Source organism: Flavobacterium anhuiense (assembly GCF_001705175.1).
GTDB classification, from domain to species: Bacteria; Bacteroidota; Bacteroidia; order Flavobacteriales; family Flavobacteriaceae; genus Flavobacterium; species Flavobacterium anhuiense.
In genome coordinates, this window is sequence record NZ_CP016907.1 from 4,844,401 (window position 1) to 4,902,071 (window position 57,671).

Genomic DNA, 57,671 nt, shown 5'->3' on the forward strand with positions numbered 1-57,671 from the left:
CGCAAGACAATTCAGGAGTTCAAATAACCGACTTATTGCCTTCAGGATATACCTTCAGTAGCTTTACAGTTTCTACAGGAACTTATACTCCTGCGAATGGAGTATGGAATATTGGTAATTTAGCAAACGGTGAATCTGAAACACTTCAAATTACAGCTACAGTAAATGCCACTGGCGATTATGTAAATATAGCCGAAGTAACAGCGGCTAATCTTCCTGATCCTAATTCAACTCCTAATAATGGTGTTCCAACAGAAAATGATTATGCAACAGCTACCATAACGCCAACTGCGCAAGCAGCAGATTTATCTTTAACCAAAACAGTCAATAATGCTAATCCGTTAGTAGGCTCCTTAGTTACTTTTGAAATAGTTGTAACTAACAATGGTCCGCAAGATACATCGGGCGTAACGGTTACCGATTTACTTCCAAGCGGCTATACCTACTCTAATTTTACCATTTCTACAGGAACCTATAATCCTACAACAGGATTATGGACAGTCGGCAATCTAATTAATGGGAAATCAGAAACTTTACAGATTCTCGCTGTAGTAAATGCTACAGGAAATTACATTAACGTTGCCGAAGTAACTTCAAGTGCACTTCCTGACCCTGATTCGACTCCAAATAACGGTGTTGCAACAGAAGACGATTACGCAACAGCGACAGTTACTCCAAATGCTCAAGCTGCAGATTTATCGTTAACTAAAACGGTTAACAATGCCACTCCATTAGTAGGTTCGCCAGTTATTTTTGAAATAATTGCAACCAACAATGGTCCACAGAATACTTCTGGTGTAGAAATAACCGATTTACTACCTTCTGGGTATACTTTTGTTACTTATAGCGCTACAAAAGGAGTTTATAATGCCGCAACAGGAAAATGGACAATTGGCACATTCCTAAACGGAGATTCGCAAGTTCTAAGAATAACTGCTACTGTAAATCCTACAGGAGATTATACCAATATTGCAGAAGTAACTGCCAGCAATTTACCAGATCCAAATTCAACTCCAAGCAACGGCATTCCTACTGAAAATGATTATGGAACAGCTACCACTTCGCCGTTAGGACAATCAGCAGATTTATCCCTAACCAAAACGGTAAACAATGCCACTCCGTTAATTGGAACTCCCGTAACTTTTGAAATAGTAATAGCCAATCAAGGCCCACAAAATGCAACAGGGGTTGAAGTAACTGATTTGCTTCCATCAGGTTATACCTATTCTAATTTTACCGCTACAAAAGGAACTTATAACAATGCAACAGGAAAATGGACTATTGGCTCATTGCCGAATGGCGATTCGCAGACACTTCAATTGACCGCTATTGTAAATGCTTCGGGCAATTATTTAAATACAACTGAAGTTACAGCAAGCAGTCTTCCTGATCCAGATTCTACGCCAAATAATGGCAATACGACAGAAGACGATTATGCTGAAATAGCAACCGTTCCAACTGTTCCAATGGCCGATCTATCACTTATAAAAGCAATAGTCGGTGGTAATTTAAGTCCAATATTTGGAGCGACCATTACCTTCGAAATAACGGTAAAAAACAGCGGACCGCAAAATGCAACTGGTGTCAAAGTAAAAGATTTGCTCCCAAGCGGTTACGAATATATGGTATACAGCTCAACCGCTGGACAATATCATAATTCAACCGGAATCTGGGATATTGGAACGATACCAAATGGTAGTTCCGAATCTTTGCTGGTGTCTGCAAAAGTTAATGCAACAGGAATTTATCAAAATATAGCTGAAGTTTACGCTTCAAATGAATTGGATCCAGATTCTACACCTAATAACGGCGCTACTAATGAAGACGACATCAGTGCTCTTTTAATTGATCCTGTTCCTGCAGTCGCAGATTTATCAATAGAAAAAAGAGTTATTGACAATATCCTTACACCTGCTGTTGGCTCACAAATTTCATTTTCTATTACGGTAACCAATTCGGGACCTAGTGTTGCTACTGGCGTTACCATTAAAGATGTGCTTCCATCAGGTTATGATTATATATTTTATAACTCAACCTCTGGTGCATACAATCGCTTTACCGGCGAATGGAAACCGGGAGTTATACTGCCTGGTAATAGCCATACTTTAGTATTGAATGTTTTCGTAAAGAGACCTACAGGCACTGCCAACGAATACTTGAACTCAGCAGAAATCATGACCGCAGATCAATACGATCCGGACAGTACACCTGGAAACGGAATCACTACAGAAGATGATTATGATAGCATTTCTGTTACGCCTGTAATTGTTATGGCAGATTTATCTATCAGTAAAACAGCCCTAAATGCAAATACTATTTATGATGTTGGCGCGACAGTTATTTTTACTGTTACAGTATCAAATGATGGTCCTGCAGATGCTAGCGGCGTAATGGTAAAAGATCTGCTTCCGCCTGGATTTACCTATTTAACAAGTAGTCCAACTAGCGGTTTATACAACTATGTCACAGGCGTTTGGAATGTTGGCAATATTGTAAACGGAACCAACCAGTCTTTGGATATCTACGCTCGTGTAAACTCACCAACTGGGGCGGCTAATGAATATATAAATGAAACCGAAGTAATTGCCAGTAACCTACCCGATCCTGATTCAACACCTAATAATGGAGTTAAAACAGAAGATGATTACGACAGTTTACAAATAAATATTGCTGTTGCCGATTTAAGTCTGGAAAAAACTGTCAATAACAAAAATGCAAATGTAGACGAAGTAGTAACATATACGCTTCTGCTTAATAATGATGGACCAAGTACAGCGACTGGAGTCGCAGTTGAAGACATGATACCACTTGGATTGAAAAATATTTCGAATATTAATAGTGGGGGCGTTTTCAGCAAGGATATCATAAAATGGGTAAATCTTACAGTTCCAGTAGGCGGTATTGCGCTAACCTATCAGGCAACTGTTGCCAATCCGCTTGGACTTGAAAGTGTTGATTATGTTAATATTGCCCAAGTGACGGCCAGTAATCAATTTGACCCGGATTCTACTCCAAATAATGATAACGGAGATCAAAGTGAAGACGACGAAGATTCTGAATTTATCAATATTCCTGCTACAGATATAGCTATAAACAAGGAAGTAGATAAAACCGATGTGCCAATGGATTCTCAGGTAACTTTTACCATTACAGCAGAAAATAGCGGAGGCCTAACAGCTACAAATGTAGAAGTACAGGATGCATTGCCAAAAGGATACTCATTTGTAAGTTCAACTGTAACTTCAGGAGCTTATGATCCCAAAACGGGCATTTGGAGCATTCCATCAATCAATACTGGAGCTTCTCAAACGTTGACTTTAACAGTTAAAGTGGTCGATTTCAATGATTATCTGAACACAGCACATTTGACAAAACTTGATCAGATAGACACCAATTCGGCAAACAATCAGGATAACGCAACCGTTTCTCCAAACTGTCTGAAAATTTACAATGAGTTTTCACCAAATGATGACGGCCAGAACGACTTCTTCTATATTGATTGTATAGAAAGGTATCCTAATAATCAATTGGAGATATTTAACCGCTGGGGTAATTTGGTTTACTACCAAAAAGGCTATAAAAATACTTGGGACGGAAAAGCAGACGGCTCTGCCAAAACGCTTCCTGAGGGCACCTATTTCTATATTCTCGATTTAGGAGACGGGTCTAAAAAAACCTCTGGATGGGTTTACCTAAAATAAAACCATCCAGAAAATGAAAAGTTTAAGAATAGGATTAACCAAAATAGAATTGGCTATGATTAAAAATATGAAAAAGGTTTTCGCGATAATTACTCTATTCTCGGTATATGGAGCCTTTGCACAACAGGACCCGCAATACACGCAATATATGTATAATACAATGACCGTAAACTCAGCTTATGCCGGATCTCTTGGACATTTAACCATAACTGGTCTTTTAAGAACGCAGTGGGTTGGTATTGAAGGTGCTCCAGATACTCAAAGTTTTTCATTGGACACACCAGTCGGAAAAAATGTCGGTCTTGGAATCTCAATTATAAATGAAGAAATCGGACCAACAGAAGAACAATATTTAGATGCCAATTTCTCATATACCATTAAATCTGGCGAAACACATAAGCTCTCATTCGGATTAAAAGGCGGCGGGCGTGTTATTAATATTGACTGGTCTAAAGGAAGCCACAAAGACCCTGATTCCCAATTTCGAGAAAACATTACCAACAAATTTTTGCCTGTTGTAGGTGCTGGACTATACTGGCATGGAGAAAGAGATTATATCGGGCTTTCGATTCCGAATTTCATGACACGTGAACGCTATACCTACGATGATATCAGCGATGATCTAGTCAATCAGAGAATACACGTATATCTTATTGGAGGTATTGTTTTTGATCTTTCGGCACATACAAAATTCAAACCAGCCGTCTTGGTAAAATACGTTGCTGGCGCACCAATTATTGCCGATTTCTCAGCAAATTTCATGTTCAACAATGCAATAACGCTCGGAGCTTCTTATCGGACTTCAGACTCTGTCAGCGGTTTGGTCGGAATCCAGATTACGCCAATGATTATGGCTGGATATGCCTATGATTACACCACAACGGCTCTGCAGAATTACAATAGTGGCACACACGAAATCATGCTTCGTTTTGAACTGGTTTCGCGCAAAAAAGGATTAAAATCACCAAGATTCTTTTAATACGGATAGTCTATGAAAAGAACAATTACTATACTCGCATTATTGGTTATACAGCTGATTTATTCACAAACCAAAAACAAGGCTGCCGACGCACTTTTTGATAAAATGTATTACGTTGAAGCGGCAAAATCGTATGAGCTTTCCATTAATAACGGAGATGCTTCTAAAGAAATACTTCAGCGGCTTGGAGATGCTTATTATTTTAATACCAAAATGTCAAGCGCATCAAAATGGTACGGAAAACTAATTGCAGACTATCCTAACGAAGTTTCAGCCGAATATCTATTTCGTTATGCGCAGTCCTTACAAGGGATTCAAAATTACGAATTGGCAAAAAAATGGATGAAAGCCTTTGCTGAAAAGCAAAAATCAACAGATCCAAGAGCTAAGAACTTTTCGCTTAAAAATGTGACTCTAGAAGACATTGAAAATATAAAGCCTTCTTTTATACTTGAAAACCTAGACATTAATTCTGCTTATTCTGATTTTGGTCCGATGTTCTATAAAGGAGATTTGGTTTACTCTACCACAATTGACTCCTCGTATTATAAAACTGAAAAATATGGATGGAATGATCAACCTTTTCTTAATATGCAATTAGGAAAAATCAGCGAAACGCAGTCGAATGTTACTTTTAAAGAACGTTTCGGAAAAGATATCACTACAAAATATCACGAAGCCTGCATCGCTTTTTCTCCTGATGAAAAAACGATTTATTTCACCCGAAATAATTACAACGGAAAACTAAAGCGTGACAGCAAAGGCATCAATAATCTCAAAATCTTTTCTGCTACGGCATCAGAAAATAGCAATGGCACAGTTTCTTGGAAAGATATTCAGGAGCTGCCTTTTAATAGTGACGACTATTCTGTTGGACATCCGTCGGTAAGCAAAGATGGCAAAAAACTCTATTTTGTTTCAGATATGCCAGGAACGATTGGCTCAACAGATATTTTTGTAGTGGATATTTTGGGCAACAATCAATTCTCTCAGCCAAAGAATTTAGGAGAAAAAATAAATACAACAGGACGAGAAATGTTCCCATATATTACCGATCAGGCGCTATATTTTTCTTCTGATGGATTTTTGGGCTTAGGAGGTTTAGATGTATTCGAAAGTCGAATAAATGATGGCGTTTTTGATGCTCCAGCCAATCTCGGAGCGCCATTAAACAGCAATAGAGACGATTTCGGCTATATCGTTAACGAATCAACCAATAAAGGTTTTGTATGTTCTAACAGAAAAACAGGAAAAGGCGATGATGATATTTATTCTTTTGAAAGATCGTGCAATCAGGCAATAGGCGGTTATGTTTTCGATGCCATTTCAAACAACAGAATCGCTGGTGCAATGGTCACGCTAAAAAATGCCAACGGAATAAAAGTGGCTGAAACCGTTTCTCAACTCGACGGAAAATACGATTTTAACAACAATGTAAATTGCAATACGTCGTATACTATCGAAGTCTCAAAAGAGAATTACAACAACAATACTAAAGCAATTGTAACGGCAAACAGTTCAGGAAAAACCGAAGCTTTAGTCGGTTTAGATCCTGCCCTAATTGTTCGAGAAAATGGTCTTTTAAAAATAAAAATCGGAATCATATACTTTGACTTAGACAAATCAGACATTCGCTATGATGCTGCAATAGAATTAAATAAAGTAGTTCTATTAATGTATCAGTATAACGCGGTTGTAATCAAAATCGAATCTCATACCGACTCGCGCGCCAACGACCAATACAATCTGGAACTCTCTGACCGAAGAGCAAAAGCCACAAGAGATTACCTTATTTCTCAAGGAGTAGCTCCCGAAAGAATTGAAAGCGCAATTGGCTACGGAGAAACCCAGCTGCTCAATAATTGTTCAAATGGAGTTCCGTGTACAGAAGCACAGCATCAAGTCAATCGCCGAAGCGAATTCATCATAACAAAAATGTAAAAAAAAGCGTCCCAAGAAATACTCTCAGGACGCTTCTTTTTTCTAATATCTTTATTCTAGCAAGCATCAAGTCTTTTTCTCTTGCTTCTTGCTTCTCACTTCTTTTCTCTTTATTCTTTATTCTTTATTCTTGCTTCTTTATTCTTGCTTCTTTATTCTTGCTTCTTTATTCTTGCTTCTTTATTCTTGCTTCTTTATTCTTAATTACTGCAGTTTCACACACATCCACTCGCCTTTCATAATCAATTTATCTTCATCAAAAGCTTCGCCCGATTGTTTTATGATTTTTTCGCTCGTACGAATGTTTTTTACCACAAATTTAACGAGTTTATTAAACTCAACACCTCCAAAAAACTCAACATTATCCAAACTTACCAATCCAAAAACGCCATCTGCGATTCCTAAAAGCTTTATCCCTGCACCTCCACACTGCGCCATCGCCTCAATTAAAATCGTTCCAGGAACAAAATTAAAGTCCGTAAAACTGCCTTGAAGCCAGGCATCTTTTTCTGTAAACGTCTTTAAACCAATGATTGTGTCTGTTGTATAAGAAATAATTTCATCAACAAAAAGAAATGGAGCACGATGCGGAATTAAGTCTTCTATTTTTTTAGTCATGATTTGTATTTTGGAACAATGTACGAATCTGAAGCGAAATAAGCAACGTTTTAAATTATATCTCTCTTAATTACTTCGCCGCTTTTACTTCAAAAAAAACAAAAAAAAGAGACACCGAAGCATCTCTTTTCACGTTATCAACTCTAAAATCACAAAGCTTTTATTCTTGCAGTAAAACAAAACTTTTAGCATTTGCTTTGATTTTAGTTCCTTCAAAATCAATATCAATAATTGCCGCTTTTCTTGGCGAAACACCGCTATTACTGAAGTGGGAATGCAGCACATATTTCATTTTTCCGTTTTTATCATAGAAAACGTCGCCGTGGCCAACTCCATTAATTCCAACATCTTTTTTACTAATGATTGGGCTATCTGTCGCTTTTTCCCAAGGTCCAAGTGGACTTTTAGCAGTTGCATAGCCTACTGCATAATCGGGATTTCTAAAATCGTTGGCAGAATAGATCAGATAATACAAATCATTATGTTTTAAGACCGTTGGCCCTTCTGTAACTGGCCAAGAAACATTCTGCGTATTTTCCCAAGGAAGAACGCCAGAAATACATTCTTTAAGCGTTTCTTCTTTAATTGCGGACAAATCATCTTTCAGTTCTGCTACAAAAATTCGGTTACCGTTAGTCAAACGCACGTGATAAAGGTATTTTTTGCCATTCTGATCAACAAAAAAGAAAGGATCGATCTGATGACCCGAATTAAACATTGAAGCCTTAGAATCGTTCTTAAATGGTCCAAGCGGACTATCGCTGATTGCCATAGCAATATTTTCATCGGCAGTATAAATCATGTAAAACTTATTGTTGTGTTTGAAAACCTGTGGCGCCCAAAAACCTTTGGTTCCGTAAGCATCTCCTTTTTTTAAAGCTAAACCATTTTGTGCTCCAGATGGACCATTCCATTTTTTTAAATCGGAAGAAGTGTACACTTGAAAACCTTCTCCGTTAGGAAAATCTCCCGTGGTTGTTCCGTACAGATAATACACTCCATTTTCATAAAAAATAGTTGGATCTGCGAGTAAGATTGGTTTGGCTTTTGAAGCCGATTTTTTAGCCGTTTCTTTTTCTTGAGAACAGCAAATAAAGACACAAAACAGACTTAATAGGCTAAAATATTTTTTTATTTTCATTATTAAACTTTTTATTTAATTAATTACATTTAAAAAGTAAAAATCAAATAGTTAAACAATTACTATAGAAAAACTCTATGATACAAATTTTGTTAAAAATCCGCCATTTCACTTCAAAAAACTCATTTTTATTTTCAAGAAAAAGGTCTTTCCCATAATGTTTTCCAACTCCTAATTTTCAACTCAAAACTTATTATTTTCTAGCCGAAAATTGATATAAAGAAACGGTATGATACTTCTCTCCTGCTTTTAATGTTATTTGAGGGAATTTTGGCTGATTTGGGGCATCTGGAAAATGCTGTGTTTCTAAAGCAAAAGCAGTCCTAAAATCATCTTTAGCGCCTGATTTAAAGGTGTTTTTGCTCTGCATAAAGTTTCCGCTATAAAATTGTAGTCCAGGCTCTTTTGTATAAATATCTAAAGCAATACCTGAAACATCTCCTTTTATCGTTGCCGCATGAATAAAACCATTTCTTTTTTCATCATTCAACACATAATTGTGGTCATATCCTTTTCCAAATTTCAGCTGTTCATCTTTATTTTCGATTCTTTCACCAATTGTATGCTTTGACGTAAAATCAAACGGCGTATTTTTCACTGATTTTAATTCTCCAGTCGGAATCAAGCCTTCGTCAACTGGTGTAAATTTATCTCCGTAAATCTGCAATTCGTGATTTAAAATCGTACCGCTTCCTTCCCCATTCAAATTAAAAAAAGTGTGATTAGTTAGGTTTACAATTGTAGTTTTATCTGTAGTTGCTTCATATTCCATTCTAACTGCATTATCATCTGTAATAGAATAAGTTACTTTTACATTTAGATTCCCTGGAAAACCTTGTTCTCCATCTGGCGAAACATAGGTAAAGACCAAAGTCTTTTCATTTGTCTTTTCAGCATTCCAAACAACATCTTGAAACCCTTTTACACCACCGTGTAAAGCATTTTTCCCATTGTTTAACGGAATCTGATATTGCTTTCCTTCAAGCGTAAACTTGCCTAATGCAACTCTGTTGCCAACTCTTCCAATTGTAGCGCCAAAGTAAGGTTCTGTTGAGTTTTTATAGCCTTTTATGCTATTCATTCCGACCACGACATCGGTCGATTTTCCGTTTTTATCTTTAACCCACAAACCTATCAATCGCCCGCCATAATTGGTAAAAGCAGCTTTTATATCTTTATTCTCGATCCAATACAAACTGACTTTTTTACCATCAATGATAGTGTCAAAATTTTTAGTTTCTAAAACCGTTTTTATAGAATCTGAAGCTATTTCAGACTTATCTTTTGAAATTGTATTTTCTTTTTTGCTGTCTTTACAATTCAATTGAAAAAGCACAAGCAACAAAACTGCAGCAATTTGAATATTTTTCATTTTTTATGTCATTGCGAGGAACGAAGCAATCTCATCCTCCGATTATTTTTTTATTTTGACGGAATAGCCAATGGCACTCCTTCACTAACTGGCTCGCCTAAAACTGGAAATCCATTGGCATCCCAATCAATTTTCTGCATTCTTGGCGATCTTTTATTGCCACAACCCTCACCCGGATTGGAATTCGCGTGATATAAAATCCAATCTTCTTTGCCGTCAGGAGATTTAAAGAATGAATTATGCCCAGGCGCATAAACTTTATTCTTTTCTGATTGTTTGAAAATGGGTTCTAGGGATTTTTTCCAAGCGGAAGCGTCCAACAAATTATCTCCGCCATTGAAAGTCAGCAATCCTAAGGCATAGAAATCAGTCCAGCATCCGCTAGCGGAAAAAACAATAAAAATTTTGCCGTTTTTTTCTAAAAACTGTGGCCCTTCGTTTACATTGACCTGTGGAGGATTTACCTCATCGTGCAAAGCTCCGTGCGTTTCCCAATCGTTTGTTGGCGCAGAAATCATAACACGGTCTCCATCAATTTCAAGCGGATTTTTCATTTTGGCAATGTAAATGTTCTGCTGACCGTTTTTGTCTCCTGCCCAACCTGCCCAAATCATGTATAGCTGTTTTTTATATTCGAAAATATTTCCGTCGATGGCCCATTTATCGGTTTGTGCAGCGATTTTGCCTTTAAACTCGAATTTCCCTTTAAACGGATCTGAAGATTTATTTTCCAAAACATACATCCTGTGATTGTTGTTATCGCCATTATCTGCAGCGAAATAGCAGTACCATTTTCCATTTATGATATGAAACTCAGGCGCCCAGATTTCTGCAGAATAATTGGTGTTTTTTGGCGGTGTCCAAATGACTTTGCTTTCTGCATTTTTAATATCTGAAAGGTCTTTTGTTTTCCATAAAACCAATTTGTTTCCAAGTGTGTTCGTGTAGTAATAATAGCCTTTGTAATACGTGCTGTAAGGATCTGCTCCCGATGGAAGAATTGGATTAGTAAATGTTTTCTGCTGTGCAAAACTTATTGTGGTAAGAAGCAGAAGGATTAGATATTTTTTCATTTTTAGTTTTTTGTTAGTCTTTGAATTTTCTCTCGCAGATTTCGCAGATTTTGGAGATTTTTTTTATCAGCGTAATCTGCAAAATCTGCGGGAGAAATAAATTTAACTCTAATTCAAAGCATTGATAACCTCCGTATTAATCTTATTTACCGCTTTAAAATCCATTTTGTCCACTTTTCTGTCGTAGGTCATAAAACCGTTCACTTCGCCTTCAACATCGGTTGTTTGAGTGTAGACCGCAGCTGAGAATCCCGTTTTTACGTATTTTCGAAGCATTTCGGCGTACTTTATGTATTCGGCGGTAACTTCACTCGCATTTTTAAATTTAATGTAACCCCAGTTGTCATTTGCCCTCCAAAGATGTCCTTCTAACGGAAGTCCGATTCCGCCGTATTCTCCAAGCACTGTAACTCTTCTTGCATCGTACAAATACATATCTGGACCTGGATAATTATGCAAATCCAAAATATCTCCTGTTTGAAAGTGATTTCCACCGCTAGCAGAATTAATCAGACGCGTTGAATCATGATTTTTTGTCCATTCGGTAATTTCAACGGTTTTAAATTGTCCCCAAGCTTCGTTAAACGGAACCCAAACCACAATACTTGGATACGAATACAAATGATCCATAATCTCTCTCCACTCTTTTCTATAGATTTCTTCCGATTTTGCCGAACGCTGTAATTCTGTTCCTTCAAAATACTTTCTATTTTGCCAAACTGGCTGATCGTCTCCGCTTGGCATATCCTGCCAAACCAAAATTCCTAACTGATCACAATGTGTGTACCAACGCTCCGGCTCTACTTTAACATGTTTACGAATCATATTAAAACCTAATTCTTTAGTTTTAACAATATCATATTTTAAAGCCTCATCGGTTGGCGCAGTATACAATCCGTCTGGCCACCAGCCTTGGTCTAATGGTCCGAATTGGAAATAATCTTTGTTGTTCAGTTGCATTCTCATGATTCCGTTTTCATCGCGTTTAGATGAAATCTTACGCATCCCAAAATAGCTTTTCACCTCATCAACTACTTTGTTTTTGCTGATTAAGCGAATTTTAGTCTGATATAAAAACGGGCTTTCAGGCGACCATAATTTCGGATTATTCAAAACAATATCGTTGCTTTCGCCCACAACCGCTTTTTCTTTAGCGATTTCTTTTCCGTTGTCGAAAACAGAAATTTCTACTACATCTCCTTTTTCTGCTCCATTTACCTCAGCTTTTATGCTTATTGCATTTTGATCAATATTTGGAGTTGTTTTTAATGCTACAATGTTTTTAGCATTTACAGGCTCAATCCAAACCGTCTGCCAGATTCCGGTAACTGGCGTGTACCAAATTCCTTCTGGATTTTTAACTTGTTTTCCTCTTGGCTGAGGCCCATCGTTTGACGGATCCCAAACTTTTACAACCAGTTTCTGATTTTTTCCTTTTTGAATGAATGGCGTAATGTCAAACGAAAATGGCGCATAACCTCCCGTATGCGAACCGACTTTTACGTCGTTCACAAAAACTTCTGTTTTCCAATCGACAGCACCAAAATGCAAAAGGATATTTTTTCCATTCCAGTCCGATTCAATCGAAAATTGGGTTTCGTACCAAAGTTCATTTTTAGCACCAACTTCTTTCATCACTCCAGACAGACTGGATTCGGCCGCAAACGGAACCAAAATTTGCCCATCATATTTTGAAGGAGCGGCTTTTCCAAATTCCTGAATGCTATAATTCCACAAACCATTCAGATTTTTCCATTGGCCACGCTCCATAATCGGACGGGGATATTCGGGTAAAGTTTTCTTCGGATCGACCTGCTCTGCCCATTTTGTCTTTATTTTATCTCCTTGCGGTTTCCATTGCGCATTTACAGCAAACATGGATAATAAGGCTAAAAAAAGGATACTTTTTCTTTTCATGTTCTATATTTTAGACATTCAACGAATGCCATGATTTTCTTCTGAATCAAAATGAACTACCGGGCTCATCTCCACATAAGCCCGATAATTACTAAACTAACTTAACTAACCATTTTTTTGAGTTATGAATTAATAAATTAACTTCAGAGTAATATTTATTCACTTGATAAGTAATGAGCCAAACTCATAACTCATAACTCATAACTCATAACTTATAACTTCTTCGTAAGTCCAAATTTCTTCACCAAACTGTCGTATTCTTTTTTAGAGATTGTAATCATGCATCCGTGGCGCACTTTTTCTGGGAGACTGTATTTGTCCCAATCGGAGAAAAAAGTATAGCCAGAGGCTTGAAACCAAGGTCCGTTTAAGTTATCAGCAATTGATAATCCGTACGAAACACCTGGATATTGTTCGTAATACATGTACCATATTTTGTCATCGGGAGAAGGAATCAGCATTGGCGCTTCTCTGAAGTTTGGACTGATAGATTGCTGGGGCAAAGAATAAGGTCCTAAAAGGGATTTTGATTTGGCAATTCGGATGGTTTTTCCGGTTGTCCAATACAAAGTTGGATACGTTTCGTCTTTAATCACGGCGTAATAGGAATCGCCGACTTTACGAATAAAAACATCAATCGTTCCCATATCCCAATCGAATAAACGGTTTGGTGTTCCTTCAAATGTTTTTAAATCTTTAGACAAAACGTACAATGTTCGCTGACTTGCCCAATAGCGCTCTCCGTCTTCTTTTGTTCCTTCCAAATGTGGCGTATGCCAAGTCATGATGAATTTTTGAGAAGGTTCGTCATAATATAATTTTGGCGCACCAATTCGCTGTAAAGCGTTTGAATAATCTGGCGTGCTTTTTAAATCTGGCGTATAATCGGAATGTTTTTTCCAAGTAATCAAATCATCCGAAACCCAGATATTGATTGCTTTTGCATCGTCGCCAGTATTTCCAGCGATATAATATTTTCCATCAGGACCTTTGCAGATGTCGGGATGACCTTTATACTCTTCAAAAACTCGTTTTCCGTTATTCAGATTTTCCCAATGAAGTCCGTCCAAACTAACTGAGTAGTATAATCTGCCGTAATCGTTATGCGTCATATGCGCAAAAAGATAAGCTTCGTTTTTTGGTTTTTCATTTCCTTTTACTTGTCCCGGTGGATCTGGTTGTTGCGCTTTCGCGGAAAATCCGATCGCAATTGCCATTATTAAAAGAAGTTTTTTTATTGTGTTTTTTTTCATGTTGCTAAAAGGTTTAAAAGTTTTTTCGCCACGAATTCCACTAATTTTCGCTAATTTTTTTTTCCACAGATTTCACAGATTAAAATGATTTTTTTTCTAAAACCACAAATTCCACAAATTTTCACTGATTATTTTTTTACTGCCACAGATTAAAAGGATTAAAAAGGATTTTTTTCTTCTGCAACATAAAACATAGCCCAAGGTTTCAAACTTGGATGCGCAATGAATTTACGAACGTCGTGTCTCCAAGGTTGAAACCTTGGGCTATGTTTGAAAAAAATCATTTAATCTGTGAAATATATGGCCAAAAGCAATTATCTAATTATCAAATTGACACATTGTCTAATTCTTTTTATTTGCCTCAGATGTCATCTTTTTAATCAAATCTGTTTCAGCTTTGATGTAAGGTGTTCCGTCTGTGTGCAATACTTCATGAAACCAAAGTTTTGGTTCGGCAGTGTATGTTTTTGTCCAACTGTCCCAAGCGTATTTGGTTTGTGTTTTTCCGTCTACAAATCCCCAGTTGATCATTCCTACATTGTATTTTCTGGCTATTGGAAGAAACCCCTCGAAAGTGCTTCCGTTTGGTCTTGCCATATATTCTGTGCAGATTAATGGCTTTCCGTAACGCTGTAATTGTTTAATTACTTTTTCGAAATCTTGAGGCGTATTGTAATTGTGGAAAGAAACAATATCAGATTGTTCAATCTGCATTTTGTGCATTGGCTTCATTTTCGCTTCGTCGCTCCAGTCTCCAACCCAAACTCCAGAAGTCAATGGCTGAGAAGGATTGCTCTCTCTTGCCCACACAAAAACATCTTTTAAAAGCGGTAAAATCAAATCGACTTTGTTTTTGATTTCAACTTTCTCGTAAGATGGCCCAGTCATGTTGTCTGGTTCGTTCCAAACATCCCAACCTAAAATTCGTTTATCATCTTTAAAATGAGAAACTGTTTCTTTTACGTATTTCTCTAAACGCGGATATTGTGTTTTATCCTGAAGCGCCTTTTGTCCTGGAGCCTGAACCCAACCTGAATTATGCGTATGCGGTTTTGGCGCACGCTGTTTTCCTAAAGCAGGAAACGGATCCCAACAAGAATCGAATAAAACAAAAAGGGTTTTGATGTGGTGTTTATCAGCAATTTCAAGAAACTGATCCATACGTTTGTAAAGTCCTTCTGAATCTTGCTGATGCAATAAATCGTGCAGGTACACACGCATTACATTCATGCCTAAATTTTCTGCCCAACCCAATTCTTGATCAATTCTCTTTGGATCAAAAGTATCTTCCTGCCACATCTCTAACTGATTTATAGCTGTGCTAGGAGAATAATTTGCCCCAACCAACCAAGGCTGTTCTGCATACCATATATTGGCCTGATCTTTTGTCCAGATTTCTCTTTTTTCTATTGAGGCGGTTTCGCTTTTATTTTCTTCAGGATTACTTTTTTTATTGTTGCAGCTAAGCAATACGAGTCCTGCTAACATAAATGTCAGACACAATTTTACTTTCTTCATTTCAATTTTATTTTTTTTGAACAATCGTTCTTTATGAAAGGGAATCAGCTTAATTCTTCTGATTCCCTCAAAAAAAATCAGTTTTTAACACATTGGGTGAAATTATTTTTAACACATAGAAGCATAGATTTTTATTGTTCTGCTTAAGGCTATAGAAAAAGCAAGCTTTCACACATAGAACTATGTGTATTATTCTAAGTGAAACGTCTTTAATAGATTCCTAAGGACTATGTTTCTATGTGTTAAGATTAAATTCTGTTCAATTTCACCCAATGTATATCGTTAATATCCAGAGTTCTGCTCTAGATTTGGATTATTGTCTACATCGCTTTGCGGAATTGGCATTCTGTGATTTTTACCAACCGTGAAGTTTTTAAAATCTGGATCACGAAGGGCAATTTTATCAACAGAAGCTTGAGTATTTAAGTCTCCCCAACGTTTTAAATCTTCCCAACGAACACTTTCGCCACATAATTCTAAAACTCTTTCCATTTTCAAACGCTCTAGGAATTTGTCATGATCGTTTCCAATTTCAGGATGTGCTGTCGCCAATGCATTCATGTTGGCGCGAGTTCTTACCAAATCAACATATTGGTACGCTTGAGCAGTGTTTCCCAATTCGTTTAAAACTTCCGCGTAGCGCAATAAAATATCCGCATAACGAACCAATCTGTAGTTTACTTGGTTGTAGTAATCCTCATTATTTCTATAATAATCACGGCTTCCTTTTCTGAACCAAGCTTCATTGTTGTTCCACTCCCAGTTTCTTCCGTATGTTTTGTCTCCGAAATCAGCTAATAATTGAGGATAAAATAAAGTCCATCTCAACCTTTCATCCAATTTTCCGTCTTTATTGTTTTCTTGTTTAAAAGCATCAACTAACCAAATGCGCGCTTGTCCGTCAGACCATCCAATTCCTCTTGGTGCGAAGAACTGAGAACGATTACTAGAAACTGCAGCGTTTTGATCCTCACCGGTTCCGCCTTTTCTTTGATCTCCAAATTGGATTTCAAAAACAGATTCAGCATTATTTTCATTTGTATCTGTAAAATTATCTCGGTAGTTAGACACCAAACTGTACTTCGCTCCTGCTCCAGAAATTAAAAATTCTAAAGCCGTTTTTGCTTCTGGCCATTTGTGCTGTTGCATATAAACTTTTGCTAGAAAAGCTTTAGCAGCACCTTTGTCTGGTCTTCCTAACTGGTCTGCTGACCAATCTCTTGGCAAATCCTCAAAGGCTTCATTTAAATCTTTTTCAACTTGAGCCCAGATTTCGTCTACTTTTACTTGTTTTGGCAAATCTGCTGGCGTAGACGGATCTAAAACCAACGGAACATCTTCCCAAATTACAGCTGCATAGTAGTAATGCAAGGCTCTAAAGAATTTTGCCTGAGCTATAATTTTCTTTTTATCATCTTCATTTTGAAAAGTAATATTCGGAACATTCGCCAAAACCTGATTACATCTAAAGATAGCTTTGTAAGTATCTCTCCACGTTACGGCATTTCCTTCCCAAAAATTATAATTGATATAATTGAATCTCGTCCAATCTGCTAATTCCGTCCACGGACTTACGCTATACCCTTCATCAGAAGTTAAATCCAGACGGAAATAAATCCATCTTGCCCACAATCCGTCTTTATAAAACATGGCATAAATAGAGTTTACACCGGCTTGTGCATCACTTTCAGTTTTCCAATATTGGTCAACTGTAATATCATTCGGGCTGTTTAGATCCAATTCGTTTTCACAAGCGGTAAAAACAAGACCTAAAAAAGCTGCTGTTAGTATGATTATTTTTTTCATTACGCTATTTTTTAAATTAAAAGCTAAATTCAACACCAAAAGAATATGTCTTAAGATTCGGGAAAGAACCATTATCAACACCTCTTTCGAAAATTCTGTTATCGCCCGTATTGCTAAACTCAGGATCTAAACCTTTGTATTTCGTGATAGTCAAAATATTTTGTGCAGATAAAGTTAATCTTGCTCTTGTAATTCCTGATTTTTCTAAAACACTGCTTGGCAAATTATATCCAAATCCAATATATTTTAGTCTGATGAAATTGCCGCTTTCTAAGAAACGGTCACTGTCTCCTCTTGAGTTCAAAGTCGAACCTTTTGTAACTCTAGGAAAATCAGTATTTGGATTTTCTGGCGTCCAAGGCTGAATGCCTTTTCTGTAGTTACTATTATCATCGAAACGGTCAACAACACTTCTGAATCCGTTGTAAACAGTAGCTCCGTTTGAAGCAATCCAGTTCATAGAAAAATCAAAGTTTTTATATTCAGCTCCAGCATTTAAACCCATTTCAAATTCTGGCCATGGACTTCCCACAATCGCCTTATCTTCATTTGTAATTTGTCCGTCTCCATTATTGTCTTTAAAACGAATATCTCCAGGAACCGCGTTTGGCATAATTACTTTTCCGTCAGCATTTTTGTAATTGTCAATTTCCTGCTGATTTTGGAATAATCCGTCTGTTTGCAGCACATACCACATCCCTACTGGACTTCCGCTTCTAGTCATGGTGTTTCCAATAATGTTTTCGTTTTGTCCGTTACCTAAAGAAACCAACTTGTTATTCACTTTTGTGAAGTTTACAGAAGCATTAAAAGAGAAATCATTGATTTTTTTGCTGTACGCCAATTCCAACTCAAAACCTTTATTTTCTACAGTTGCAGCATTAGAAATCGGATTTCCACCGTCGTTTCCAGTAGTCAGTAAAATTGGGAAACCAAATAACACGTCTTCTGTACGAGCAATGAAATAATCTGCTGTTAAGCGCAAATCGTTATTTAAAACTCCCAAATCTAATCCGATGTTGGTTTGTTTTAGTTTTTCCCAACGTAGTTGAGAGTTTGATAGTTTTACTTGAGTTGCAGAAGGATACAAAGTTTGGTCTTTGCCTAATACGACTTGTCCGAAATTATTAACGAAGCTTTTAGATTCATATTCTCTGATATTTCCAGAACCTAATTCACCATAACTTGCTCTTACTTTTAAATCTTTAATGAATTCTGATTTAAAGAAAGATTCGTTGCTAATTCTCCATCCTGCAGAAAGAGAAGGGAAATTGCCCCATTTATTGCCATCGCTAAATCTAGAAGAACCATCGCGTCTGATTACCGAATTAAATAAATAGCGATTATCATAGTTGTATTCTAACCTTCCTAAATACGACGTTAAAGCCGCTTCGTTAATGAAACCTCCCACAACTGGCGAATCTCCTTGATTTAATACTTCATAATATTGTCCAGTTCCAGAATTCATCGGAAGATTTCTTTTTGTTCCGTAAATCTGATCGTAGTTGTCTTTTTGATATGTCTGACCTACTAAAAGCGTAATGTCGTGCTTTCCAAATTCTTTTTTGAAAGTCAGTGTATTTTCAAACAACAAGGTTTCTGATCTTCCTTTATTTTGATCGGTTTGAGAAGGATCTTGAGGCTGGTTTAATGTCCAGCTTCCTTTTTTTCTCATGTATTTATACGAATCAAAACTTGTTTCATATCCAAAATTGAAACGGTATTTCAGCCAAGGCACAAATTTTAACTCTGACCAAATGTTTCCTCTAATTCTAAAATTTTGATTGGTTACATTAGAAAAATCAGCCAATGCCAAAGGGTTTGTGCCAAAAGTATCCGCAACTCCTTGTTTTCCGTAACCATATCCACCCGGATTTGATGGATCGTAAAGCGGAATTGTCGGTGTCATTCTATACACATCAATAATTGGATTTCCAGACATTTCATCTGTTTTAGCATTACTGATTGCTAAGTTTTCTCCAATGCTAAAAATTCCTTTTGTACCGCTTGAATTGACACGAAATGAAATTCTGTCAAAATCGGTTCCGATTACTGTTCCTTCATTTCCAAAGTAATTTCCAGACATAAAGAAACTCGAATTCTCATTTCCTCCAGAAAAACTAGCGTTATAATCCTGAATCATTCCTGTTTGAAAAGTTGCATCCTGCCAATCTGTATTTACAGCCATATTCAAGTTTTGTCTCGGAAGTCCAGCATTGTCATAAGCCATATTGTTGTATTTGGCAAATTCCTCAGTTCCCATCAAATCATAACGAGGCATGATTTGAAAACTGCTTTTTGCTGAAACTTCAACCTGTAATGGTCCTTTTTTTCCTTTTTTAGTGGTAATAATAATGACACCATTTGCAGCTCTAGAACCATAAATTGCTGCTGCAGAAGCATCTTTTAAAACCTGAATCGATTCAATATCATTTGGGTTAAAGTCTCTGTTGGCAGAAGTTACTAAACCGTCAATTACATATAATGGATTGGTGTTTTGAAGATTTTTAAGACCACGAATTTCAACATTGGCTTCTTGTCCCGGGCGTCCGCCACCGCGAACTTTAACTCCGGTAACCAAGCCTTGCAGTCCGTCTGCAACTGTAGTTACCTGTCTTTTCTGAATTTCGTCAGGTTTCACTAATGCAACAGCTCCCGTTAGATCTTTTTTCTGTTGCGATCCGTAACCTACAACCACTATCTCATCGAGTTTCATGGCATCTTCTGCCATGGTAACATTTATAGAAGTTTTGTTATTGATGGCAATTTCTACTGTTTTATAGCCTTGCGAACTAAAAACTAGAGTCTGATTTCCGATAGCCGAAATTTTAAAGCTTCCGTCAAAATCGGTAACAGCACCATTCTGTGTTCCTTTTATCAAAACATTCGCAAAAGGAACCGCTTGTCCGTCTGCGGTAGTCACTTTTCCCGTAACATTTATTTGCTGGGCAAAAGCGGACTGCAGTAATAAACTAAAGAAAACTAAGAGGTAATATCTCTTCGTTAAAAAGTGAGTGAACTTTGTTTTCATTGATTTTTGCATTTTAGATAGTTTTATTTCTTTTTGTGGTTTGGTTGAATGAATATGGCGCTTTTTAGCCGTCTGGTATACGGGCAAAAAAATAACTAATATTCTTTAGTTGTAATAAATTGTTCATTTTGTTTCAAAATTATTAATGGTTGGATTTTTCAAACTTTATTTTATTGATAGTGTATTTTTAACCTTAAAATTTTATCAATATCATTTATTTGAAAATTCAAAGTAGGCGCTTTTTATTCAAAATAAAATGCTTCATTTGTGTCAATATCTCTCTCAAATGATTCAAATTGTATTAAAAACAGCCCATTTTCATTCAGCTGCAACATTTTGTAGAATATTGAGACGATTTGCAGAAATCTAGATTTTAGCCTAAAAAATACAACTATGCGTAAATTCTTTCTTTTTTTATATTTCAGCTTTTTTTCGATAAATTTTTCGAATGCGCAAGACTATTATTTTAAACATTATCAAGTAGAAGAAGGACTTTCAAACAACACAGTTTTGACCTCAATACAAGATAATGACGGTTTTATGTGGTTTGGAACCAAAGATGGTTTGAATCGTTTTGACGGTTATCGTTTTAAAACCTATAGAAGCAGCGGGGATCCTGTTCATAGTTTAGGAAGCAATTATATTCAATCTTTACACGAACACAATGGCACAATTTGGGTTGGTACTGATAAAGGTTTGTATCATTATGATAAAAAATTGGATCGATTTACGATTTTGAACGAAGCCATAAATGATCGTATCAACGACATCAATCACGATCAAAAAGACAACATTTGGTTTGTTTCTGGCAACATTTTGTATAAATATGCACCAAAAAAGCAGCAAACAACCACTTTCAATCCAAACAAATACTTCATTACCACTTCGATTACGAAAGATTATAAGGGTGAAATCTGGGCTTCTTCTCTCAATAAAATCTATCATTACTCTGAAGAAAACCTTTCTTTTGAAAATATTCCGTTAAATCCGCCAGCAAATAAAGCCAATTTTAGAATCACCGTTATTTATGCCGTAGACCAGCAGAATATTGTAATTGGAACACAAGATCACGGCGTACTCCTATATAATAGAAAAGACAAAACGACAAGCGAACTAAAATTCGGCATCAAAGAGCCTGTTTTTGTGCGCCAGTTCAGAAAAAAAGGAAATGACGAACTTTGGATTGCAAGCGAATCAGGCGTTTATGTTTATAATCTAAAAACTAAAACGGCTGTAAATCTGAAGAAAAACTATAACGATCCGTATGCGATTTCAGATAATGCGGCGTACTCGATTACCATTGACAAGGAAAACGGAATCTGGATTGGAACGTATTTTGGCGGTGTCAATTACCACCAGAAACAATATACGCAGTTTAAAAAGTATTTTCCTCAGAACAATCAGAACTCCATTAGCGGAAGCGCCGTAAGAGAAATTCATAAAGACGATCACGGCGATTTATGGATCGGAACAGAAGATGCAGGCGTAAATCGTTTTAATCCGAAAACGCAGAAGTTTACTTCTTATAACGTTTCCTATTATAACATTCATGCTTTAATGCCTCGAAAAGACAAAATCTGGGTGGGAACTTTTGAACATGGTTTGGATGTTTTAGATAGAAATTCAGGCGTAATTCTTAAGCATTACAGCGCAAACGATGGCCGAAGCGGATTGCACAGCAATTTTATTTTTTCTTTTTATGAAATGAAAAACGGAGACCTGATTGTGGTAACAACATCGGGACTTTATCGCTATAATGAACAGGCTGATAATTTTGAAATCTTGAAATTCTTTCCAGAAACGTATCACTATACGAATATGAAAGAAGACAGCGAGGGAAATCTTTGGGCTGGAAGTTATCGCGATGGATTGTTGTTTTATAATCCAAAAACAAAGAAAAAAGAGGTTTTTACGTATGATTATAAAAATCCGAAAGGCATTAGCAATAATACGATAAATGCCATTTTTGAAGATACATCAAAAAACCTATGGATTGCAACCGAAAATGGACTGAATCTCGTAAACAGACAAAACCATACTTTTACCAAATTCACAACCAAAAACGGAATGCCGAGCAATGTTTTCTATTCTATTTTGGAAGATGATTCTAAAAATCTTTGGCTGACCACTTCTAAAGGTTTGGTAAAATTTGGTCCAGATCATAAAAGCATCAAGATTTTTACCACCGCAAACGGATTATTGAGCGATCAGTTCAATTACAATTCGGCTTTTAAAGATACGAACGGCGATATGTATTTTGGAAACCTCAACGGAATGATCAGCTTTAATCCGAAGCATTTCAGCAAAAACAAATACACGCCTTTTATTTATATTACCAATCTTCAGATTAATAATAAAGATATTGAGGTAAACAGTCCTGACTCACCTATTGAACAGTCTATTTCTTTTCTCGACGAATTGGAATTAAACAACAGCCAGTCTTCTTTTAATCTTGAATTTGCATCTTTAAATTATACCGCGCCAGAATTGACCGAATATTGGTTTCAGCTCGAAAACGTAAACAATGACTGGGTTTATTTAGGAAGAAACAACAAAGTCTTCTTTACCGAACTCTCGCCTGGCGATTATGTTTTTAAAGTAAAATCACTGAACAGTTTTGGCGTTTGGAGCAAAGAAGTAAAACTGAAAATCCGAATTCTTCCGCCGTGGTACGCGAGCATTTATGCCTATTTGCTGTATTTCGCATTGATTTGCGCTGGTTTTTATTACATTATTCGTTATTCTCAAAATCTGACTCAGATTAAGAATAACCGCAAAATCAAGCATCTAAACGACGAAAAAGAAAAAGAAATCTATCAGGCAAAAATTGACTTTTTTACGAATGTAGCACACGAAATCAGAACTCCTCTAACTTTAATAAAAGGTCCGCTGGAAAAGCTTTTAGGCATGAAGTACGAATCGGAAGAAGTGCCTCAACATCTTTCGATTATGAAGAAAAACACTTCGCGCTTATTAAAACTCGTAAATGAATTGCTGGATTTTAGAAAATCTGAAATTGGCGGTTTGAAATTGACTTTCGTCGAAGCGAATATTTCGTCGATGGTTCGAAATTTCCATTTGAGATTTAGCCAATTAATTGAAGAACGTGAACTTGAATTTGATTTGGAATTAGGAGAAAAAGACATTCACGCTTTTGTTGATAAAGAAGCTTTCAAAAAGATTTTGAGCAATTTGATTAATAATGCGATTAAGTATTCGAACAAAAAAGTCTCTATTTCATTGTTCAGAGATGAAAAGAAACTGCATTTGATTGTAAAAAATGACGGAAATGTGATTCCAATTCATTTAAAAAATAAAATTTTCGAGCCGTTTTTTAGGGTTGACGACAGCAGTACGGCTTCAGGAACAGGTATCGGACTTTCATTAGCACATTCTCTTGCGCAATTGCATAACGGAAGTTTGGAATTGATTGAAGATTCTCAATTCAATATTTTCGAATTGACCGTTCCGCTACATCAAGAAGAAGAATTTATGCTGTATGCCGATTCTGAAAAAGAACAAACGGAAAATGAAACGCCAAAAGAACCAATTGAAATCAAAAACGAAAAAGCACAAGTTTTGGTTGTTGAAGATAATGAAGATCTGTTGAATTTTATCACTACCGAATTGGCGGGGACTTACACTGTTTTAAAAGCCCAAAATGGCGAAGAAGGCATCAAAATCATTCATAATGAAAACATTCAATTAGTCATTTCAGATGTAACCATGCCAATTATGGACGGATTTACAATGTGCAAAAAGATTAAAACGAATCTGGAAACGAGTCATATTCCAGTGATTCTATTGACCGCAAAAAACTCGCTAAAATCTCAAATCGACGGACTTGAAGTGGGTGCAGACGCTTATGTCGCAAAACCTTTTTCTATGGATTATCTGAAAGTGCAGGCCAATAATTTGATTGAAAACCGCAGACAGATTATGAATTATTATGCGAGTTCTCCCCTTTCACACATTAAAAGCATTGCGCATAACAAAACAGACGAAAAATTCTTGAAAAAACTTGACGACGAAATTCTTAAAAACATCACCGATCAAGATTTAAGCGTAGAATCGCTTGCGGAAATCATGAACATGAGCCGTTCGACTTTATATCGAAAAATTAAAGATATTACCAATCTGAGTCCGAACGAATTAATCAATATCGTGCGATTAAAAAGAGCTGCGGAATTATTGCTGAATGAAAACTATAAAATGTATGAAATCGCAGAAATGGTAGGTTATAAATCACAAACGAGCTTTGGTCGAAATTTCCAGAAGCATTTTAATATGTCACCAACGGATTATATCCAGAAAAATCGTTGATTATTTAACCGCAAAGTCCGCAAAGGATTTTCGCAAAGAAACGCAAAGTTTAGTTATTGCATTTCATTTTAAGTTCACAAAGGCTGAACTTGAAAAACTTTGTGAACTTAAAATAAAATGTATTAGCTTAGAAATACTTCGCGAGCTTTGCGTTTAAAAAACTTATCTAATTCCTAAAAGTGAATACAATTCCTCCTTCTTATTCAAAGCAACAGAAATATTTTTCCCATCAATCAATTCTACAACATTTCCGTTAAGACTTCTCACCGCTTCGAGATTTAGAATAAAAGAACGTTGCACGCGAAAGAAAATGGGTAATTTCAGCACTTCTTCCATTGACTTTAAAGTTCCTAAAGTCGTGTACGATCCGCCGTTGATAACGAATTTCAGATAATCGTCTTGAGCTTCCACATACAAAATTTCACTCAAAAGAATCTTAATCAGCTTTCCTTCCGATTTAATAAAAATTCGATCGGAATTGATCTGATGAACTGAAGTTGTTTTCTTTAGCGAAAGATATTCTTTGGCGCGATTTACGGCTTTCAGAAAACGATCAAAACGAACGGGTTTCAAGAGATAATCGGCTGCTCCAGTTTCAAAACCTTCGATAGCAAAATTGCGGTGCGCCGTTATAAAAATAATAACTGGAGCGTTGGTAAGCGATTGCGCCAATTCTAAACCATTAAACTTAGGCATTTCGATGTCGCTGAAAACAATATCTATTTCATTTTCCTGCAGAAACAATAGTGCTTTTGAAGCTTCTGCAAACGAACCTTTAAGTTCCAGAAACGGAATTTCGGCAATAAAAGATTCGATAATATCTCTTGCAATTGGTTCGTCGTCAACAACAATGCATTTCAACTTTTCCATTATTTTCTTAAAACTATTTTTAAATCGACTCTAAACGAGTTTTCAAGTCTTTTAATTTCTAATTCGTATTGGTCTGGATATAGCAATTCTAAGCGTTTACGAGCATTCTCCACTCCTATTCCGCCAAAGTCAGAATCTTTTGCCATTTCTTCCAAATCGTTTTCTAAACTAAACCAAAAAGTATTGTTTTCAATCTTTATATTTAGTTTTATAAAGGCATTTTGGCTTTTTAAACCATATTTAAAAGCATTTTCTATAAAAGTAAATGTCAGAAGCGGCGCAACAAAAAGTCCAGAGGTTTGTCCTTCAATAACAACTTGAATATCCGTTTCATCAGCATATCGCATTTTCTCTAAAGCGATATAGTTTTTAATGAAATCCAATTCTTTTTCCAAACGGACAATTTCAGTGTTCGATTCGTAGAGCGTGTAACTCATAATATCTGAAAGGTTCAAGATGACTTCTGGAGCCAGATTGTCTTTTCTAACCGTTAATCCGTACAGATTATTTAAGGTATTGAATAAAAAATGCGGATTCAGCTGTGCTTTCAGAAAGTCTTTCTCAATTTGAATATTCTGAATTTCCAAAGCCGTTTTCTCTCTTTCTATTTGAAATTTCTTGTTGTATAATTTCGTGATTTCGACCAATATTTTAGCAAAGCAAAAAGGCGAAAGCAATGAGATAATAATTATGGTTTGCGAAAGCATTCTTTTTGGAGAAACTGCTTCCAGAAAAGTTTGGTTTGCACTCATTTTAATGACGCCTTTCAGTTCTCCAAAAGTAACTTCAATATCTAAAGCATAATAAAAAAGTGAAATAAAATACGTTGCCGCCATCCAAACAAATATTGAAATTGGAAAAACCAATATTATCAGTATTACAATTCTGGTTTTGCTTCCTGAAAATACCTTTGGCAACAAAAGGTAAAACAGCATATAAAACACAATCATATTGACCAATGCCATTCTTATGGTTAGTAAAACAGCATCAAAATAGACTAATTTATAGCCAATTACATAGCTCAAAAAAAGCAAAATAGAAAAACCTAACCACATGAAAGCGTGCAGTAAAACTCGATTTCTTTTGGTGAAAAAGTGATCAAAATTCAGCGAAGCGATTCTATCTAAAAAATATCCCGAAGTCGATGTGTTTTTTGGCATGTAATTCAGTTGTAAAGCAGTTTCAAATATAACTTTAATTTGGCAGGTTTTATAAAATTCTAATTACTGCATTGATCAAATTAATCGTGTTATGCCCTAGAATAGAATAAATAAGATTTCCAGAAAACTGTCTTAAAATTCCAACACTCAAAGAAGAGATGAATGTTAAATAGACCATTGTAATAATATCAAATTTCAAATGCAAATCCTGATCCAAAACTGCTCCGTGAGAAACTCCAAACAAAACCGTTACAATAACAAATGCCCAACCAAATTTAATTCCGCGATAATTCCATGTTGGCGCAAAAGCTTTGTCTAAAAGCCATAAAGAGATTCCTCTAAAAAGTGTTTCTTCTGTTAATCCTGGCATTGTAGCTTGAAAAAGAAAAGTTTCTAAATCGAAAGGATTGCCTTTTGGAAATAAAATCAGTTTGAAAATAATATCAAATACCGTAAACCCGAAGAAAACCAATAATCCGAATTTCAAGCTTGCTAGCGAATTGGTTTTAGAAGTGAATCCGATTTTGATTTTTTCTTCTTTTGAAACCGAAAAGATAATCATCAATCCTAAAACTAGACTCAAGATTTTTCCAGCCCAATTAAATTTTAAATCAAGATCAATCAATTGTTTTCCTGAAGCCTGTAAAAAAACATCGGCTAGAAAATATAAAATAAAAAATGCTAAATATTTTAAGTTTGGTTTTTCCGATTTAAAGCATGCAATAACAATAATCGGAGCGATTAACAAAATCCAAAGAAGAGGCGTAAATAGTGACATAATTTTGATTTTTAAGGTTTTAATTTGAATCAAAAGTATATCTAGAGTATATCATTTAAAATTGCAATCGGTAGAACACACAATCTGCTCGGTGAAAATGGAATTTTAAACGATAAGAGATAAATGTTCCATAGGAACATCTCATCGGTAGAAAAAATATGTTTTTTAAATCGTTTTTACGTTCCGTAGGAACGTTTGTTTGGTTTCATCGTTTTTTATATCTAACCTATCAAACGTTCCTACGGAACGTGAATTGGGCTGGACACCATTTTTTTTCTACCGACGAAACATTCCTACGGAATGATAGCACCTATTAAAAATGAAGGGTTCGATTCAATTCAATTCAATTCAATTCAATTCGACTCAATTCAATTTAAAATAAACCACTAATTAGAAAATGTGCCAATTAGATAATTACTCTCATTATCTAATTGGCACATTTTCTAATTGCCGCATTAATCAATTTCTACCATGTATATTTCAAGATCAAACGTGCATTAAACGGCGTTCCTGCAGTAAAATGAATTTCCTCAACAGGATCGGTTTCATTTGCTAATCTTGATTCTGTCAAGAATTGCGTTTCTTTCCATTTGGCATCAAAAATGTTATCGATGTTTACGCCAATCGAAACTTTCTTAATCTGATAATTAACAGAAAAATCAGTTATGCAATACCCTTTTGCTACAACCGAATTGTCTTCGTTTGCTGGTCTGTCGCCTAAGAAACGGGTTCTTATGCTTCCTGAGAAGCCTTTTAAATCCTTTACCGAAAGTCCGCTCATCAAAGTGTTTTTTGGAGCCAATGGCAAATAATCATTACCTTTTGTTTCGTCAATTGCTCTTGCGTTCGTATAGGTATAATCTGCATTCCAGAACAGCCAATTGGTCAATTGATACCTAATTCCAAAATCAAAACCTTTACGTTCTGTTTTTCCGCTTGGTTCAACAACAGCTTCGTCTCCTACGTACACAAATTCCTGAGCTAGATATAAATACCAAAGAGCCGAATTGATAATCATTCTTGGAAATGGTTTCCAGTTTAAACCTAAATCTGCACCGTATGTTTCTGGAAGGATTTTTTCTCCTTTTTGCGCCACTACCACTCGCGTATCATTACTGTGAAAACCTTTTCCTAGTTTCAAAAAATAATTCAATTTGTCATTCTGAGTATACAAAAAGTTCAATTTCGGACTCACAATTGCCTTGGTCTGCGTCTGATTGGTGTAAGTTACAGCCAACTGATCTTCGTAACCAAACTTGAAATAATCCAAACGCAATCCACCGTTTACTAACCATTTTCCAGCAGTAAAATCAAGACTTGAATAGGTAAATAAATTGGTTTGGTTGACATTTCCTAAACTCAAATATTCTAAAACTGTTTTTCTGTTTAACGTATGAGACAATTCTACATCTTTATTATTGTCATTTCGAAGTCCAGCGCCTAGTTTAAAACGCCATTTTTCATTTAGTTTCTGATCGTATTCAGACTGAAAACCTACAATAGTTCTGTTCTCTTTCTGCTTAATCTGATCTCCATTTACAGGATCATTCAAGAAAAATGTAAAATTAGAATACAATTCAAAATCATATTTGCTTAAATAAGCGCTGCTTTTTATATGCGTGTTTTCGTCAATTTTTGCATCGTACTGCAGATTAAAGTTGGTTCTGTCTGTATTTCCTCCTTCATTCGGATCGATTGCTCCGAAATGCGAAATTGTTCCGTCGTTTACCGCACGGTCAGGAATTTGTCCGCTCGCATCCCATTGGCTTTTAAAATGCGAAACCGAAATAGCCAGACGATCTCCGTTTTCCATTTTAGCGTTGTATTTTCCAAACAAATTAATTCGGTTAAAATTCTGAGGAGCATCAAAATAACCATCGGTCATCATATATTCTCCAGCAAAATAAGCCGATTGGCTTTCTTTATTCAATAAATTAAACATAGCAACGGTACGAAAAGTATCAAATTGCCCTCCTTCAAAAGAAATAGAGCTATTTTGCAAAGCATTTTTGGTATTAAAGCCAACATATCCAGCAGTTGTAAAATCGCCTTTATCTACAAAATAAGCACCTTTATCAAAATCAATATTATCGACTGTTTCTGGAATTACAAAGTGCAGATCAGAATAACCTTGTCCATGCGCGTGTGAAACCATATTTACTGGCATTCCGTCAACGGTGATATTAATATCGGTTCCGTGATCGCAGTCAAAACCTCTTAAGAAGATCTGTTCTGCTTTTCCTCCACCCGCATGCTGACCAATGAAAAGCCCTGGAACTTTACGCAGTAAATCCTGAGAATTTGAAATAGGCTGAATTTCAAAATCGATTTTAGAAATGGTATTTAGGTATTTTAGATTATTGTCAATCTTAACCTCTTCCAACAAAAATGGTTTTTCTTCTAATTGAATGGAAAGAAAATCTAAAGAGGCTAATTTTATTTTTTGAGTTGAAAATCCTTTTTTGGTAATAATCAGACTATCATTTATCTGTGTTCCTTCTAAGGTAAATTTTCCATTTGCATCGGTATGTGCATGTGTTTTTGAATTTAGATTTCGAATTAAAACTTCTGCTGATGCTTTTCCATCAGAATCATTTACGATACCATTTACTGATTGTGCATTAATAGAAAAAGAGAGAATAAAAAAGAGAAGTGCTGATAAAGATTTCATTGCTATTTTGGTAACTTATTGGAATAATTTGAGCGCAAAAATAGCATAAAAAAGCATTTTTCAGGTTTATTCCAGAGAATCTGAGATATTGTTGCTCTTAGGATCGTAGAGCATGGCAGTACACAAACAATTCTTTCTTTCTTTGCTCAATAATATTGGACAATTGATACAGCTTTTGCAGTTTTCCCAAAAAAGTTCATCATTTGGTAATTCAGAATAAGTTACGGGTTCAAAACCGAGTTCGTGATTCATTTTCATAACGGCAAGACCTGTCGTCAAGCTAAATATTTGTGCTTTTGGATATTTTTTACGGCTAAGTTCAAAGATTTTTCTTTTGATTTTTTTGGCTAAACCTGTATGTCTAAACTCAGGTGCGACAATTAATCCAGAATTAGAAACATATTTCCCGTTTTCCCATAAAGATATAAAAGCAAAACCTGCCCATTTTCCGTCTGGTGCAAATGCGATAATGGCTTCACCTTCTTTCATCTTTTTCTCAAGCAGTTCTGGCGGTCGGCCTGAAATGCCTGTTCCTCGAGCTTTCGCAGATGATAATGTCTCTTCACAGATCTCATTTATATAGAAAATATGTTTAGCCGTTGCTTCTTCAATAACGAAATCATAAGATTCGCAAACTTTTTCATTTAAAGAAAAAACAGCCGTATCTGTTCTGTTCCGAATGGTTTTCATATTATAGCACTAAACTATTTTAGCGATTAGCATAACCGTAATAAAAAGAACAACCGTAAATACCATTAAGTTGACGAATCGATCTTTGTTTCGTCTAGATTTATTTGAAAAATACGTTTTTGTGATTTCTTTATTTCTTTTGTTACTTGTTTTCATATTCTTTACATGTTTTACAATTAAGGGCTTGTTTAATAATCCTCAACATAAAAACAAAAGGCGTGCCACAGGAACTCATTATATAATAAACCACTCATTTTAAAACAAATAATAAAAAATCAGTTTGAGTTAATTGAGAAATGGCTATCAAAATGATACGATGATTTTCAAAATGAAAGGGATTTAAATAAAAAAGCCCTAAATCGAAATTTAGAGCTTCTTTAATTTATTATAATTGATTTGTAAATTAATCCCACTGATTGTTTTTGGAAATGGCAAATTTACCTGCTCCAGTAAAAAACAATGCAAGAGCGCCTAAAAAATACAGCATTAATAATTCTAAAGCATATCCTCCATGCTCACTAATTGAAAAAATTTCCTGACTGTGCATTGTTGCAACTGCCACCACACAAGTTATTGCCAAAAGAACTGCTGCAATTCTAGTTCTGAATCCTAATAAAATGGCAATTGGCGCCAAAACTTCTCCGATGTAAACCGCATATCCAAATGCACCCAAGTTTTCTACAAGGAACGAAACTCCATGAATCACTTTAGAAACACCGTGAAAAAGCATTAACCCACCAGTGCTGATGCGCAACAGTAATAATCCAAGGTCTGTGTTTTTTGAAATCATAAATAATTTTGTTTTAGGTTAAAAAATTTATACTCAATTTGGTTTGTAAGCCGACTAAAATACAAAAATTTCTTATTTAAAAACAACATTATTTAAAACTGTTCCAAATAACTATTCTAAGCTATCAGAATGCCGATTTTATGTTTTAGAACTTAATCGCAATTTTTCCAATTGTCTTTCCTGATTCTAAAAGTTCATGTGCTTTTTTAAGATTTTCGGCTGTAAGTCCGCTTAAAGTTGTGTTCAATGTAGTTTTCAGAATGCCGTCGTCTAACAAGTCTGCTACAATATTTAAGATATTATGCTGTTCAATCATATCTTCTGTCTGATACATTGATCGAGTGTACATTAATTCCCAAGAAAAAGAAACACTTTTGCTTTTCAGTTTATTCAAAACTACAGGCTCAGCGCTTCCGGTGATCGAAGCGATATGTCCCTGCGGTTTAATCAATTCAACCATCGTGTCCCAATAAGCATTGGTGTCTACGAAATCTAGAATAAAATCAACATGCTCAAAACCAGCTTCTCGAACAGAAGAAATCAGATTTTTATGATCTACCACAAAATCAGCTCCTTGCTGTTTGCACCATTCAATTGTTTCAGGACGAGAGGCTGTTGCGATAACAGTTAAACCTGCAATTTTCTTGGCCAATTGAATCGCAATCGAACCGACTCCGCCTGCTCCTCCAATAATTAAAATAGATTTTCCTTTGTCTTTATCGGCCGTAATTCTGATTCTGTCAAATAAAATTTCCCAAGCCGTTAAAGCCGTCAACGGAATCACAGCTGATTCTTCAATTGATAATGATTTTGGTTTTCTGCCTACAATTCTTTCATCAATAATCTGATATTCAGCATTGCTTCCTTGTTTGGTAATATCTCCAGCGTAATATACAGGATCTCCAACTTCAAACAATGTAACGCTCTCTCCTACAGCCTGAACAATTCCGACAGCATCCCAACCAATGATTTTTGGGGTATTCAAAACGGTTTCTTTTGCCGAACTCTGACGAATTTTAAAATCGACGGGGTTGACTGAAATCGCGTCAATTTTAACTAATAAATCGTGTGGTCCAGGGACTGGTTTTACGGTTTCAAATTCGATAAAACTTTCTGGGTTTTCTATGGGTAATGATGTTTTAAATCCTATTGCTTTCATTGTTTTAATGTTTAAATTAAAATTGTTATACAAATATAAGACGAGTTAAAATCTCCTGATTGGTATATATTGAGCGTATATTTGTACATTTTTTTCAAAGATTCTAAGTTTCTTTCTCCCGCAGATTTAGCGATTATGCAGATATTTCAAATATTAATCTGCTAAATCTGCAGAATCTGCGAGAGAAAATATTTAAATGAAGTAAATTTGTTTGTACTAAAATCTTCCACATGAATATCAGAAAAGCCGAAAAATCAGACTCAAAATATATTGCTCCTATATTATTATTAGCAATGGAAGATATTATCTACAAATTTATTGCTAAGAATGATTACGCTTCCGCGAAAGACTTTCTGGAATATTTCGTTGAAAGAGAAAACAACCAATATTCGTATCAAAACTGTTTTGTGGCTGAGGAAAATGGAGAAATCATAGGCGCAGTTAATATTTACAATGGTTCTGATATAGAAGCTTTACGAAATCCGATTGTGGAATATGTTAGAGCACATTATAATCCAGAATTTGATCCCGAGTTTGAAACACGTGCTGGAGAATTTTACATTGATTCATTAGGCGTAAATCCAAACCATCAGGGAAAAGGAATTGGTTCTAAACTGCTTGTTTTTCTAATTAATGAATATGTACATCAAAACAAACAGACATTAGGTTTATTGGTAGAAGAAGAAAATCCGCTGGCGAAGAATCTTTATTTAAAACTCGGATTTAAAATTGTGGGCGAAAAAACTTTGGTTGGCAAAAAACTGGAACATCTTCAAATTGGCAATGAATAGTACTGCTTTCGCTAAAGAAAATCATTAATTTTAAATCCAAAACAAACCGCAATGAACCTTAATAATGTATTTGAATCAAATTATAAAAAACTGGGATTTCTGGTTCTGAATCAGGAAACTGTAGAAGCAATAAACAGCGACGAATACAAAGCGTATATTAAGGTCTTATATCTTCCGGAAGATTATCAGGTTACTATTGATTTTAAACAATATCAAACCAAAAGCCCTTCTCTGTTTTTTATCAACAGCAATCAATATCTGCAGATTAATAAGGAAGGAAAAAAGCAGGGGTATTTTATGTATTACAATCGTGATTTTTACTGTGTGCAGATTCACGATGCCGAAGTAGCCTGCGACGGATTGCTATTCAATAATATATTCGAAATGCCGATGACCACTTTGCCCGATAAAGAGGTTTTGTTTATTGAAGGCATTTTCAATCAGATTCAGGAAGAGTTTGTTTCTCCCGATTCGTCTCAGGAAGAAATGATTCGAACGTATTTGAAACAACTTATTATTAAAGCGACGCGAATCTGGAAAATTCAGCAATTAGGTGTTTTAAATGAAGAGTCTTCTAAAGAAATGGATTTCTTTAGAGATTTCAGCCGTTTGGTCGAAATTCATTTCAGAACCAAACATACAGTTGCCGATTATGCCGATATTTTAGGCGTTGCTCCTAAAACCCTATCTAATAAATTCAATCGTCTGGAACTGACACAGCCAAACGATATTATAAAAGACCGCATTATTCTGGAAGCAAAAAGGCTTTTGGGGTATTCTTCTTTAAGTGTAAAAGAAATTGCTTACCAACTTGGATATGAAGATCCAGCTTATTTTAACCGACTTTTTACCAATAAAGTTGGCGACACTCCGTCTAATTTCAAGAAAAAATACCTTCAAGGGAAAAATGTACAATTAGAATAGACTTTTATCCATTTTCAGAGCTTTACTAGCGCCATATCTTTGTCCTATCAAATTATAAATAATTAAAACATAAAAGATATGAAAACTATTAAAGTATTACAGCAAAGTTTATTTATTGCAGCATTATTAATCGTAAATACAGTTGCTTCAGCACAAGAAAGACCTTATAAAGGGCAAAATGACCCAGAAATCTTTACAGAGGTCCGCAGCTTTTTAAATGCATTGAATTCAGGTGACGGAAAACCATTAGAACAATTATCTGTTACAGATGCAAGAAACGTTTTAGTAGGTGCTCAAAAATCGGTTCAAGTAGATTATTCTGGTATCGAAGAAACTGAAAAAGTAATTTCACAAAACGGATTAAAAGTAAAAATCCATATTACAAAACCTAAAGGAGCAAAAGCAAATGCACCTGTCTTTATCTTTATTCATGGCGGTGGATGGGTTTTAGGCGATTATCCTACTCATAGAAGATTAGTGAGAGATCTGGTTGTAGAAAGTGGTGCTGTTGCAGTTTTCCCAGATTATACGCCATCTCCTGAAGCCAAATATCCAGTAGCGATTAACGAAATTTACGCTGCAACACAATGGGTTTCTGAAAACGGAAAAGAAATTGGCGTAGATGGTAAAAACCTTGCTGTTGTTGGAAACAGTGTAGGCGGAAATATGACTGCTGCGATTACTTTAATGGCTAAAGATAAAAAAGGGCCGCATATTAAATTACAAGTTTTATTGTGGCCTGTAACCGATGCTAATTTTGAAACTGAATCTTATAATTTATATGCCAACGGACGTTTCTTGACTAAAAATATGATGAAATGGTTCTGGGATAATTACTTGCCTGATACTGCAAAAAGAACCGAAAAATATGCTTCTCCATTGCAAGCTAGTTTAGCTGAATTAAAAGGCTTACCTCCTGCTCTAGTGCAAACTGCTGAAAATGACGTTTTAAGAGACGAAGGTGAGGCTTATGCCAGAAAACTTAATGAAGCTGGAGTTCCTGTAACCTTAACAAGATACAACGGTTTGATTCACGATTACGGACTTTTAAATCCGATTGCCAATGTGCCAGCTATTCAAACAGCTGTACAACAAGCAGCAATTGTAATCAAAACGACATTGAAATAAGAATTCAAAACAAAAAAGCTTTCCTTTTTGGAAAGCTTTTTTTTTAAGCTTCAGAGAAGCGGCATATTTATAGAAAAGAATAAACGGTTACAATATAAAGCTCTGGAGGAGCGACATATATTATAGAAATATGTTGCTCCTCCGGAGCTTTTACCATATGTTACATTGAAATTCTATAAATATTGTGCCCCGCTGGGGCTTTACCAATAAAATAATTTTCGTTCCCAACATCCATTCAAAAAAGCTATTCTTTTAAAACAACCCCTTTTTTATGCATTTTGTCGTTTATTTTAAACAATTTGACGATGATTCTGTCGTTATTAAAAAAAACAGTTCGACAATTTTTGTCTTTTTTGAGATAAAATTTGCAGAATGAAATTGCAATAAAAATTAATAATCAGAATGAAAAACATAACCATATTAGAAGCAGGTTTAATTTTAAGAATAGTTTTAGCCATCACGATGCTTTCGGCCATAGCAGACCGATTTGGAATTTGGGGCGCACCAGGTTCCCACCAAGTCGCTTGGGGAAATTGGGATAATTTTGTTACTTATACACAAACACTCAACCCATATGCAAACCGAACCATATCTGAAATTTTAGGAGGAGTCGCAACTTTTTTTGAGGTTTTGCTCAGTCTATTATTATTATTCGGTTTCAAAACTAGGCTTGCCGCTTTAGGAACTACCTTTTTAATGTTCTTTTTTGCCTTTGCCATGTCAGTTTCGGTTTCTGTAAAAGCACCTTTTGATTATTCAGTTTGGACAAGTGCTGCAGCGGCTTTATTGCTTGCTAATATTGGAAAAACATCTTACGCAGTTGACAATCGCATATAACTTATTGCAGCCATTAAACTTTGTCAAAGTTTTAAACTTTGACAAAGTTTCTAGTAGACCAAAACAACAAACCCAAAATAGCAAACATTTTTAAGGTATATTTAAGGTCATAAAGCTGTTTCGAACAAATTTGTATTCGTAAATTAGCAAATACAAAAACATACCTTAAATGACAATACTTACCTTTACACTGATAATGATTCTAGGCGCTTTTTTAGCTGGATTTATAGGTTCATTATCAGGCTTAGGAGGCGGTATCATTATTATTCCGCTTCTTACTATTATTCTCGGTGTCGATATTCATTATGCCATTGGAGCCGCTTTGGTCTCTGTTATTGCTACTTCTTCTGGCTCTGCCGCAGCTTATGTAAAAGAGGGAATTACCAACATGCGAATGGGAATTTTTCTCGAAATCGCCACTACTATCGGAGCAGTTTGTGGTGCCTTGCTTTCTACAATTGCCCCTACTTCTTTTATAGCGGTTTTATTCGGTTTAACGCTGATTTTTTCTGCAATTAATTCGTTACGAAAAAAAGAAGAACACATTGTCTTGGAGTCTAGTCCGCTGGCAAAAAAACTAAAATTAGACGGAACTTATCCTTCTCACGATGGTGAGATCATAAAATACGGAACTAAAAACGTGCTTGGCGGCTTCAGCATGATGGGAGTTGCCGGAATGATGTCTGGTCTTCTCGGAATTGGTTCTGGCGCTTTTAAAGTGATTGCAATGGACAATATCATGCGCGTTCCCTTTAAAGTTTCCACCACAACCAGTAATTTTATGATGGGAGTTACAGCAATGGCGAGTTCTGTAATTTATATTCAAAAAGGATATATCGAACCTGGAATCTGTATGCCGGTTGTAATTGGAGTTTTGTTTGGTGCCATGGCTGGAGCCAAGATCTTAGTACGAACAAATCCGAAGAAGTTGAGAATATTTTTTGCCTGCCTGATTTTTGTTTTGGCAATAAACATGATTTATAATGGACTAAATGGAAAAATCTAATATGGTACAGGAAGAAAAATTTGGAGAAAAAGATTTTCAGACCATTATAGGAAACCTGCTTCGTTACGGAGTTTGGATTTCACTGTCAGTAGCCTTTATTGGCGGAATTGTATATTTGATTCACAACGGAAGTCAGATTGAAGACTATTCTGTTTTTAAAGAAAATGACCGAAATATATTTGAAGTAATTGCGGCTGTTTACAATGGTGCAATTCAAGGAAATGGTGAATCCTTAATATTTACTGGTATTATTTTGCTTTTCCTTACACCTGTATTGCGTGTTTTGCTTTCGCTATTTTCGTTTTTATTAGAAAAAGATTATTTATATGTCGGCATTACATTAATTGTTATTGCGATTATTATTATCAGTATTTCATTTGGATTCTCACACTAGATAATTGTAGATTTTAGATTTCAGATTTTAGATTTTGAAATTTGGAATTTGGAATTTGGAATTTCTCAATATTGGAATTTAAAATTAAGCTTATGGAAATAGGAATAGACAGTTTTGCTTCGGCAATGTATGGTGACAACAACACGCTGAGCAGCGTTGACGCTATGGAGCAGCTTTTGCAGAGAATCGAATTTGCAGATCAGGCTGGACTTGATGTTTTTGGAATTGGAGAACATCACAAGAAAGAATTTTTAGATTCTGCTACAGCTGTTATTTTGAGTGCAGCGGCGGCAAGGACAAAAAATATTCGACTCTCAAGTGCTGTAACCGTTTTAAGTGCAGCAGATCCTGTTAGAGTTTATCAGAGTTTTGCGACTTTAGATTTAATTTCAAAAGGAAGAACTGAAATTGTTGTGGGAAGAGGATCTGCCATTGAAGCTTATCCCCTTTTTGGATATGATTTGAGAGATTATGATGCTCTTTTTAAAGAAAAACTCGAGCTATTGCTTCAAATCAGAGACAATGAATTTGTTACTTGGGAAGGAAAATTTCGTCCTGCGCTAAATAATTTACCGGTTTATCCAAGAGCTTTACAGGAAAAATTGCCTATTTGGCTTGGCGTTGGAGGAACACCCGAATCTTTTATTAGAGCAGGTTCGTTGGGACTTCCCTTAATGGTTGCCATAATTGGCGGGCAAACACATCGTTTCAGACCTTTAATCGATTTATATCGCGAAGCTGGAAAAGCAGCTGGCTATAAACCTGAAGAGTTGAAAGTGGGCTTGCATTCACCAGGTTATGTTAGTACCACCACAGAAAAAGCAATTGAAGAATACTATCCTGGATATGCTGAATTATGGACCAAATTAGGCTATGAAAGAGGTTGGCCTCCTGTAACAAGAGGAAAATTTGACGGGTTAATTGATGATTTAGGCGTTTTAATCGTTGGAGGTCCAGAAAGAGCTGCAGAGAAAATCCTTCGTCACAGTGAAGCACTGGGCGGAGTGGATCGATTCACTTTCCAAATGGATAATGCTGGCTTGACACACAAACAATTAATGAATGCCATTGAATTGATTGGTACAAAATTGATTCCGTTGATTAAGGAGGCATAATTATATTCTCGCAATCCCGATAAATATCGGAAGCAAAGACGCAAAGATTTTTTTTTAAGCCACTCCCGATAGCTATCGGGATACACAGATTAAAAGGATTAAAAAATATGAATAGCGTCCAGCTTTAGCTGGATGAAATTATAAAATAAAATTAAAGGCTTTAGACAAACATCTCTAGTTTGTCTAAAGCCTTTATTCCTTTGTTACTTTGTTACTATAATCCTCAGAATCTTAGTCCCTCAGAACCTTAGCCCCTTTAAAACTTATAAGTAACCCCAACTCTAAAATTTCTTGGAGCTTCAGCCTGCCAGTAATAAGCATTTAACCAACTGTAGAATGAACCGCTATATAAATATTTATCTAAGATGTTGAATACGTTTGCAGTAACTTTGACTTTACCAGTTTCATAAGATAAACCTCCATCCAATTTAAAGTAAGAAGGTAATTTTTGAAGACCTTCACTCCAAGTATCCGTCTGACGTCCGTCAAGGAAAGTTCCTCCTATAGAAGCGCCAAAACCTTTCAGTTTACCATTTTGAAGCGTATAATTTAACCATGCATTTGCAGTGTGTTTTGCATAACCAGGCACAATATCTCCAACATTAATACCATTAGCTTGAGAAACAGCTGGATCAACTTTAGTTACCGTTGATTCTGTAAAGGCATAATTTGCAATAAGATTTAAGCCATCAAAGATTTTTCCTCTAACATCAAATTCAACACCGCGAGCTCTTTTTTCTCCCAAAACAATTTTATACTGTTCGTTTGGCTGATTACTAGGATCTGCTGTTAACTCATTCTTCTTTAAGATATTGTAAACCGATACACTTGTATTCCAAGAACCGTCAAACCAATCTTTTTTAAGTCCAAATTCAACATTATTTCCAGTAAGAGGTTTTACATCGCCACTTCTCACTACACCAGATTGAGGTGTAAAAGCTTGATCATATAACCCGTAAACTGCAAAATCATCAGTAATAGAATAACTTAAACCAGCACGAGGCGTAATATGGCTATCCTCAATTGGTTCTGCCTCGTAGCTGCTAGTTTGACTAATCCAAGTATATCTTGCAGCAAGGGTCAATCTTAATCTATTTTCTAAAAAGCCAAGCTCATCTTGAACATAACCTGCCGCATATTTCGAACCGTAAAGTCCGCCAGCTCTTTGGCTTAAAGGAGTATCGTGATCAAATTGCGGTAAACCATTTGATGGCGTACCATAATTTGGATTATAAACATTAAACGGATTATCAACTGTATCTAAATCATGAGATTGTCCCCAATCTGCCATATAATCTTTGTTTCCTAAATCTACTCCACCCAATACTTTATGAGAAACATTTCCTGTATTGAATTTTCCGTTTACGAAAATCTGTCCTAAATACATATTACTTTCTGCATCCCAAATACCAACATTTCTGATAATCTCACCAGCAGCAAGGTTTCCTTCCGGAATGCCATCAAAATTTCTATCAACTGGTCCAGGACCAACAACACCCGGCCAAGAGCTATATCCCTGCTGAATGTATTTAAAATAAGACGTTTGCGCTGTAAGTTTCCAGTTTTCGTCAAACTTATGTTCGAACTGTAGATAACCACTATGATCTTGAATGTTTGTGTCTGGCAATCCTGGCTGTGTCATTGTAAAATTGCGAGGTAAGGTTGCATAACCTCCTGCTTGTGGTCCAAAAACATAGTAAGAACCTACTTCGGTCATATTTGCATATTGAAAGTTGTATTCAAATGTCAATTTTGTTTTATCATCAATCTGATAAGAAATTACAGGAGCAATTACGTAACGGTCGTTATGCTCAAACGGACGGAATGATCCTTTCTTTTGTGCTGCTCCGTTAAAACGGTATAATAATTTTCCTTTTTTATCTAATTTTCCATCAAGATCAAGACTTACTCTGTAAAAATCGTAGCTTCCGCCAAGTACACTTACTTCGCCTTTTGTTACTCCCGTAGGCTTTTTAGTCACCACGTTGTATAATCCGCTTGGGTCACCGCTTGAAAGCATGAAACCAGCAGGACCTTTTACAAACTCGATATGATCTACAAAACTCATATCTTCTGTTAATGGTCCCCAGAAAGAAGAAACTACGTTAAAACCATTTCTAAAAGCCTGAATTTGAGAACCTCTCATTGTAATATTCGTATACAAATCTCCCCAATGCTCCAAACGTACAGCACCACTCACGTTACGAATCACACCGTCACTCATGCTCGTAATCTGCTGGTCTTTTAAAGTCTGTCCGCTTACAATTTGTATGTTTTGAGGAATCTCTAAAACTGGAGTCTGAAGACGCAAAGACAATGAAGGTTTGTCTTGCTTGTATTTATTCTTTTTAATTACCACTTCTTCTAGATCTTCTTGGCTTTCAGAAAGAGAAAAATTCTTAGTTGTGGTTTGTTTTGAATTGACTACAATTTTATCCTCAACAGGCTGAATTCCCACACCCTTTAATACAATAGTATATGTTCCTGGCTTTACATTTTTAATTTCATAATGTCCTGAAACACTAGTAATATCTGAATATTTTGTTCCTTTTAAAGCGACAGCAATATTTTCAGCTGGTTTATTGCCACTCAAAGAAATTTTCCCATTTACATTTCCAAGCTGTTGTGCCATTAAATTTAATGAGCTCAAAAACAGCACAAAAAAATAAACTTTTGGATTTAAAATTATTTTCATTTGGTTTTGATTTTAAATTGAGCGACAAAAGTATACGCAAATCTCAACTTTTCCAAATTATTTTAATTCATTCTAAATAAATACAACAAATTATACTAAATCAGTAATAATAAATTTTAAATCAGACATATTTAAGTTATTTCCTGATAATATTAATCTAGATTAAGCATCAAACCGAAATCTATTTCTATCTTTATAGTTCTAAATTTCAAAAACCAAAAACAAATAACTTCCTGATATGAAATCAAATACCATAAGAAAAGTTGCCATTGTCGGCTATAACAGAATTCCTTTTGCAAGAGCTAATACGGCTTATTCCAATGTAGGAAACAAAGAAATGATGACCGCTGCACTCAATGGTCTTATTGATAAATACAATCTAAAAGGGAAATTATTAGGCGAAGTTGCAGGAGGCGCCGTAATCAAACATACTTACGACAACAATTTGATTCGCGAATGTGTCATGCAAACCAGTCTTGACCCCGCTACTCCTGCTTGCGATTTACAGCAAGCCTGCGATACGGGAATTGAAAGCGCTATTTATATTGCAAATAAAATTGCACTCGGACAAATCGATTCTGGAATTGCGGGTGGTGTAGATTCTATCAGTGATATGCCGATTGCTGTGAGCGAGAAACTTCGAAAAATATTGCTAGATGCCCGAAAAGCAAAATCATTGGGAGAAAAAATCAAAACCTTTCTAAAACTTCGTCCGAAAGATTTATCTCCATTAGTGCCTCGAAATGAAGAATCACAAACGGGACTTTCTATGGGCGGACATACTGAAATCACTGCAAAATATTATAAAATTTCCCGCGAAGAGCAAGATCAATTTGCTTTAAAAAGTCATTTGAATATGGCTAAAGCGTATGATGAAGGCTTTTTTGATGATATGATTACGCCTTTCAACGGCTTGGAAAAAGATAATAACCTTAGAAGAGACAGTACCATTGAAAAATTGGCCAAACTAAATCCTGCTTTTGATAAAGTAAACGGAACTCTTACCGCAGGAAATTCAACTCCATTGACAGACGGGGCTTCTTGTGTGCTTCTAGCTAGCGAAGAATGGGCAAAAGAACAGGGACTTCCTATTTTAGCTTATATTACTTTCGCAGAAATTGCTGCAATCGAATACGTTAAAAATCAACAGAATCTTTTGTTAGCGCCTTTATTCGCTGCATCGAGAATGTTGGAAAAAGCAGAATTAAACTTGCAAGATTTTGACTATTATGAAATTCACGAAGCTTTTGCCGCTCAGACTTTAGCCACTTTAAAAATTTGGGAAAGCCCAGAATTAAGTGCCGAAATAGGTTTAAAGAAAACATTAGGCGCGATTGACCGAAATAAGCTAAATGTAAAAGGAAGCAGTTTGGCTGCAGCGCATCCATTTGCTGCAACTGGAGGAAGAATTATTGGCGTAATGGCAAAACTTCTTAACGAAAAAGGCTCTGGAAGAGGATTAATTTCTATTTGTGCCGCGGGCGGACAAGGAGTAACGATGATAATTGAGAAATAATTCCTCTTTCACAATTTAATTTTATAATCTGCTAAATCTGCGGGAAAAGAAACCACGCAGATTTAGTTTTTTTTTAATATCCCTAAAATGGATGATATAAAATTTGGAAGGAAGAGATTATTCATCAGAAAAAAAATGCAAAATAAATCTTCTTCAGTAGTTTTTTCCAACAATTCAAAACACTACAAAAACTTTACAAAATAATTCTAACAGTCAAGTATTCCTAATCCAAATCAGGCTGTTATTCTGTCTAAAGAAAACATAACATTAGAATCTTAAATAATTATACAGAAAAGGGGTAAATTTGAGTACCCAAACCTATAAAATTTCTGAATAATTATGAGAAAAAATCTACTACTTAAAATTCAAAAACGATTTAGGCAATTCTTATCTATTGCTGTTTTATTTATTTACTCCCTATCCTATTCGCAATACATTACCCAAAACCTTGCTCCAACAGCTGTAATAAAAGAAGGACTTGCGCTGGAACAATCTTCTGACGGAAGAATTTTCATAGCAGAAAGAGCGGGTATTGTAAAAGTATTCCAGAACAATGCAGTGTCTACTGTTTTTACCGTCACTACCGTTACAGACAAAGAACAAGGTTTGCTTGGACTAACCTTGCATCCAAACTTTGCTGCAAATGGATACGTTTATGTTTTTTACTCTATAAATGAAGCAAATGTAATTCGACATAGAATTGAAAGAATTAAGATTGACGCTAACAACCAAGTAATCAACAGGCAAGAAATTTTGCTTTTGGAACCCATTGGTGAGGGTTTTCATAATGGTGGCGACCTGAAATTTTTTAACGGCTATCTTTATGTAACAGTCGGTGATAGTCAGCTGAATACCAATTCACAGGATTTGGATACTTACAAAGGAAAAATTCTTCGCTTGACTGAAGACGGACAGCCAGCGCCAGGAAATCCCTATTATGGAAGCGGTTCTATACAAAGACAAAGCATTTGGGTGTACGGTTTTAGAAACCCATGGAGATTAGTTGCCAACGAAACTGCCAACAAACTATTTGTCTTAGATGTTGGAACTTCATGGGAAGAAGTAAACGAAATCAGTAATCCGACAATACGCAATTATGCGTGGGGTCATCCTCAAGGAGGCGACGGAAAACAAACCGAAACCAACTTATTTACCAATCCAATCTTTACATATGCTACTGGAAGTATCGGAAATGCTTTGACTAATGGCGTACTTTATAATCCTGCGATATCTCGTTATCCAAATCTTCAAGGAAAATTTATCATTAAAGATTTTGTACGAACAGAAATTAGGTCTTTTGATCCAAACGTTGCCGATCCTGTTTCGACGGTCTTTTTTACCACTCCGCAACAACAGGCTCTTGGAATGATGTTAGGCAATGACGGTTATATTTATTATTGCGCTTATGGAAATAATGGTTCGCTGATTAAGCTGGATTATATAGAAACTGCAGCACCAACAATAGTAAATCATCCACTTTCACAATCTATAATGGAAACCAAACCTGTAACTTTTACAGTTTCGGCAAGTGGAACGGGTTTAACCTATCAATGGCAATATAATAATGCCAATATAAACGGGGCAACTGGTGCAAGTTTTACCATTCCAAACGTAACAACAGCAAATGCCGGAAATTATAGAGTAATAGTCACCAATACCGCGGGAAATGTAACCAGTAATCAAGCAGTATTAACGGTAACGCCATTTAGCAATGCACCTACGGTTTCTATTGTTTCTCCATTACCAACATTAAAATGGAATGCTGACGATATTATTTATTTCGAAGCCGCAGCAAACGATGTTGAAGACGGAGCACTACCTGCAAGTGCTTTTTCGTGGAGCATGGATCTTTTTCACGAAGACGTTCCAGGAGCAGGACATTCGCATCCAGGAGCAAGTCCGCAGGGTGTAAAATCAGGCAATTTTACGGCTTCTAACCAAGGCGAAAAAACACCAAATGTTTGGTATCGCTTTACGGTAAAAGTAACCGATAGCAACGGATTGACAGCAACAAGTTTTGTAGACATTAAACCGAATTTGGTTGACGTTACGGCAGCAAGTTCGCCAGTGCCCCTTAATTTAGAATTCAACCAAAAACCAGTTACTGCGCCTTCTACAAAACAGGTTGTAGCCAATGCTGCTTTACAGACTCTAAACGCTCCAACACCACAGTATGTAGGCAATATCCGCTATGATTTTGATCATTGGAGTCAAGGCGGAACGGCCAATCAAACCTTTAAGGCTCCAGCCTCAGGAGCAATTACCTATACCGCATTTTATACCCCAACTACACTTCAAAATGCACCTTATCAGGGAATAATTGCGCAAATACCTGGAATTATAGAAGCCGAAAATTATGATATTGGCCCAGAAGCTATTTTCGATATCAATGCTGGCGGAGATACGGCTTACAGACCAGGCGACCGTGTTGGAACTGAAGCTTGTAACGAAGGCGGATTCAATTTGGCTTATGTCGTAAAAGATGAATGGCTGAAATATACCGCCAAAGTAAATACAACAGGAAATTACACGATAAATTTAAGAATTGCTACTCCTTACAACACCAGAAAACTACATTTAAAAGTAGATGGCACAAACCTAACTGGAACTGTCAATATACCTAATACAGGAGGTTTTCAGGACTGGCAGACTGTCGCAATTCCTAATATAGCTTTGACACAAGGAACTCATGTGATCACTTTATATTTTGAAGAAAATGATATCAATGTCAATAAAATGGAATTTGTCCTTTCAGGAAGCACCACTGCTCCTATTGCCGATTTTGAATATAGTCCGCAAATGGGATGTTTGAATACTGCTGTCACCTTTACTTCAGTTTCTGTAGGCACTGTTGATTCTTATTCATGGAATTTTGGCGCTGGGGCACAACCGCAAACTGCAACTGGAATTGGTCCGCATTCTGTTATTTTTTCTACAGAAGGAGATCGAGAAATTTCTTTAACTGTTACTAATTCAAATGGAAGCAATACAAAAAAAGTTACTTATGACGTCCATAATTGTAATCTTGGAGTAGAAAATCCGGATGCAGAATCCAATAAAATTATCGTTTATCCAAACCCGTCAAAAGGAATATTTCATTTGTCAAAAGAGCTAGAATGGACTATCTATTCAGTTACAGGAAGTAAAATTAAACAAGGAGCAGGAAATATTATTTCGATCTCCGAATATCCTTCAGGCATTTATTTCATAAAATCTAACACAACGAGTAAAGCCATGATAATCAGTAAACAATAATTTTATTTTATAAGATTTTTATAGTATATTGGAGTCCCTAAAGTATAGTTGCTTTTAAAGTTTTGCATCAATTCATTTTAAAACAATAAAAATGATGGAATCAAAAATACCCGAAGGACCACTTTCAGAAAAATGGAGTACTTATAAATCGAAAGCTAAGCTGGTAAATCCAGCAAATCGGAAAAAACTTAATATTATAGTCGTGGGTACAGGTCTTGCAGGAGCTTCATGCGCTGCATCGCTGGCAGAACAAGGCTATAATATTAAGTCTTTTTGTTTTCAGGACTCTCCTAGACGTGCGCATTCTGTTGCTGCACAAGGTGGCGTAAATGCTGCCAAAAACTACAAAAATGATGGTGACAGCACTTTCAGAATGTTTTACGACACTATAAAAGGCGGCGATTTTAGATCTCGTGAGGCCAATGTTTATCGCTTGGCCGAATGTTCTGCCGCTTTAATTGATCATGCTGTAGCACAAGGAGTTCCTTTTGCAAGGGAATATGCGGGATATTTAAACAACAGATCTTTTGGAGGCGTTCAGGTTTCTCGAACTTTTTATGCTAGAGGACAGACAGGACAACAGCTTTTATTAGGAGCTTATCAAGCCTTGGAACGTCAGGCCGCTTTGGGAAAAGTATCTTTGTACACCCGTCACGAAATGCTCGAACTTGTGGTCATTGATGACAAAGCCAAAGGCATAATTGCACGAAATCTTGAAACTGGCAAATTGGAACGCCATGCTGCAGATGCTGTTGTTCTGGCTTCTGGCGGTTACGGAAAAGTATATTATCTGTCTACTTTAGCTATGGGCTGTAACAGTTCTGCCATTTGGCGCGCGCACAAAAAAGGCGCATTTATGGCTGGTGTAAGCTGGATTCAATTTCATCCTACTTCATTGCCGCAGCATGGTGAAAATCAATCCAAACTGACTTTAATGTCTGAATCGCTTCGAAATGACGGACGAATCTGGGTTCCAAAAAAAGCCGCAGATGACCGAAATGCAAATGCCATTCCCGAAGAAGAGCGTGATTATTATTTAGAGCGCCGTTATCCTTCATTTGGAAATCTGGCTCCAAGAGATATTTCGTCAAGAGCCGCAAAAGAAAGAATTGATGCCGGCCATGGCGTTGGACCTATGAAAAATGCCATCTATCTCGATTTCTCAGATGCCATAAAAGCGCAGGGAAAAGATAAAATAGAAGCCAAATACAGTAATCTTTTTGCTATGTACGAAAAGATTACAGGCATAAACGCTTACAAAGAACCGATGCTGATTTCGCCTTCGGCTCATTTTACCATGGGTGGACTTTGGGTCGATTATGAGCTTATGACTACGATTCCAGGCTTGTTTGCTTTAGGTGAAGCTAATTTTGCGGACCATGGAGCAAATCGTCTTGGGGCAAATTCACTGCTTCAAGCTTGTGTCGATGGTTATTTTATTGCTCCCTACACTATTCCGAACTATTTGGCAGGCGAATTGAATTTGCCTAAACCTGATATTTCGCATCCCGCATTTGAAGAAGCTGAAAAAACAGTGAGAAGACAGCTGGATCGTTTTTTACATACCAACGGAACACTTTCTGCAGATTATTTCCATAAAAAAATCGGACGTCTTTTGTACGAAAAATGCGGTCTTTCGCGAAGCAGAGAAAAACTGGAAGAAGCAATAGTCGAAATTCGAGAACTCAAAGCTTCATTTGAAAAAGACCTCAGAATTACAGGCGATAACACTTTAAACAGCGAACTTGAAAAAGCGGGACGAATTGCAGATTATATAGAATTGGCCGAATTAATGTGTTACGATGCCTTACAGCGTGAAGAATCCTGTGGGGCTCATTTTAGAGAAGAATATCAAACCGCTGATGGAGAAGCTGTCCGTAACGACGATGAATTCTGTTATGTATCGGCTTGGGAATGGAAAGGAGTAAATAATGAACCTGAACTCCATAAAGAACCTTTAACCTTTGAATCGGTAGAACTTGCAGTGAGAAGCTATAAATAAAATGGTGAATTGTTAATTGTAAATTATTAATTAACAATTCATAATTCATAACTCATAATTCATAATTATCTATGAAACTTTATCTAAAAATATGGCGACAGTTTAATTCTTCTACAAAAGGAGAAATGACCGATTATGAAATTGATGGAGTATCAGAACATATGTCGTTTCTAGAAATGCTGGATCTTTTAAATGAGTCTCTTATTCAACAGGGAGAACGCGTAATAGAGTTTGATCATGATTGCCGTGAAGGAATCTGCGGACAATGTGGGGTTATGATTAACGGACGTGCTCACGGACCTCTTAAAAACACTACAACCTGCCAACTTCACATGAGAAGTTTTAAAGATGGAGATACTATTTATATTGAACCATTTCGAGCAAAAGCTTTTCCCGTTTTACGCGATTTGAAAATTGACCGCAAAGCATTTGATTCCATTATTGCTTCAGGAGGTTTTATTGGCGCTTCGACGGGTCAGGCGCCCGAAGCCAACAGCATTCCGATTTCGTATGAAACCGCCGAAGCTGCTTTTGACGCTGCTGCCTGCATCGGATGCGGAGCCTGTGTTGCTTCATGCAAAAATGCCAGCGCAGCTTTGTTTGTTGGCGCCAAAATAACGCATCTAGCGCTCTTACCGCAAGGAAAATTAGAAGCACCTAAACGCGCCGTTTCAATGGTAAAACAAATGGATGAAGAAGGATTTGGTGCGTGTTCGGATACTAGAGCCTGCGAAATAGAATGTCCGCAAGGAATTTCGGTACTTTCAATTGCTAAAATGAATTTGGAGTATATGAAGGCTTTGACTTTTAGGAAGTAAGTTTTTTTGTCGCAAAGGCACAAAGCCACAAAGCTTTTCTTTTTTTAGTTTTTTAAATTTTAAAAACTTTGCGCCTCTGCTTCCGATAGCTATCGGGATTGTGAGATTCAATTGTACTTTAAATACATTGCGCTTATCCTTGGACTCCGCTCAGGAAGACAAAAAAATCCGTATAAAAACTTTGTGCCTTAGCGTCTTCGTGGCAAAACTACACCGTAAAATAAGGCGTCAGGATATCTTCAAAATTATATAATCCTTTTTCTTTCTCTTTAAGATTTTCGGCCACAAAAATAACTCCGTTTCCAAAAGCTTCTCTAGAAATCGATTCATGAATTAAACGCACGGTTTGAAAAGGAAAACCAAAAATAACTTCATGCTTACCGACAATTCCTCCTGCCCTAACCGAATTGATATTTTCTTTATCGACATCTAGCGCTTCTGCTATTTTTACTGCTGTTCCAGATGTTCCTTGTTTCGTTTTAAAATGTTCTTCATTCACTTCAATATCGACCCAAGGTGCAATTTTCTTTAAAAACTTGGCTGCAAACAATAAATAGTTCACTCCCAAAGTAATATTTGGTGACCAAAATACAGTAGTTTTTTTCGAAAGCTTTTTCAGGAAAGCCAACTCTTTATCTTTATAATGTGAAATAGCAGAAATAATTTTTACTTGCTTTTTTGCAGCTACTTCTCCATATGTATATATTCCTTGATGTGACGAAAAATCAATAATGACATCAACAGGATGTTTTTCTAATAATTCTTCTATAGAAGTTTTAGAACTAGAATAGATTAAGCCGGGTTCTTCTGACTGCACTCCAAAAAATTCTGGAACCGATCTGTGTTCTAAAACCGTACTTTGGCGTAAAACCCATTCTAAACAGAATTTTTTATTTTCTAATAATATTGAAGCTACTGATTTTCCAGTTTTTCCGAATCCGATTAATCCTATTTTCATAAGCATTTATTTTTTTATGGGCGAAGCTTGCCCGGTTGAAAATATTGATATTGTAAGATGGCCAATATCAAGTCTAATTTTATTTTTTCGGACAGTTTTTTAACCGTCTGTTTATAAAAATAGAAAAGTCATAACAGAACCACCAATTAAAAATGCTTTTTATAACAATTAAAAAATTAATTAATACAACTTTATCTGTTAATGTACTATAAAAGCATAAAATTTTACAGCAAATTGCTTTTTTAAATTATCTCATTTAAAATGTTAAAAATTGGCTTTAAAAAATAAGTTTCGCACTATACAAGTAAACATATTTTGACTAGATTTATGACCTGATATCCCCAAATTAATATCGTAAATAATGGCTTACAATAACAATGGATTACTTCGTTTTTTAGATGCTCAAAACAAATTGTACTTAACAGCTCTAGACGAAATTAAAAAATGGTAAAAAAGAGTCTCCTTGGATGTGGTTTATTTTTCCTCAAATAAAAGGAATGGGTTCGAGCGATACATCTAAATTTTACGAAATCAAAAATGCCGACGAAGCAATTGCTTTTCTTGAACATCCCATTTTAGGAAAACATCTTTTAGAAATTACTTCTGAATTAATTAAAAAAGAAGAAAACGTATCAGATATTTTTGAAAGCATAGATGTAGAAAATCTTCAATCTTGTATGACTTTATTTGCCAGCGTTCAAAATACTGAACCAATTTTTCAGGAAGTGCTCCATAAATACTTCGATGGTTCGTCTGATTTTCATACACTGCAATTATTGTATAGCAATCTTTGATATTTAACCGCAAAGAGCAAAATCCCGATAGCTATCGGGATACGCAAAGAACGCAAAGTTTTTTTTTGCCAAAGCTTTGCGAACTTTGCGTTTTAATTAAGCATTACATAGAATAAACCATTGCGCACTTTGCGGTTAAAATAAGCGGTTAAACAAGTACATAAATAAACCTATTCTGAATAATTTTTTCAAGAAACATCTTTATTTTTATTTTATTTAGAATTAATATAAATAAACTTTTATATTTGCCGCTTTCTGAGCAAAATTGAGTTGTTTTTAAAATTTACTTAATATTGCTTTTTCCAAAGTAAATTTCGTTTAATGAATAAGAATGTCCGTTTCGAATTAGATCTTTTCCATTCCTTTAAGGAAGGCGACGAAACTGCATTCAAGTTTTTTTACGATAAATATTTTAAGAGAATCCAGTCTTTCAGCATTCAGTTTATTTATGATCAGGACGAAGCTGAAAATCTGGCTCAGGAAGCCTTACTACACCTATGGCAAAGCAGAGAAAATGTGGAATCTATAAACGGAATCCAAGCTTTCTTGTTTACTTATGCCAAATCAAAATGCTTGAATTTGATCCGCCACAACAAAGTGAAGAACAAATTCAAAAATGACCTCTTAAACCACAAAGAAAGAGAATTGAATATTGAAGTTTTAAATTCAATTCAGTTCGACCCTCTAGAATTAACCGAACTAGAACGCATTATTCAGGAATCTATCAGCTATCTGCCTCCAAAAACCAGAGAAGTTTTTATTAAAAAACGCTTTGAAAATAAAAAAAATGCAGAAATCGCCGAAGAATTGGGAGTCTCGCTAAAAGCCGTAGAAGCCCACATGACAAAGGCTTTAAAAATTCTAAAGACCAGATTGTCTGATTATTTGTTCTTGATTTTTATCCTTATTTATAATAATTAAGAATAAAAAGATAGGGTATTTTAATTCTGAGGTGTACTTACAATGTGAGAAGTTTAAAAAAGCAGACATGACATCGGAAATAATAAGCAAATACCTTTCAAATGAAGCTTCGGAACAAGAAGTTCAGGCACTTTTTGACTGGATCGAGGCATCTGACGAAAACAAAAATCAATTTATAAAGGCTAAGAAGATCTGGGCATTAACCACTCTTTCTTCTGATTTATCTATTGAAACCGCTCCGGTAATCCAGATGCAACCCAAAAATAAAATCAGACAGTATGTACAGTACGCTGCGATATTTTTAGTATTTATGGGCTTAGGAACGACTATTTTCTTATTGAACAAAACAACTGAAAATCCAAAAGAAATTGTTCTGGAATTGGGCGACGGCCGTCTGGAATATTTATCTGGAAAAGCTCAGACTGCTTTGCTAAATGATAAAGGCGAATTGATTGCCAAAAAATTTCCGAATGAAATTGTTTATTTTGGTAAAGTCGCAGATCAAAAAGTGATTTACAACACCCTCTCTGTTCCGTACGGAAAACGTTTCAAACTTAAACTCTCAGATGGTACTATTGTGAGTTTAAACTCGGGAACAAATTTACGTTATCCAGAACAGTTTGGTCTAAATGGAAACCGAGATGTATACTTAACCGGTGAAGCATTTTTTGAAGTGGCAAAAGATAAAATGCATCCGTTTATCGTTCATGCAAATCATGCAGATATTGAAGTTCTCGGGACTACCTTTAATGTGAGCGCATATCCTGAAAACCCTACAGTTAATAGTACATTAATTGAGGGAAGCATTCGAATGTCTGAAGCTGCTAATTCTACCAACGTTATTCTGTTAGAACCAAATCAAATGGCAACATGGCAGAATAACTCGAAAAAACTGGCTGTAAAAGAAGTCGATCCAGCCTTTTATGTTGCCTGGACAAAAGGTGAGCTTGCTTTTAAAGACACGCCATTTTCTATAATCGCTAAAATTATTCAGCGTACTTATGATGTTGAAATTATCAACGAAAATTCTGATTTGGCCAAACAGAATTTCACAGGTACAATTAAAATTAGCGAATCTAGTGTCGAAAACATTTTAGATCTTCTAAAGCGTGACACGCCTTTTAATTATTCAATTGACCAAAAAACCATTACAATTACCAATCCGCGATAAATACATAACCATGACATTTACGATACAGCCCTTTTTAAGAAAAATTCTGTTTTTCTTAGCCATTCTCTTATCTGGATTTAAAGGATTTTCTCAGAATAAACTCATAACATTACACGTAAAAAATAAACCTATAAGCCTAATTATCAAATCTATTGAAGAACAAAGTGATTTTAGAATCATTTATAATGCAAAAAAAATAGATACCGATCAATTAGCTGATTTAGATGTCAATAATGCCACCTTAGAAACAGCTTTAAAGAAGTTGCTGAAAGGTACGAATATCTCCTACTACATTCAGAAAAAGCAAGTTTTATTGACAGACGCGACTCGAGTTGATAAATCTAATTCTGGTAACCAGGAAACTGAACGGATGATTAAAGGAACAGTTTACAGCGCAAAAGACAAACAGCCTCTTCCTGGTGCCACTATTCGCGTAAATGGAACTGGAATGGGTGCCATAACCGATTCAAATGGAAAATTTGCTTATGAACTAAAAGGTGAAAACATTAAGGATCAGATTCTTGAAGTTGCTTATTTAGGAATGGAACCACAATCACAAACAGCGGGATACAAAAAAGAATTTGTTTTTTATCTTCAAGAAGTTACAGATGAATTGAATCCTGTTATCATTACTTCTTCTTATGGAACTACAAAATTAAAAGAAGAAATTGTCGGAAGTATTTCGACTTTACAGGCAAAAGACATCGCAGTTGAACAGGCTTCTGAAAGTTTTGACAAAATGATTACAGGACAAATTGCAGGGGTTTTGGTCGAAAATACTTCTGGTGTTGGCGGACCAGTTAAAATTAACATCCGCGGACAAGGAACTTTACCTTCTTTATCTGGAGCACGTATTGGTACATCCAGCCAGCCTCTTATCATTATTGATGGAGTGATTATGGGTGAAGAATATGGTATTGACAGTGCTTATTTTAGCGGAAATGGAGATTTTACTGAAAATTTCGGAAATCCTTTAATGAAAATTGCGCCAGAAATTATTGAAACAATATCGGTTCTTAAAGATGCCGCTGCAGTTGGAATTTATGGAGCTGACGGAGCAAATGGAGTAATTTTAATTACCACTAAAAAAGGAAAAAAAGGAAAAACTCAGTTTGGTTTCTCTAATCAGCTAGGTATTTCATCTGCCATTAATCAGATTAAATATCTTAATGGCGAGCAGTACACAGAGCTACGAAATGAATTTTTGAAAAATACTTCTCCAGGAACTGCGCCGCTTACTTACAATGGTGTAAGTACAGATTGGTTTAGACTTTTGAACAAGTCAGGGATTTTTAATAAATACAATTTTAATGTTTCTGGTTCTACATCAAAAATTTCATACCGAACCAATATCAGCTATACCAAAATTGACGAACCGCAAATGGGCAACAGCACCAAACAATTGAATGCGGGAATTAATCTTGGATATAGCTCTGGAAAATTAGATATTAGTTTAATGCTGAACCCTAGTTATATCCAGAAAGATGCTCCTAATATTTTTTATTCTTTTGCTTACCTCCCTACTCTGTCTCCATACAACGCTGATAGTTCTTATTCTTATCTAGGAGTCAGTGGTATGACGAGAGGAAATCCTTTAGCGGCAATCGAGCAGAATAAAAATGAAGCCAATACCTATGGTATTTTAGGAAGTCTTGGTATTTCGTATAAGCTGAATAATTTCTTGAAATTCACTACTCTTTTCGGAATGGATTATGTTGATAAAGACCAGGATCGTTATTTTTCTGCTGAGAACGAAAGCGGTCAATTTACAGGAACTTTTGTCTTAGATAATATTACTTATCCAAGATGGGGACGACGTCTTTTGAACCAAAGAAATGCAACGAAATGGAACTGGCAGGGTCAAGCTTTATTCGATAAACAACTTAATGAAAATCACACCATTGACGGTGTTGTAGGTTTTGAACTTTCTGAAGATAAAACTGATTTTCACTATCAATCTGGGATAGGTTTCGTAAATCCAAATGTTATAAATCCTGTCTCTAATGCAATGCGAGATGATAATCCGTTAACTCCTAATGTGGATGAATCTACAAGCAACCAGACTTATGGAAATGAAATTAGCTATAATTCAAGAGTTTCTTTGTTTTCACAAGTCAATTATAATTATAAAAAACGTTACTACTTGTTAGCTAATTTCCGCCGTGATCAAAGTTCTGTTTTTGGAGATGATAATGATGTAGCCAATAATGGAGGCGCTGGAGCAAGCTGGATTATAAGTAATGAAAGCTTTTTTAACAATAATTCCTGGGTGAATTTCTTAAAATTAAAAACAAGCTACGGTACAACAGGAAACTCTAGAATTGGTTCATATCGTTCAAAAGGATTATATAATTACGTTCAAAACAACTATAATGGCGGTACAGGCGCAACTCCAGGTTACGCACCAAACGGAAATTTAGGCTGGGAAAAGAACACAAAATTCAATGCTGGAATTGACTTCAATATCTTTAACAGAATTGAATTTACACTTGAATACTATCGTGACAACAAAAGCGATATGATTACTACAAGAGATATTCCTACTGAAACTGGTTACAATTCTATGCAATTAAATGCTGCAAGCATGTATAATCAAGGATTAGAATTTCAAACTCGAATTAAATGGATAAAAAATGATAATTTCAAATGGACTACCGCTTTTAATATTTCTACTGTCGATAGTAAAGTGACTGACTTAAAAGGTTTAGGAAGCGATTTTTCTACAGCCGAACTAGCTTTAGCCCAAAAAATTGGTTACAGTTCAACTACAGTTTGGGGAATAAACTGGGTAGGCGTTGATCCAGCAACAGGAAGAGATTTAGTTACAAAAAATGGACAAGTTTATGATCTTGCAACTTACAAATCTTTATTTACTATTGCTGATTGGGAACCAATTGGAGATACTCAAGCAAAAGCTTATGGCGGATTCTACAATAGCTTTACATTTTACAAAAATCTTGCATTAACTTTTAGAGGAGATTTTCAATTAGGGGGTGATTTCTTTGCTTCGGATGCTGTAATTGATAAATATTCGAATACTTCAAACAGAAATCTTTCTATAAATGCCTATAATCACTGGAGAAATCCAGGAGATGTTGTGCCTTATGCTGCTGTAACAATTGTACCAGTCACTGCAAATTTGAGTAAATATGTTTACGATGCTACTTATGTAAGACTAAGCAATATTAACTTGAGTTATAATGTGCCAATCAAAAATATATTTCTAGACTCACTTGCCGTTTTTGCTGATGCTACAAATGTATTGTACTGGTACAAGGAAAAAAGTCCAAAAGGAATGAATGGAATTCGAGAATTTAGTTTTATCTATCCACAGGCAAGAACAATTTCGCTTGGTGTAAATGCAAAATTTTAAAACGATGAAATATTTAAAATACATAACAATAATAATTCTGATTTTTTCATTACAAAGCTGTAGTGATTTTCTGGAACAAGAGCCTGGAACCCAAACATCCATAGATGAACTTTTACAAAATAAAGAAGGGGTTTTAATCGCTCTAAAAGGACTTTACCGCGATGTAGAAGCTAATGTGAGAGGTGAACGTTTTGCTGTTTATTCTGATTTACAAGGCGGGAATATAAAATTTACACCTACCTCATCTGGAAATAGTGCTGGGCAGATTACCTCAGGAGTAAACATTAGAGAAGTGTACTCTTTTGAAGATACTGCAGAGACAAGTAATTTTGTTAGTTTTTACAGTGGCAATTACAGTATCATTAATCAGGCTAATTTACTTTTAGAATATACGCCTAAATTAACTGATGCAACTGATTCCGAAAAAAAACAGATAATAGCCGAAGCTTTAACCATAAGAGCGTATGCCCACTTTTTGTTATCGCAAGTTTATTGCCAAAACTATTCTTATACTTCAAATGCTTCACATTTGGGTATTGTGTACAATAAAGAATCCATAAAAGAGGGACTTAAATATCCAAAGAGGGAAACGCTTGCGGTTACTTATTCACTTATTATTGAAGATCTTAAATTGGCTATAGAAAATTATACCGACAATCCTTCAATGGCTGGACCGACCTATTCTTATTTTAACAGGAACAATACAAAAGCACTATTAGCTAGAATTTATTTGTACAAAAGAGACTGGACAAATGCCTATGAAACAGCAAATGATGTAATTACAAGTTCGGGATTCCAATTAATGAGTTCTGAAAATTATATTGCACAATGGGCGCAACCAGATCTTCCTGTTTCTGAGGCTTTACTAGAGTTTTCAATTCCAAAAGATGCCGAAAACGCAGCAACCTCTTCAATGGCTAGTTATTTTGGCTACAATTCAAATACATATGCAAAGTATGTTGCTTCAAATGATCTTGTAAACCTTTATGAGAATAATGACATCAGAAAGCAATTATTTCTAACGGTTAATCTTCAAACTTTAGTAAATGGGCTGTTAACTCCTCTCCCATACAATTTTACAAGGAAATTTCAAGATAATGCTGGTTATGTAGCCTTTAGACTTAGCGAGATGTATTTAATTCGTGCCGAAGCAGCGCTAGAAAACAACCAGTATACAATTGC

The 57,671-nt window shown here is 35.8% G+C and carries 38 protein-coding genes (2 of these 38 only partly in view); 20 read left to right on the forward strand and 18 right to left on the reverse strand.

The window, feature by feature from the left end; translation table 11 throughout:
• The 3 genes from BB050_RS20440 to BB050_RS20450 all read left to right on the forward strand — a co-directional run.
• Positions 1-3,701, forward strand: the 3' portion of a protein-coding gene (locus tag BB050_RS20440) for a PKD domain-containing protein (RefSeq protein ID WP_066034916.1). The gene continues 7,507 nt to the left of window position 1, outside the view; the window shows 3,701 of its 11,208 coding nt (coding positions 7,508-11,208); its start codon lies beyond the left edge, outside the window; the stop codon is at positions 3,699-3,701.
• A gap of 67 nt (positions 3,702-3,768) precedes the next feature.
• Positions 3,769-4,680 carry a PorP/SprF family type IX secretion system membrane protein gene (locus BB050_RS20445; protein ID WP_472342903.1) on the forward strand — a complete coding sequence of 304 codons (912 nt, stop codon included), beginning with the start codon at positions 3,769-3,771 and terminating at the stop codon, positions 4,678-4,680.
• A 12-nt stretch (positions 4,681-4,692) separates the two neighbouring features.
• Positions 4,693-6,621 (forward strand): OmpA family protein, encoded by a 1,929-nt coding sequence (locus BB050_RS20450; RefSeq protein ID WP_066034917.1) that lies wholly within the window; start codon positions 4,693-4,695, stop codon positions 6,619-6,621.
• 204 nt (positions 6,622-6,825) lie between these two features.
• On the opposite strand, the gene BB050_RS20455 is transcribed toward BB050_RS20450, so the two are convergent.
• The 9 genes from BB050_RS20455 to BB050_RS20495 form a co-directional block, all read right to left on the reverse strand.
• Positions 6,826-7,239, reverse strand: a complete 414-nt coding sequence (locus BB050_RS20455) for a 3-hydroxyacyl-ACP dehydratase FabZ family protein (RefSeq protein WP_008463349.1) — start codon at positions 7,237-7,239, stop codon at positions 6,826-6,828.
• 160 nt (positions 7,240-7,399) lie between these two features.
• Complete coding sequence (locus BB050_RS20460; RefSeq protein ID WP_066034918.1) at positions 7,400-8,380, reverse strand: glycoside hydrolase family 43 protein; 981 nt, start codon at positions 8,378-8,380, stop codon at positions 7,400-7,402.
• A 193-nt stretch (positions 8,381-8,573) separates the two neighbouring features.
• Positions 8,574-9,752 (reverse strand): aldose epimerase family protein, encoded by a 1,179-nt coding sequence (locus BB050_RS20465; protein WP_066034919.1) that lies wholly within the window; start codon positions 9,750-9,752, stop codon positions 8,574-8,576.
• A 50-nt stretch (positions 9,753-9,802) separates the two neighbouring features.
• Positions 9,803-10,825: a glycoside hydrolase family 43 protein gene (locus BB050_RS20470; RefSeq protein ID WP_066034920.1), complete on the reverse strand. Its 1,023-nt coding sequence runs from the start codon at positions 10,823-10,825 to the stop codon at positions 9,803-9,805.
• A 108-nt stretch (positions 10,826-10,933) separates the two neighbouring features.
• Entirely contained in the window at positions 10,934-12,742 is a 1,809-nt protein-coding gene (locus BB050_RS20475) for a glycoside hydrolase family 2 protein (protein WP_066034921.1), read from the reverse strand.
• A gap of 212 nt (positions 12,743-12,954) precedes the next feature.
• Positions 12,955-13,995 (reverse strand): glycoside hydrolase family 43 protein, encoded by a 1,041-nt coding sequence (locus BB050_RS20480; protein WP_066034922.1) that lies wholly within the window; start codon positions 13,993-13,995, stop codon positions 12,955-12,957.
• A 342-nt stretch (positions 13,996-14,337) separates the two neighbouring features.
• Entirely contained in the window at positions 14,338-15,513 is a 1,176-nt protein-coding gene (locus BB050_RS20485) for a cellulase family glycosylhydrolase (protein ID WP_066035244.1), read from the reverse strand.
• A gap of 282 nt (positions 15,514-15,795) precedes the next feature.
• On the reverse strand, positions 15,796-17,319 hold the full coding sequence (locus BB050_RS20490) for a RagB/SusD family nutrient uptake outer membrane protein (RefSeq protein ID WP_066035245.1): 1,524 nt from the start codon (positions 17,317-17,319) through the stop codon (positions 15,796-15,798).
• A gap of 16 nt (positions 17,320-17,335) precedes the next feature.
• Entirely contained in the window at positions 17,336-20,350 is a 3,015-nt protein-coding gene (locus tag BB050_RS20495) for a SusC/RagA family TonB-linked outer membrane protein (protein ID WP_236940383.1), read from the reverse strand.
• 393 nt (positions 20,351-20,743) lie between these two features.
• On the opposite strand from BB050_RS20495, the gene BB050_RS20500 reads away from it, so the two are divergent.
• Positions 20,744-24,673, forward strand: a complete 3,930-nt coding sequence (locus BB050_RS20500) for a hybrid sensor histidine kinase/response regulator transcription factor (protein ID WP_066034924.1) — start codon at positions 20,744-20,746, stop codon at positions 24,671-24,673.
• 162 nt (positions 24,674-24,835) lie between these two features.
• On the opposite strand, the gene BB050_RS20505 is transcribed toward BB050_RS20500, so the two are convergent.
• The 7 genes from BB050_RS20505 to BB050_RS20535 all read right to left on the reverse strand — a co-directional run bounded on the left by BB050_RS20505 (position 24,836) and on the right by BB050_RS20535 (position 32,791).
• On the reverse strand, positions 24,836-25,543 hold the full coding sequence (locus tag BB050_RS20505; protein ID WP_066034925.1) for a LytR/AlgR family response regulator transcription factor: 708 nt from the start codon (positions 25,541-25,543) through the stop codon (positions 24,836-24,838).
• Positions 25,543-26,703: a sensor histidine kinase gene (locus BB050_RS20510; protein ID WP_066034926.1), complete on the reverse strand. Its 1,161-nt coding sequence runs from the start codon at positions 26,701-26,703 to the stop codon at positions 25,543-25,545. Before BB050_RS20510 ends, BB050_RS20505 begins: the two co-directional genes overlap by 1 nt.
• 49 nt (positions 26,704-26,752) lie before the next feature.
• On the reverse strand, positions 26,753-27,481 hold the full coding sequence (locus tag BB050_RS20515; protein ID WP_066034927.1) for a CPBP family intramembrane glutamic endopeptidase: 729 nt from the start codon (positions 27,479-27,481) through the stop codon (positions 26,753-26,755).
• 466 nt (positions 27,482-27,947) lie between these two features.
• Positions 27,948-30,152: a TonB-dependent receptor gene (locus BB050_RS20520; protein ID WP_066034928.1), complete on the reverse strand. Its 2,205-nt coding sequence runs from the start codon at positions 30,150-30,152 to the stop codon at positions 27,948-27,950.
• Between the two features lie 66 nt (positions 30,153-30,218).
• Positions 30,219-30,842 (reverse strand): GNAT family N-acetyltransferase, encoded by a 624-nt coding sequence (locus BB050_RS20525; RefSeq protein WP_066034929.1) that lies wholly within the window; start codon positions 30,840-30,842, stop codon positions 30,219-30,221.
• A 403-nt stretch (positions 30,843-31,245) separates the two neighbouring features.
• Entirely contained in the window at positions 31,246-31,632 is a 387-nt protein-coding gene (locus tag BB050_RS20530; protein ID WP_083219887.1) for a DoxX family protein, read from the reverse strand.
• A 145-nt stretch (positions 31,633-31,777) separates the two neighbouring features.
• On the reverse strand, positions 31,778-32,791 hold the full coding sequence (locus BB050_RS20535; RefSeq protein WP_066034930.1) for a zinc-binding alcohol dehydrogenase family protein: 1,014 nt from the start codon (positions 32,789-32,791) through the stop codon (positions 31,778-31,780).
• 230 nt (positions 32,792-33,021) lie between these two features.
• On the opposite strand from BB050_RS20535, the gene BB050_RS20540 reads away from it, so the two are divergent.
• The 7 genes from BB050_RS20540 to BB050_RS20570 all read left to right on the forward strand — a co-directional run bounded on the left by BB050_RS20540 (position 33,022) and on the right by BB050_RS20570 (position 38,986).
• Positions 33,022-33,582, forward strand: coding sequence for a GNAT family N-acetyltransferase (locus BB050_RS20540; RefSeq protein ID WP_066034931.1), 561 nt, complete (start codon positions 33,022-33,024; stop codon positions 33,580-33,582).
• 51 nt (positions 33,583-33,633) lie between these two features.
• Positions 33,634-34,506: a helix-turn-helix domain-containing protein gene (locus tag BB050_RS20545; protein WP_066034932.1), complete on the forward strand. Its 873-nt coding sequence runs from the start codon at positions 33,634-33,636 to the stop codon at positions 34,504-34,506.
• 78 nt (positions 34,507-34,584) lie between these two features.
• The gene (locus BB050_RS20550; RefSeq protein WP_206352863.1) at positions 34,585-35,634 is read left to right on the forward strand and encodes an alpha/beta hydrolase; all 1,050 of its coding nucleotides are present in this window, start codon (positions 34,585-34,587) and stop codon (positions 35,632-35,634) included.
• 402 nt (positions 35,635-36,036) lie between these two features.
• Positions 36,037-36,471, forward strand: coding sequence for a DoxX family membrane protein (locus tag BB050_RS20555; protein ID WP_066034933.1), 435 nt, complete (start codon positions 36,037-36,039; stop codon positions 36,469-36,471).
• Positions 36,472-36,640: 169 nt separating this feature from the next.
• Positions 36,641-37,477 carry a sulfite exporter TauE/SafE family protein gene (locus BB050_RS20560; protein WP_066034934.1) on the forward strand — a complete coding sequence of 279 codons (837 nt, stop codon included), beginning with the start codon at positions 36,641-36,643 and terminating at the stop codon, positions 37,475-37,477.
• The gene (locus BB050_RS20565; RefSeq protein WP_066034935.1) at positions 37,464-37,871 is read left to right on the forward strand and encodes a DUF1634 domain-containing protein; all 408 of its coding nucleotides are present in this window, start codon (positions 37,464-37,466) and stop codon (positions 37,869-37,871) included. The genes BB050_RS20560 and BB050_RS20565 overlap by 14 nt, the downstream gene beginning before the upstream one ends.
• 92 nt (positions 37,872-37,963) lie before the next feature.
• The gene (locus tag BB050_RS20570) at positions 37,964-38,986 is read left to right on the forward strand and encodes an LLM class flavin-dependent oxidoreductase (protein WP_066035248.1); all 1,023 of its coding nucleotides are present in this window, start codon (positions 37,964-37,966) and stop codon (positions 38,984-38,986) included.
• 256 nt (positions 38,987-39,242) lie between these two features.
• Here the strand turns inward: BB050_RS20570 and BB050_RS20575 are convergent, their stop codons facing one another.
• Positions 39,243-41,681: a TonB-dependent receptor gene (locus tag BB050_RS20575; protein WP_066034936.1), complete on the reverse strand. Its 2,439-nt coding sequence runs from the start codon at positions 41,679-41,681 to the stop codon at positions 39,243-39,245.
• Positions 41,682-41,919: 238 nt separating this feature from the next.
• Between BB050_RS20575 and BB050_RS20580 the strand changes: the two genes are divergently transcribed.
• The 4 genes from BB050_RS20580 to BB050_RS20595 all read left to right on the forward strand — a co-directional run bounded on the left by BB050_RS20580 (position 41,920) and on the right by BB050_RS20595 (position 49,272).
• Positions 41,920-43,197: an acetyl-CoA C-acetyltransferase gene (locus BB050_RS20580; RefSeq protein ID WP_066034937.1), complete on the forward strand. Its 1,278-nt coding sequence runs from the start codon at positions 41,920-41,922 to the stop codon at positions 43,195-43,197.
• Between the two features lie 339 nt (positions 43,198-43,536).
• Positions 43,537-46,452, forward strand: coding sequence for a PQQ-dependent sugar dehydrogenase (locus BB050_RS20585; protein WP_066034938.1), 2,916 nt, complete (start codon positions 43,537-43,539; stop codon positions 46,450-46,452).
• Positions 46,453-46,543: 91 nt separating this feature from the next.
• Complete coding sequence (locus BB050_RS20590; RefSeq protein ID WP_066034939.1) at positions 46,544-48,454, forward strand: fumarate reductase/succinate dehydrogenase flavoprotein subunit; 1,911 nt, start codon at positions 46,544-46,546, stop codon at positions 48,452-48,454.
• A gap of 71 nt (positions 48,455-48,525) precedes the next feature.
• The gene (locus BB050_RS20595; protein ID WP_066034940.1) at positions 48,526-49,272 is read left to right on the forward strand and encodes a succinate dehydrogenase/fumarate reductase iron-sulfur subunit; all 747 of its coding nucleotides are present in this window, start codon (positions 48,526-48,528) and stop codon (positions 49,270-49,272) included.
• A gap of 208 nt (positions 49,273-49,480) precedes the next feature.
• Here the strand turns inward: BB050_RS20595 and BB050_RS20600 are convergent, their stop codons facing one another.
• On the reverse strand, positions 49,481-50,230 hold the full coding sequence (locus BB050_RS20600; protein ID WP_066035249.1) for a 4-hydroxy-tetrahydrodipicolinate reductase: 750 nt from the start codon (positions 50,228-50,230) through the stop codon (positions 49,481-49,483).
• 467 nt (positions 50,231-50,697) lie between these two features.
• Here BB050_RS20600 and BB050_RS20605 point away from each other — a divergent pair, with 467 nt between their 5' ends.
• The 5 genes from BB050_RS20605 to BB050_RS20625 form a co-directional block, all read left to right on the forward strand.
• Positions 50,698-51,024 (forward strand): DUF1810 domain-containing protein, encoded by a 327-nt coding sequence (locus BB050_RS20605; protein ID WP_335583304.1) that lies wholly within the window; start codon positions 50,698-50,700, stop codon positions 51,022-51,024.
• A gap of 321 nt (positions 51,025-51,345) precedes the next feature.
• The gene (locus BB050_RS20610; RefSeq protein WP_066034941.1) at positions 51,346-51,945 is read left to right on the forward strand and encodes an RNA polymerase sigma-70 factor; all 600 of its coding nucleotides are present in this window, start codon (positions 51,346-51,348) and stop codon (positions 51,943-51,945) included.
• Positions 51,946-52,012: 67 nt separating this feature from the next.
• Entirely contained in the window at positions 52,013-53,116 is a 1,104-nt protein-coding gene (locus BB050_RS20615; protein WP_066034942.1) for a FecR family protein, read from the forward strand.
• Positions 53,117-53,126: 10 nt separating this feature from the next.
• Positions 53,127-56,489 (forward strand): SusC/RagA family TonB-linked outer membrane protein, encoded by a 3,363-nt coding sequence (locus BB050_RS20620; protein ID WP_066034943.1) that lies wholly within the window; start codon positions 53,127-53,129, stop codon positions 56,487-56,489.
• A 4-nt stretch (positions 56,490-56,493) separates the two neighbouring features.
• A protein-coding gene (locus tag BB050_RS20625) for a RagB/SusD family nutrient uptake outer membrane protein (RefSeq protein WP_236940384.1) crosses the window boundary here: on the forward strand, positions 56,494-57,671 show its 5' portion. It continues 280 nt past the right edge of the window; the window shows 1,178 of its 1,458 coding nt (coding positions 1-1,178); its start codon is at positions 56,494-56,496; its stop codon lies off the right edge, out of view.

Coding starts and splice junctions, on each gene's coding strand:
- BB050_RS20445 (WP_472342903.1), top strand. CDS start 3,769: ATGAAAAAGGTTTTCGCGATAATTACTCTATTCTCGGTATATGGAGCC.
- BB050_RS20450 (WP_066034917.1), top strand. CDS start 4,693: ATGAAAAGAACAATTACTATACTCGCATTATTGGTTATACAGCTGATT.
- BB050_RS20455 (WP_008463349.1), bottom strand. CDS start 7,239: ATGACTAAAAAAATAGAAGACTTAATTCCGCATCGTGCTCCATTTCTT.
- BB050_RS20460 (WP_066034918.1), bottom strand. CDS start 8,380: ATGAAAATAAAAAAATATTTTAGCCTATTAAGTCTGTTTTGTGTCTTT.
- BB050_RS20465 (WP_066034919.1), bottom strand. CDS start 9,752: ATGAAAAATATTCAAATTGCTGCAGTTTTGTTGCTTGTGCTTTTTCAA.
- BB050_RS20470 (WP_066034920.1), bottom strand. CDS start 10,825: ATGAAAAAATATCTAATCCTTCTGCTTCTTACCACAATAAGTTTTGCA.
- BB050_RS20475 (WP_066034921.1), bottom strand. CDS start 12,742: ATGAAAAGAAAAAGTATCCTTTTTTTAGCCTTATTATCCATGTTTGCT.
- BB050_RS20480 (WP_066034922.1), bottom strand. CDS start 13,995: ATGAAAAAAAACACAATAAAAAAACTTCTTTTAATAATGGCAATTGCG.
- BB050_RS20485 (WP_066035244.1), bottom strand. CDS start 15,513: ATGAAGAAAGTAAAATTGTGTCTGACATTTATGTTAGCAGGACTCGTA.
- BB050_RS20490 (WP_066035245.1), bottom strand. CDS start 17,319: ATGAAAAAAATAATCATACTAACAGCAGCTTTTTTAGGTCTTGTTTTT.
- BB050_RS20495 (WP_236940383.1), bottom strand. CDS start 20,350: ATGAAAACAAAGTTCACTCACTTTTTAACGAAGAGATATTACCTCTTA.
- BB050_RS20500 (WP_066034924.1), top strand. CDS start 20,744: ATGCGTAAATTCTTTCTTTTTTTATATTTCAGCTTTTTTTCGATAAAT.
- BB050_RS20505 (WP_066034925.1), bottom strand. CDS start 25,543: ATGGAAAAGTTGAAATGCATTGTTGTTGACGACGAACCAATTGCAAGA.
- BB050_RS20510 (WP_066034926.1), bottom strand. CDS start 26,703: ATGCCAAAAAACACATCGACTTCGGGATATTTTTTAGATAGAATCGCT.
- BB050_RS20515 (WP_066034927.1), bottom strand. CDS start 27,481: ATGTCACTATTTACGCCTCTTCTTTGGATTTTGTTAATCGCTCCGATT.
- BB050_RS20520 (WP_066034928.1), bottom strand. CDS start 30,152: ATGAAATCTTTATCAGCACTTCTCTTTTTTATTCTCTCTTTTTCTATT.
- BB050_RS20525 (WP_066034929.1), bottom strand. CDS start 30,842: ATGAAAACCATTCGGAACAGAACAGATACGGCTGTTTTTTCTTTAAAT.
- BB050_RS20530 (WP_083219887.1), bottom strand. CDS start 31,632: ATGATTTCAAAAAACACAGACCTTGGATTATTACTGTTGCGCATCAGC.
- BB050_RS20535 (WP_066034930.1), bottom strand. CDS start 32,791: ATGAAAGCAATAGGATTTAAAACATCATTACCCATAGAAAACCCAGAA.
- BB050_RS20540 (WP_066034931.1), top strand. CDS start 33,022: ATGAATATCAGAAAAGCCGAAAAATCAGACTCAAAATATATTGCTCCT.
- BB050_RS20545 (WP_066034932.1), top strand. CDS start 33,634: ATGAACCTTAATAATGTATTTGAATCAAATTATAAAAAACTGGGATTT.
- BB050_RS20550 (WP_206352863.1), top strand. CDS start 34,585: ATGAAAACTATTAAAGTATTACAGCAAAGTTTATTTATTGCAGCATTA.
- BB050_RS20555 (WP_066034933.1), top strand. CDS start 36,037: ATGAAAAACATAACCATATTAGAAGCAGGTTTAATTTTAAGAATAGTT.
- BB050_RS20560 (WP_066034934.1), top strand. CDS start 36,641: ATGACAATACTTACCTTTACACTGATAATGATTCTAGGCGCTTTTTTA.
- BB050_RS20565 (WP_066034935.1), top strand. CDS start 37,464: ATGGAAAAATCTAATATGGTACAGGAAGAAAAATTTGGAGAAAAAGAT.
- BB050_RS20570 (WP_066035248.1), top strand. CDS start 37,964: ATGGAAATAGGAATAGACAGTTTTGCTTCGGCAATGTATGGTGACAAC.
- BB050_RS20575 (WP_066034936.1), bottom strand. CDS start 41,681: ATGAAAATAATTTTAAATCCAAAAGTTTATTTTTTTGTGCTGTTTTTG.
- BB050_RS20580 (WP_066034937.1), top strand. CDS start 41,920: ATGAAATCAAATACCATAAGAAAAGTTGCCATTGTCGGCTATAACAGA.
- BB050_RS20585 (WP_066034938.1), top strand. CDS start 43,537: ATGAGAAAAAATCTACTACTTAAAATTCAAAAACGATTTAGGCAATTC.
- BB050_RS20590 (WP_066034939.1), top strand. CDS start 46,544: ATGATGGAATCAAAAATACCCGAAGGACCACTTTCAGAAAAATGGAGT.
- BB050_RS20595 (WP_066034940.1), top strand. CDS start 48,526: ATGAAACTTTATCTAAAAATATGGCGACAGTTTAATTCTTCTACAAAA.
- BB050_RS20600 (WP_066035249.1), bottom strand. CDS start 50,230: ATGAAAATAGGATTAATCGGATTCGGAAAAACTGGAAAATCAGTAGCT.
- BB050_RS20605 (WP_335583304.1), top strand. CDS start 50,698: ATGTGGTTTATTTTTCCTCAAATAAAAGGAATGGGTTCGAGCGATACA.
- BB050_RS20610 (WP_066034941.1), top strand. CDS start 51,346: ATGAATAAGAATGTCCGTTTCGAATTAGATCTTTTCCATTCCTTTAAG.
- BB050_RS20615 (WP_066034942.1), top strand. CDS start 52,013: ATGACATCGGAAATAATAAGCAAATACCTTTCAAATGAAGCTTCGGAA.
- BB050_RS20620 (WP_066034943.1), top strand. CDS start 53,127: ATGACATTTACGATACAGCCCTTTTTAAGAAAAATTCTGTTTTTCTTA.